This window comes from Mesorhizobium sp. M7A.F.Ca.MR.148.00.0.0, from assembly GCF_003997735.1.
In the GTDB taxonomy this organism is placed as follows: domain Bacteria; phylum Pseudomonadota; class Alphaproteobacteria; order Rhizobiales; family Rhizobiaceae; genus Mesorhizobium.
In genome coordinates, this window is record NZ_RZTB01000044.1 from 1 (window position 1) to 43,344 (window position 43,344).

Annotated in this window: 41 protein-coding genes; 13 read left to right on the plus strand and 28 right to left on the minus strand. The window is 62.7% G+C overall.

The window, feature by feature from the left end; all coding sequences use genetic code 11:
• Positions 1-123: 123 nt before the first annotated feature.
• Genes EOB49_RS17685 through EOB49_RS17705 form a run of 5 tightly spaced genes read right to left on the minus strand, consistent with a single transcriptional unit; the run spans position 124 to position 4,693 of the window.
• Positions 124-552 carry an acyl-CoA thioesterase gene (locus EOB49_RS17685; protein ID WP_127381726.1) on the minus strand — a complete coding sequence of 143 codons (429 nt, stop codon included), beginning with the start codon at positions 550-552 and terminating at the stop codon, positions 124-126.
• Complete coding sequence (locus EOB49_RS17690) at positions 549-1,484, minus strand: 3-keto-5-aminohexanoate cleavage protein (protein WP_127317813.1); 936 nt, start codon at positions 1,482-1,484, stop codon at positions 549-551. Before EOB49_RS17690 ends, EOB49_RS17685 begins: the two co-directional genes overlap by 4 nt.
• A 31-nt stretch (positions 1,485-1,515) precedes the next feature.
• Positions 1,516-2,622 carry an ABC transporter ATP-binding protein gene (locus EOB49_RS17695; protein WP_127270374.1) on the minus strand — a complete coding sequence of 369 codons (1,107 nt, stop codon included), beginning with the start codon at positions 2,620-2,622 and terminating at the stop codon, positions 1,516-1,518.
• Positions 2,622-3,359 carry a GntR family transcriptional regulator gene (locus EOB49_RS17700; protein WP_127321023.1) on the minus strand — a complete coding sequence of 246 codons (738 nt, stop codon included), beginning with the start codon at positions 3,357-3,359 and terminating at the stop codon, positions 2,622-2,624. Before EOB49_RS17700 ends, EOB49_RS17695 begins: the two co-directional genes overlap by 1 nt.
• Positions 3,359-4,693 (minus strand): aminotransferase class III-fold pyridoxal phosphate-dependent enzyme, encoded by a 1,335-nt coding sequence (locus EOB49_RS17705; RefSeq protein ID WP_127381727.1) that lies wholly within the window; start codon positions 4,691-4,693, stop codon positions 3,359-3,361. The genes EOB49_RS17700 and EOB49_RS17705 overlap by 1 nt, the downstream gene beginning before the upstream one ends.
• Before the next feature lie 121 nt (positions 4,694-4,814).
• Here EOB49_RS17705 and EOB49_RS17710 point away from each other — a divergent pair, with 121 nt between their 5' ends.
• The 10 genes from EOB49_RS17710 to EOB49_RS17755 all read left to right on the plus strand — a co-directional run bounded on the left by EOB49_RS17710 (position 4,815) and on the right by EOB49_RS17755 (position 18,240).
• Positions 4,815-5,870: an ABC transporter substrate-binding protein gene (locus EOB49_RS17710; RefSeq protein ID WP_127381728.1), complete on the plus strand. Its 1,056-nt coding sequence runs from the start codon at positions 4,815-4,817 to the stop codon at positions 5,868-5,870.
• A 31-nt stretch (positions 5,871-5,901) separates the two neighbouring features.
• On the plus strand, positions 5,902-7,101 hold the full coding sequence (locus EOB49_RS17715; RefSeq protein WP_164781715.1) for an ABC transporter permease: 1,200 nt from the start codon (positions 5,902-5,904) through the stop codon (positions 7,099-7,101).
• Positions 7,098-7,907, plus strand: coding sequence for an ABC transporter permease (locus EOB49_RS17720; RefSeq protein WP_127381730.1), 810 nt, complete (start codon positions 7,098-7,100; stop codon positions 7,905-7,907). The genes EOB49_RS17715 and EOB49_RS17720 overlap by 4 nt, the downstream gene beginning before the upstream one ends.
• Positions 7,904-9,082, plus strand: coding sequence for a M20 aminoacylase family protein (locus EOB49_RS17725; RefSeq protein WP_127381731.1), 1,179 nt, complete (start codon positions 7,904-7,906; stop codon positions 9,080-9,082). The genes EOB49_RS17720 and EOB49_RS17725 overlap by 4 nt, the downstream gene beginning before the upstream one ends.
• Positions 9,082-10,515 carry an FAD-binding oxidoreductase gene (locus tag EOB49_RS17730; RefSeq protein ID WP_127381732.1) on the plus strand — a complete coding sequence of 478 codons (1,434 nt, stop codon included), beginning with the start codon at positions 9,082-9,084 and terminating at the stop codon, positions 10,513-10,515. Before EOB49_RS17725 ends, EOB49_RS17730 begins: the two co-directional genes overlap by 1 nt.
• 2 nt (positions 10,516-10,517) lie before the next feature.
• Positions 10,518-10,880, plus strand: a complete 363-nt coding sequence (locus EOB49_RS17735) for an AraC family ligand binding domain-containing protein (RefSeq protein ID WP_164748744.1) — start codon at positions 10,518-10,520, stop codon at positions 10,878-10,880.
• Positions 10,881-11,113: 233 nt separating this feature from the next.
• Positions 11,114-11,704 (plus strand): response regulator transcription factor, encoded by a 591-nt coding sequence (locus EOB49_RS17740; protein ID WP_245472735.1) that lies wholly within the window; start codon positions 11,114-11,116, stop codon positions 11,702-11,704.
• Positions 11,705-12,068: 364 nt separating this feature from the next.
• Positions 12,069-15,008, plus strand: coding sequence for a DUF5801 repeats-in-toxin domain-containing protein (locus EOB49_RS17745; RefSeq protein WP_127381734.1), 2,940 nt, complete (start codon positions 12,069-12,071; stop codon positions 15,006-15,008).
• 116 nt (positions 15,009-15,124) lie between these two features.
• On the plus strand, positions 15,125-16,894 hold the full coding sequence (locus tag EOB49_RS17750) for a type I secretion system permease/ATPase (protein ID WP_127381735.1): 1,770 nt from the start codon (positions 15,125-15,127) through the stop codon (positions 16,892-16,894).
• A complete protein-coding gene (locus EOB49_RS17755) occupies positions 16,891-18,240 on the plus strand; it encodes an HlyD family type I secretion periplasmic adaptor subunit (RefSeq protein WP_127381736.1) in 1,350 nt (449 codons plus the stop codon). Before EOB49_RS17750 ends, EOB49_RS17755 begins: the two co-directional genes overlap by 4 nt.
• Positions 18,241-18,261: 21 nt before the next feature.
• Here the strand turns inward: EOB49_RS17755 and EOB49_RS17760 are convergent, their stop codons facing one another.
• From EOB49_RS17760 to EOB49_RS17795, 8 genes are all read right to left on the minus strand, one after another.
• Complete coding sequence (locus EOB49_RS17760; RefSeq protein WP_127381737.1) at positions 18,262-19,098, minus strand: sulfite exporter TauE/SafE family protein; 837 nt, start codon at positions 19,096-19,098, stop codon at positions 18,262-18,264.
• 92 nt (positions 19,099-19,190) lie between these two features.
• Positions 19,191-19,937 (minus strand): SDR family NAD(P)-dependent oxidoreductase, encoded by a 747-nt coding sequence (locus EOB49_RS17765; RefSeq protein ID WP_127326725.1) that lies wholly within the window; start codon positions 19,935-19,937, stop codon positions 19,191-19,193.
• Positions 19,938-19,969: 32 nt separating this feature from the next.
• Positions 19,970-21,148, minus strand: coding sequence for an alanine--glyoxylate aminotransferase family protein (locus EOB49_RS17770; protein WP_127381738.1), 1,179 nt, complete (start codon positions 21,146-21,148; stop codon positions 19,970-19,972).
• 24 nt (positions 21,149-21,172) lie between these two features.
• Complete coding sequence (locus tag EOB49_RS17775) at positions 21,173-21,979, minus strand: 4-pyridoxolactonase (RefSeq protein WP_127381739.1); 807 nt, start codon at positions 21,977-21,979, stop codon at positions 21,173-21,175.
• Positions 21,980-22,026: 47 nt separating this feature from the next.
• Positions 22,027-22,962, minus strand: coding sequence for an ABC transporter permease (locus EOB49_RS17780; protein WP_127381740.1), 936 nt, complete (start codon positions 22,960-22,962; stop codon positions 22,027-22,029).
• 3 nt (positions 22,963-22,965) lie between these two features.
• Complete coding sequence (locus EOB49_RS17785; RefSeq protein ID WP_127381741.1) at positions 22,966-24,063, minus strand: ABC transporter permease; 1,098 nt, start codon at positions 24,061-24,063, stop codon at positions 22,966-22,968.
• The gene (locus EOB49_RS17790; RefSeq protein ID WP_127381742.1) at positions 24,060-25,628 is read right to left on the minus strand and encodes an ABC transporter ATP-binding protein; all 1,569 of its coding nucleotides are present in this window, start codon (positions 25,626-25,628) and stop codon (positions 24,060-24,062) included. The genes EOB49_RS17785 and EOB49_RS17790 overlap by 4 nt, the downstream gene beginning before the upstream one ends.
• 77 nt (positions 25,629-25,705) lie before the next feature.
• Positions 25,706-26,734: a BMP family protein gene (locus tag EOB49_RS17795; protein ID WP_127381743.1), complete on the minus strand. Its 1,029-nt coding sequence runs from the start codon at positions 26,732-26,734 to the stop codon at positions 25,706-25,708.
• 100 nt (positions 26,735-26,834) lie between these two features.
• Between EOB49_RS17795 and EOB49_RS17800 the strand changes: the two genes are divergently transcribed.
• The gene (locus EOB49_RS17800) at positions 26,835-27,260 is read left to right on the plus strand and encodes a hypothetical protein (RefSeq protein WP_127381744.1); all 426 of its coding nucleotides are present in this window, start codon (positions 26,835-26,837) and stop codon (positions 27,258-27,260) included.
• Positions 27,261-27,298: 38 nt separating this feature from the next.
• On the opposite strand, the gene EOB49_RS17805 is transcribed toward EOB49_RS17800, so the two are convergent.
• From EOB49_RS17805 to EOB49_RS17845, 9 genes are all read right to left on the minus strand, one after another.
• The gene (locus EOB49_RS17805) at positions 27,299-28,309 is read right to left on the minus strand and encodes an ABC transporter substrate-binding protein (RefSeq protein WP_127381745.1); all 1,011 of its coding nucleotides are present in this window, start codon (positions 28,307-28,309) and stop codon (positions 27,299-27,301) included.
• 39 nt (positions 28,310-28,348) lie between these two features.
• Entirely contained in the window at positions 28,349-29,164 is an 816-nt protein-coding gene (locus EOB49_RS17810; RefSeq protein WP_127381746.1) for an ABC transporter permease, read from the minus strand.
• Positions 29,161-29,991 (minus strand): ABC transporter ATP-binding protein, encoded by an 831-nt coding sequence (locus EOB49_RS17815; RefSeq protein ID WP_127381747.1) that lies wholly within the window; start codon positions 29,989-29,991, stop codon positions 29,161-29,163. Before EOB49_RS17815 ends, EOB49_RS17810 begins: the two co-directional genes overlap by 4 nt.
• A gap of 130 nt (positions 29,992-30,121) precedes the next feature.
• Complete coding sequence (gene fhmpcd1 / locus EOB49_RS17820) at positions 30,122-31,051, minus strand: 5-formyl-3-hydroxy-2-methylpyridine 4-carboxylate 5-dehydrogenase (protein WP_127381756.1); 930 nt, start codon at positions 31,049-31,051, stop codon at positions 30,122-30,124.
• Positions 31,051-31,671, minus strand: coding sequence for a glutathione S-transferase family protein (locus tag EOB49_RS17825; RefSeq protein WP_127381748.1), 621 nt, complete (start codon positions 31,669-31,671; stop codon positions 31,051-31,053). Before EOB49_RS17825 ends, fhmpcd1 begins: the two co-directional genes overlap by 1 nt.
• A 26-nt stretch (positions 31,672-31,697) precedes the next feature.
• Positions 31,698-32,105 carry a RidA family protein gene (locus EOB49_RS17830; protein ID WP_024505125.1) on the minus strand — a complete coding sequence of 136 codons (408 nt, stop codon included), beginning with the start codon at positions 32,103-32,105 and terminating at the stop codon, positions 31,698-31,700.
• Positions 32,106-32,114: 9 nt separating this feature from the next.
• Positions 32,115-33,272 carry a hypothetical protein gene (locus EOB49_RS17835; protein WP_127381749.1) on the minus strand — a complete coding sequence of 386 codons (1,158 nt, stop codon included), beginning with the start codon at positions 33,270-33,272 and terminating at the stop codon, positions 32,115-32,117.
• A 54-nt stretch (positions 33,273-33,326) separates the two neighbouring features.
• Complete coding sequence (locus EOB49_RS17840; protein ID WP_027039500.1) at positions 33,327-34,478, minus strand: cupin domain-containing protein; 1,152 nt, start codon at positions 34,476-34,478, stop codon at positions 33,327-33,329.
• Between the two features lie 290 nt (positions 34,479-34,768).
• The gene (locus EOB49_RS17845) at positions 34,769-36,397 is read right to left on the minus strand and encodes a choline dehydrogenase (protein ID WP_127381750.1); all 1,629 of its coding nucleotides are present in this window, start codon (positions 36,395-36,397) and stop codon (positions 34,769-34,771) included.
• Between the two features lie 203 nt (positions 36,398-36,600).
• Between EOB49_RS17845 and EOB49_RS17850 the strand changes: the two genes are divergently transcribed.
• On the plus strand, positions 36,601-37,278 hold the full coding sequence (locus EOB49_RS17850) for an FCD domain-containing protein (RefSeq protein ID WP_127326712.1): 678 nt from the start codon (positions 36,601-36,603) through the stop codon (positions 37,276-37,278).
• A 43-nt stretch (positions 37,279-37,321) separates the two neighbouring features.
• Positions 37,322-38,869 carry a GMC family oxidoreductase N-terminal domain-containing protein gene (locus EOB49_RS17855; RefSeq protein ID WP_164781716.1) on the plus strand — a complete coding sequence of 516 codons (1,548 nt, stop codon included), beginning with the start codon at positions 37,322-37,324 and terminating at the stop codon, positions 38,867-38,869.
• Positions 38,870-38,927: 58 nt separating this feature from the next.
• On the opposite strand, the gene EOB49_RS17860 is transcribed toward EOB49_RS17855, so the two are convergent.
• From EOB49_RS17860 to EOB49_RS36945, 6 genes are all read right to left on the minus strand, one after another.
• The gene (locus EOB49_RS17860; RefSeq protein WP_127381751.1) at positions 38,928-39,680 is read right to left on the minus strand and encodes a GGDEF domain-containing protein; all 753 of its coding nucleotides are present in this window, start codon (positions 39,678-39,680) and stop codon (positions 38,928-38,930) included.
• 151 nt (positions 39,681-39,831) lie between these two features.
• Positions 39,832-40,512, minus strand: a complete 681-nt coding sequence (locus EOB49_RS17865; RefSeq protein WP_245472739.1) for a thermonuclease family protein — start codon at positions 40,510-40,512, stop codon at positions 39,832-39,834.
• A 57-nt stretch (positions 40,513-40,569) separates the two neighbouring features.
• Positions 40,570-41,769 (minus strand): ABC transporter substrate-binding protein, encoded by a 1,200-nt coding sequence (locus tag EOB49_RS17870; protein ID WP_127381753.1) that lies wholly within the window; start codon positions 41,767-41,769, stop codon positions 40,570-40,572.
• 93 nt (positions 41,770-41,862) lie between these two features.
• Positions 41,863-42,621: a transglycosylase SLT domain-containing protein gene (locus EOB49_RS17875; RefSeq protein ID WP_127381758.1), complete on the minus strand. Its 759-nt coding sequence runs from the start codon at positions 42,619-42,621 to the stop codon at positions 41,863-41,865.
• Between the two features lie 32 nt (positions 42,622-42,653).
• Positions 42,654-43,025, minus strand: a complete 372-nt coding sequence (locus tag EOB49_RS17880) for a hypothetical protein (RefSeq protein WP_127270682.1) — start codon at positions 43,023-43,025, stop codon at positions 42,654-42,656.
• A gap of 60 nt (positions 43,026-43,085) precedes the next feature.
• Positions 43,086-43,344: type I secretion C-terminal target domain-containing protein (locus tag EOB49_RS36945; protein WP_206526117.1), on the minus strand; the 259-nt coding region annotated here is incomplete at its 5' end.

Consider the following 43,344-nt stretch of genomic DNA (forward strand, 5'->3'; position numbering starts at 1 on the left):
TGTCCTGTGCGATAGCGGCTATACCTGACCTTCCTAGGGCGAGTAGAAGCCTTCAGCGACCTACAGCATCTCGCTCAGTGACGCCAATGCGGCTAACGATGCCGTCACCAGATATTCTCGCCGTCACCCACGCGTATCGGCTTCACCCCTCGGGAGTTTCGCGCTCGCCTGTCGGGCTTCGCCTTCGATCTCGATCTTGCTCCGCGCTTGAAGATCGAAGCGCACCGTTACGGTGCGCATGCGCGCATGCAGGACTCCGTCCAGCGTACCGCGCATTTCATGCAGATAAGTCAGCGACGATTTCCCAAGCTTTTCTATAACGCTGCGAACGGTGACCAGAGTTCCCGCCGCGGTTTCATGCACGTAGTCGATCTCCATCCTCACATCCGCCCAGCCGAGGGTCGGCGTCAAACGAGGATCGGCAATCCTGCCCAGCAACTGGAAACTGGCGTCATCAAACATCGCCACATAATGACGAACGTTGAGATGGCCCATCGCGTCGCACATCCAAGGATGCACGACGCCGACATAGGTTTCGATGCCGGGCGTCAAAACCCGACCTCGTTTGCGCCCTTGAGATCCAGCAGTTGACGGGCTTCGTCGGGCGTCGCGATTTCGAGCGACAACTCGTTGAGAATGCGCTTTATCTTGGCAACCTGTTCGGCATTGCTCTTAGCGAGCGTGCCCTTGCCGACATAGAGGCTGTCTTCCAAACCGACCCGTACATTGCCGCCCATGATCGCGCCCATCGTGCAGAGATTTATCTGGTGCTTGCCCGCGGCAAGGATCGACCAGAGATAGTCGTCTCCGAACAGCCGATCAGCCGTCCTGCGCATGTGCATCATGTCTTCTGGGTCGGCGCCGATTCCGCCCAGCAGCCCGAAGATCGTCTGGACGAAAAGCGGCGGCTTCAGCAGCTTGCGGTCGAGAAAGTGCGCAAGCGTGTAGAGGTGACTGACATCGTAGCACTCGAACTCGAATTTCGTGCCATAGGCCTGGCCGACTTCGACGATGATACGCTCGATCTGCTCGAACGTGTTGGAGACGATGCCCTTCTTTGTGTCTTCCAGGTAGCCCTTCTCCCAGTCGTACTTCCAGTCGGTGTATTTCGGCGCGATGTGGTGCAGGGCGAAATTCATAGATCCCATATTGAGCGAGCAGAGTTCCGGCTTCGAAGCGTGCGCGGCTTCAAGGCGCTCTTCGAGGGTCATCTTCAGCCCGCCGCCGGTGGAAATGTTCATCACGGCGTCGGTCTGCTGCTTGATGCGCGGCAGGAAATCCATAAACAGCTTTGGATCAGGGGTAGGCTTGCCGGTCTCCGGATCGCGGGCATGCAGATGGATCACCGACGCTCCGGCTTCGGCTGCTCCGACGGCGGCGTCGACGATCTCGGACGGCGTTATCGGCAGATACGGGCTCATCGTCGGCGTGTGGATCGAGCCGGTGACCGCACAGGTGATGACGACTTTCGGCGATTTCTTCATTGTTGAACTCTCTCTTGTCTGCCTTTTGTTGTTATCTCTCGAGCGCGAGGCAATCCTCACGACCACAGCCCAATCGAACCGCCTCGCCCGCATTGAGTTCGGACCGAGACGACGATGCGGCAAGCTTGACAATGAATTTCAGGCCGCCCGCCGTCACAGCGACGAGCCGGATGTGATCCCCGACATAGACGGACTGAACGACGGTTGCCGCAATCACGTTGAGGGCTGTGGAGCCATCGTGCAATAAGGACATGCGCTCGGGCCTGATCGACAGCGTCACCCTGGCGCCCGCGGGGGGCGTCGCGCCAGGGGAAATGGCGTTCAACACCAGATCGCCATCGTCGAGATGGACGGCCACGCCACCGTTTTCACCGCCGGCAAGCACGGTGCCGGACATGCGGTTGTTCTCGCCGATGAAGCTCGCCACAAAGCTGCCCGTCGGACGCTCATACAGTTCGCGTGGTGTCGAAAGCTGCTCGATGCGGCCGGCACTGAACACCGCGATCCGGTCCGACATGGTCAGCGCCTCGGTCTGGTCGTGTGTCACATAAACGAACGTGACGCCGAGCCGGGCATGGATATCCTTGATTTCGAACTGCATCTGCTCGCGCAATTGCTTGTCGAGGGCGCCGAGCGGTTCGTCCATCAGGACAAGATTTGGTTCGAAGATCAGGGCGCGGGCAACCGCGACGCGTTGTTGCTGCCCACCCGAAAGCTGCGCCGGACGCCGGTTGCCGAATTCGGGCAACTGGACCATGTCGAGAACGTTCCTGACACGTCGCGTCACCTCGTCGCGGCCAAGTTTGCGGACCTCGAGCGGGAAAGCCAGGTTTTCGGCGACCGTCATGTGCGGGAAAAGCGCGTAGTTCTGGAACACCATGCCGATGCCGCGACGATTGGCGGGAACGTTGTCGATGCGCTGACCGTCAATGAGGATTTCGCCCTCGGTCGTATCTTCGAACCCCGCAAGCATCATCAACGCCGTCGTCTTGCCAGACCCGGAAGGCCCCAGCAGCGTCAGGAATTCGCCGCGCATGATTTCCAGGTCGAGCTGACGCACCGCCTGGACCGTCTGCCCGTAGCGCTTGCTGACGCCACGAAACTCGACATGAACCGGGCCACGCGGGGATCCGCCCATCACCGCGCCTGCGCCTTGGGATCACGGCGTGCCGAAGCCGGGCGTTTGCGCGCAGGCTGAGCCTCAGCCGCCGCCGCGGCGCGAAGAATGATGTCGGCGGCCTCACGCAGATCGGCAACCAGCGCCTTGCGCGCAGCCGCGCCATCGGCGCGACGCAGCGCCGCGAGCATTTCGTCGTGATGGTCCAGGCCCAGGCCGTAGGTCACGTCCGAGCGGACGATGTTCAGAAACGGTCCTGCCTGCAGCCACAATTTCTCAATGATCTGCTGGATGAGAGGTGACCGCGCGGCATGGTACATCGTGAAATGGAAGCGCCTGTTCAAGCCGAGATAGCTAGCCATGACATTGCTCTCGACGCATTCGCGCATCAGCCCGTTCAGCTTCGCCAATTCATCGAGTTCTTCGGGCGTGATGGTCGTCGCGGCCCACTCGGCCGCCGTTCCTTCGACGCTGCAGCGCACACGCACCAGATCCGAAATACGCGCCACCGTGGCCTCGGGGACGATGACGCCCCGATTTGGGTGGTCGAACATCGCCTCGTCGCTGACGAGTTGCCGCAAGGCCTCGCGCACCGGCATGGCGCTGGTCCGGTACTGTTCGGCAAGCTGTCGCACGACCAGTCTTTGGCCGGGCAGGAAGTCACCGTTCATCAGTGCTTCCTTCAAGCCCGTATGGACACGGACATGAGCTGTCTTTTGCGCGGCTGAGCCGGCACTGGCATCCTTGCGATCAAGCATCAGTTTGTCCGGCGCGGCAGTATTTTGAGGTTGCTCGACAGGAAATCGTCGAATGCGCCGGCGAAGCCGTCGAGTTCGGCGTCGCCAAATGGCAGTGACAACGCCAGCATGCCGCGCGGCGTCACGTAGTACCCTCGCAACAGCATTTCGATATGCCAAAGCGCAATCACCGAAGGACCGGCATCGTCTAGCCGCGCCGGAGTGTCCACCGGCCCCCTGACGAAATGCAGGTTCATCAACGACCCACGCCCTATGACGATGCCCTCGACGCCATGCCTTTCAAGGGAGACGTTCATCGCTTCGCGCAGGCGATCGCCGCGCGCATTGATCGCGCGGCTCGCCTCTTGCGTCAGCACCTGGGTCAGACCGGTGAAGCCAGCAGCCATGCTGAGGATATTGTTGTTGAACGTCCCGCCATGCGAGAACGCACCGGGCAAAGCCGGATCGAAGCGATCGACGAGGTCGGCGCGTCCACCGAATGCGCCAAAACTGGCGCCGCCGCCGATATACTTGCCGAGCGTCACGAAATCGGGAAAAATCCCATGCGCCCCGTGGAGCGCGCGGTAGTCGAGGCGCGAAGTCATGACCTCGTCGAAAATCAGCAGCGCGCCGGTCTCCTTCGTCACCGCGCGCAGCGCTTCCAGGAACTCACGCGTCGCCGGGATGCAGCCGCCGCCGCCCATCATCGGCTCGACGATCACCGCGGCAAGCTCGTCGCCCTGTTCCTTGATGACCGCCACGGCGCCTGCACTATCGTTGTAGTCGGCGAAGACAAAGGGGAAAGGCAAATTGAGTGGCGAGCCGCCATGCGCAAAGGTGAGTACGCCACCGTGGTAGCCCTCGCGGAATGCGAGTATCTTCGAGCGCTGGGTGATGGCGCGAGCCGCCGAAATAGCCATGATGTTGGCTTCAGTGCCCGAGTTGCAAAAGCGAACGCGCTCGATGGCCGGAAAGCGGTCAACCACCGCGGCAGCCAGGCGCGCTTCGTAGCGGTTGGGGGCGCCCAGCATGATGCCGCCCTCTATTACGTCCACAAGGGCTGCCGAAATCGCCTTGTCGGAATGGCCGTAAAAACCGGCGCTGTATTCCGAGACCAGGTCGACATAGGTATGGCCGTCGAGATCGGTGACCCTGCAGCCGTCGCCGGAAACAAACGATACGGGGAATGGCGGATACCATAGAACAGCCCTCGTATTGCCACCCGGCAACGATGCCGCGGCCTCGTTCTGCCGCGCCAGGCTTTTCGGGTTGGCGTCAGCGAAACGCTGTCGGGCCTCATCCAGAACAGCAGCGAGACTGACATTGGCGCGCACGTCTGTAGTGCCTTGCAGCATTCGATCAAATCCCCTCGCATTTTCAACTTTTTTGCATCCTATCGCAAATTCCTGTTGCTAATCAATCCATTTTGCGTTTGAAATTTGATCAAATCTGCAACGATAAGAAAGGGGAACTGCAATGAGGACTTATCTGCAAGCCGTATCTGCCGCCGCGATCTGCCTCGCGACCTCGACTTTGGCCGCGTCCGCGGCCGACCCCGTCACGGTGGTCGGCTGGGGTGGTACATGGGACAAGGCCTACAAGGATGGGGTCTGGGACAAGTACACCGAACAGACGGGCGTCCCGATCGTCATGGAAGAATGGGGCGGCGAGGTCGCCAAGGTGCGTGCCCAGGTGCAGGCGGGCAACATCACTTATGACGTCGTCTCGGTCGAAGCGCCCGCCATGGAAGTCGGCTGCGCCGAAGGCCTGTTCGTCCCGCTGACGCCCGAGATCACCGGCGACGCGGCGAATTATCTCCCAGGCACCCTGCACGAATGCGGCGTCGCATCCGACACCTGGGCTACGGTCCTTGCCTATAACACGAAGGTCTACAAAGGTGACGCCGCGCCGAAGAGTTGGGCGGACTTCTGGAACGTCGAGAAATTTCCGGGAAAGCGCGGGCTTTACCAGCAGGCGCAGTTCACGCTGGAAAATGCGCTGATGGCCGACGGCGTGAAACGCGAGGACATGTACAAGGTGCTGGGCACGCCGGAAGGCGTCGACCGGGCATTCGCCATGCTCGACAAGATCAAGGCGCACGTCGTCTGGTGGTCCACAACGACGCAGGGCATCCAGAACCTCGACAGTGGTGAAGTGGCCCTCAGCGACGGGTTCAATGCGCGCATCACCAACGAAGCCATCAACGAGAAGAAGCCCTATGCGATCGCATGGGACGCTGGCTTCTTCTATGGCACCGACTACTGGGCGGTGGTGAAGGGCGCGCCGCACCAGCAGGCCGGGCTGGATCTCCTCAAGTGGTTCTCCATCCCTGAAAACCAGGCCGGCTTCTCGAAACTCTATGCCTATGGCACCGGCCGCAAGGAAGCCGCCGACCTCATTCCCGCGGATTGGAAGGCCAACCTGCCGACGTCGCCGGAGCACCTTCAGTACGGCGCCTCCTATGACAACGACTTCTGGACCGAGCACAAGGAAGCACTGGAAGAACGCTTCAAGGCCTGGCTCGCGAAGTAACCCAGGCATGTTGGTCGGGACAAAGCCGGCTATGAAGCGGCGCCAACGGGGCGGCATGCTCGCCCTGTTGACGGCCCCGCTTATTCTATTCGTCGTCATTCTGTTTCTGTGGCCGGTAGCGCGCTTCCTCGCTCTGGCCGTCGACAACTCGGATTTCTCGAACAACCTGCCGCGCACAATTGCCGCTCTGGCGGGCTGGAATGCGGATAGCGGCCTGCCTGGCGAACCCGTCTTTGCAGCACTCGTCGAGGATTTGGCCGACGCGCGGCGCGCCGGGAAGGAAGGCGTCCTGGCGCAACTCGTGAACCAGCGCGTCGTCGGCAGCCGTTTCCTCGTCATCAAGACGGCAAAGGATGCGGCCGACGGCAACCTCGACATGCGCCCTGTGCGCGACGAGGTGCTCGGCAAACAGGCCGGCTGGAAAAACATCGATCTCTGGCAGGTCATAGCGCGTCAGCAAAGCGCGCGAACGGACTATTATCTGCTTGCGAGCCTGGACCTGAAGCGAGGCGCGGACAATTCAATCGAAGCCGTTTCCGCCGACCGCGCCATCTTCGTCGACGCGCTGCTGCGTACGATCTGGATCAGCATCGTGGTGACCGTCATCTGCGCGGTGCTCGCCGTGCCGCTGGCGCAGGCAATTGTCAGCGCGCCCCCGGCCTGGTCGAAGCTGATGTTCGCGTTGATCCTGTTTCCGCTCTGGACGTCGCTGCTGGTGCGCACCGTCATCTGGATCATCGTGCTGCAGAAGAACGGCCCCGTGAATTCCACTCTGCTCGGATTGGGTATCGTCAGCGAACCCCTCGACCTCATCTACACCCGCTTTTCGCTTTATTTGGCGATGGTTCAGGTTCTGCTGCCTATGATGGTGCTCTCCGTCGTCGCCGTCATGCGGCGGGTTCCGACCACCTACATGCGCGCGGCACTTTCGCTGGGTGCGCCGTGGCTCACGGCATGGCGCCGCGTGCAGTTGCCGTTGATCCTGCCAGGAATCCTGTCTGGCGGGGGGATCGTTTTTGTCTTCGCACTTGGCTACTACATCACCCCGACGCTTGTCGGCGGGCCGACCGACCAGATGATCTCCAGCTACATAGCTTTCTACACGAACAGCACACTGAACTGGGGCATGGGTGCAGCGCTTTCGCTGCAACTGCTGATGATCCTCGTGTTGTTTGCGTTGCTGTTCTGGACGGCGTCCGTCCTCTTCCGCCGCAAGGCGCATGTGGCATGAGCGCCGACCGCTTCCGGAAGTGGCTGATGTATGCCTATGCGGCGACGTTGCTGGCGTTCATCATTCTGCCCCTGCTGATCGTGATCCCTATGTCGCTGACCTCGAGCAATTCGCTGGCATTTCCGACGCCGGGCTGGTCGCTGCGCTGGTATGCCGAACTGTGGGTCGACCAGCGTTGGCCGAACGCACTGTGGAACTCGGTCGTCATCGGGCTGTCCACCACGGTTCTGGCGTTGCTGCTCGGCATACCTGCGGCGATCGGACTCGCCTGGGGCGATTTTGCCGGCAAACGGATTCTCTACGCGATCATCGCCGCGCCCTTAGTGACGCCGGTTGTCATTGTCGGCGTCGCGGCTTTTTCATTCTTCGCCACACTGGGACTCGTCGGCAACAAGCCATCCATCATTCTGGTGCATACGGCGATGGCCGTGCCTGTGATGCTGACGACTGTCGTCGCCAGCCTTTCGACCTTCGACCGGACATTGGTTCGCGCCGCGGCATCGCTCGGCGCCGGCACCATGCGCACATTCTTCAAGGTAGTGCTGCCGCTGATAGCGCCGGGCGTCATTACAGGGGCCATCATCGCCTTCATCATCTCTTTCGACGAAGTCGTCGTCGCAAGTTTCCTCTCGACAGGCGCGGAGCGAACCTTGCCTCGCATGATCTTCTCCGGGGTTCGCGAATCCATCAGCCCTGCCATCGCGGCCGTCGCTGTGTTGCTGATCGCATTCTCTGCGACCCTGCTTGGTGTCATCGCCATCCTTCAGGGCCGCTCGCAAACTCTCCGCGCAAGGGCAACGGCATGAGACTGGTTCCATCGGTGCAGCAGTTGGAGACCGAGATGACGGCCTGGCGGCGGCATCTGCATGCCAATCCAGAACTCGGCTTCGAAGAGTTCGAGACGACGCGTTTCGTGGCGGACAAACTGCGCTCGTGGGGCATCGAGACGACCGAAGGCGTCGGACGGACAGGTGTCGTCGGCACGCTCAGGGGCAGGCTCGGCGCTGGTCGCAGTCTTGGCATCCGAGCCGACATGGACGCCCTGCCGATGACCGAGGCGCGGCCGCTGCCGCATGCATCCCGCATTCCCGGGAGGATGCATGGCTGCGGCCATGACGGTCACACGACGATGCTGCTCGGCGCAGCCTCGGCGCTTGCCCGCTCGCCCGACTTCGCCGGCACCGTGCATTTCATTTTCCAGCCGGCCGAGGAGGGCCGAGGTGGGGCACTCGCCATGCTGAATGATGGCCTTTTCGAGCGTTTCCCCTGCGATGAAGTCTACGCGCTGCACAATTGCGAACGGCCTCTCGGCGAGATCGCCGTCCACCGCGGAACGGTGGCCGCGGCGGCCGATCGCTTCGAGATGGTCGTCCATGGAAGGGGCGGCCACGCGGCGATGCCGCATCTGGCGATCAATCCACTCCCCGTCGCCGCGCGCATCCTGCTGGCAATCGAAGCCCTGCCCGGTCGCCTGACCGATGTGCACTCTCCGGCAATCGTCACCGTTGGCAGCCTGCGCGCCGGCGAAGCCTTCAACACCATCCCCGATGCGGCGTTTCTGACCGGCACCGTGCGCACCTTCGACCATCAGGTTCAAAAGACGCTGGAGATGGCAATCCGCCGCATCGCGAAAAACGAGGCTGAAGCTTTTGGCGCCAGCGTCGATATTCGCTACGAAACGCCCTTCGCGCCGACGATCAACACTCAGGCGCAAGCCGACGCGATGATCGCGATTGCGAACGAGGTGATGGGCTCGGAACGCCTCGTCGTCGATCCGCCTCCCGAGATGGGTTCTGAAGATTTCTGCTACATGTTGGAACAGCGGCCGGGCTGCTATTTCTTGCTTGGCCAGGCGGACGACGCGCACCAGGCCGCCGCGCACGACACCAATTACGATTTCAACGACGCTATCCTGCCGATGGGCGCCAGTCTTTGGGTCAGGCTGGTGGAGCGCCGCCTGTCCGCCGCAGGCGCATCGTGATGCAGTTGCCGGAAAAAGACATCCGCTGGCGGAGCCATTGGCTGCGGCAGGCATTGCCCGAGGACCCGGACCTTGCGCCTCCGCTCGAAGAGACAACGCAGGCCGACATCTGCATCGTTGGCGGCGGGTATCTCGGACTGTGGACCGCCATTCGCCTCAAGCAGCACAATCCAGGCTTCGACGTTGTCATTGTAGAGCGCGACATTTGTGGTGGTGGCCCGAGCGGCCGCAATTCCGGAATGGTGCTTTCGGCGTGGACCAAATACAGCGCGCTTGCCGCGCTGCGCGACGGAAACGACGCGCTTTCGATCATCAAGGCATCCGAAGCCGCGATCGGCGGCATCGAGGCTTTCTGTCAGGCCGAGGCAATCGACGCCTGGTTCGATCGCATCGGCTGGATCTGGGGCGCTACGTGCGAAGCACAGCTTGGCGCCTGGGACGACGCGTTAAACAAGCTGGCAGCGCACGGCTACGTCCCGGCGCGGCGAGTTTCGCGCCCGGAGATCGCGGCGATGGCCGGTACGACGAGCCACCTTGGCGGTGCGTTCGACGCTTCGTCGGCAACTGTGCATCCAGGGTTCCTGGTGCGCGGCCTGCGTCGTGCAGCGCTGAACCGCGGCGTTCGGATCTATGAAAAGTCGCCGATGAAGCGGTTTTCGCGACGTGGCAAGCTCACGGTGGAAACGGCGAAAGGAACTGTGTCCTGCGGCAAGGTCGTGCTTGCCATGAATGCCTGGTCCGGCGCGATTCCGGAACTGGCCCCTGCGATCTTCAACATCTCCAGCGACGACGCCATGTCACAGCCCATTCCAGACCTTCTCGACAAGGTCGGCTACCGCCGGGCGCCGCTGATGATCGATTCCCGCGTCTTCGTTGGCGGTTGGTCTCCGACGCGCGATGGTCGGCTGTCCGTCGGCGTCAGCGGTGGCGTCATTGGCTTCGGCGGCATCGTCGACCAGCGTTTCCATGGCCTGTCGCCACGGGTCGCCGAAATGCGTCGCGCGCTGCGGGATGGCCACCCGGCGCTCGCCGATTTCCCACTCGAAACATCGTGGAACGGCCCGATCGACCGGACGGTCAGCGGCGTGCCGCTGTTCGGCGCCTTGCCCGCCAACCGCGATGTCGTCTACGGCTACGGCTTTTCCGGCAATGGCACGACAATGGCTTATATCGGCGGCGAGATCCTCACCGGCCTGCTGACTGACGGCGAATCGGAACTGACGCATTCGGCGCTGGTGCGTCCGGTGGCGCGCGGTTTCCCGCCCGAACCCTTTCGCTTCGTCGGTGCGCATTTCGTCCGTGGCGCGGTGCGTCGGCGCGACGATCTCGAACATGCCGGGCGCAAGCTGGATCCGGTGACGAGATGGCTCGCCGGGCTGGCTCCGTCCGGCGTCACTCCCTCCAAAGCCAATCTTCGCGCAAAGAAAGGATGACAATGTCCAAGGCCAGGATTTTCAAGCACAGCGAGTTGACTCTGAAGCCATCAGTCACGCCGACCGGAACGTCGTCGATCGCGCGCGTGATCAATGCCGAGATCAGCCGGACCATGGGCGGTGGCATTGAGTATCTGGAGAACGCCTCGATCGACTGGACCGTGACCTATGACGAGGTGCTGTTCATCCATGAAGGCACGCTGACGATCGAACTGGATGACGGCCGCCACGAATGCCGCCCTGGCGACATCGTCTGGCTGCCCAATGGCACGCATCTGAAATACATCGCAACCGAACGCACCGGCTATTTTTACTGCCTGTACCCGTACGACTGGGCCGCGCGGCAAGGGACGTTAGAACCTTGAAGTGACAGGCATATCATAGGTTGGCCTTTCACGGCGCAGTTCCGCCCCGCGGCCCCGGGTCGTTATTATAGCAACATGTATATTAGCTATTACTTGACAATAGGGCTAGGCTCTGGTTTCCTGATTTAACGGGTGTTTAACCAAGTTCGTTGCGTTTTTTTACGGACGGTGTTCGCATGTCAACGTTAGTTGTCGCGGACCCGCGGGGGGTGTATCTCGCTGGTCTGGAATGGGTGTTGCAGAAGGCTGGACACGATGTTGTCGCCCAGTGTCGCCGCCCTGTGGACGTTCTCGCTCATGTGGAGCGCCATCGGCCTGATATGGTCATCGTGGGCGTGGATCTCGCGGACCAACAGACATCAGGTCTTTCCTCACGGCTGAAGGCCTGCAGCAGCGCTCTCGGCATCATCTTCATCGTGCAGCCAACCGGCGGGCTCGATGTCAGGGAAATACAGACGCTCGACGTCGACGGCCTGTTTCTGGACGGCATCAGCCACCGCTTTCTCATCGAATGCGTGAATGCGGTGGCGGCGGGCAAGAAGTGGATCGACAACAAGATCGTCCAGCAGCTGCTGATGCCCGGGTCGCAGCCGCAGCCAATGTCCCGGCTGACCGGGCGGGAGACCGAGATCGCCGATCTCGTCTCGCGCGGGCTGCGCAACAAGACCATCGCGCAGCGGCTGCATTTATCCGAAGGCACGGTGAAGATGCACCTGCATCACGTCTACGAGAAGCTGCATCTCGGCAGCAGGGCGGAACTGGCCTGGGTGGCGCACGGCAAAGGCGTCGAGCATACAGGAACGGGGCGACCCGGCCTGCTCTGACCACTCTCCATTTGCACCGACATTGAACGCACGGCAGCGGCCGGAGAGCCGTCTGACGGCCTCTGCCTCGTGCCCGCGCGACCTCCCGCAGCGCCCGCCAGCCTGATCTATCGAAGGATATATATCGTTCGATCAGGTGCGGACATTGACCGCAATACTATCGAAGCGGGAATGGACGCGTCCTCTGCGCCGGCGGCACAATGTGGTTTGAGGGCCGAAGTCAGTTCGCGATGACACCGCGGCTAGGGTTCGGGCGGAAGTAAGGGGAGAGGGGTTTTCCAAAACAAACAGTGAGCGTGGCCCCCGCGTGAGCGTGGGTCCGAGCGTGTGCACAATTAGTCAGCATCCAGGAAAGGATGACATTATGGCTATCATTAATATCGTAGGCGATCTGGTACTCGACCAGTCCGCCGGTCTCCAGGACGACGACGTCGCAATTTCCGTTGACGCTATCACCGGCGACATCTCCGGTGGTCTAGACGCCGCTTTTCTCACATATCTGAACGGTCTCACATTGTCCGCCGCGCAGTTGGCGTTTGCCGACACCGCGGAGGCGGCGAGCCAGGTCGGTCTCGTCACCGTGTCGCCGGCAGCCGGCGAAAATGTCGTTGAGTTGGAATTCGCGCCTCTAACCAACATGTCGTCGGGTCAGTTTACAGTCGACGGCGACGAAATCTTCCTCACCACGGCGCAGAACGGCAGCGCGGTGGAAGCATGGGCCGGCGGCAATCTCGTCGCGGCTTTCTACATCATCCCCAACGCCGGTAACACCTCGGCCACGGTTCAGATGATCACTTTCGAGGCGATCGATCACCCGCTCAATCCGCAACCCGACGACAGGGTGAACTTCAGCGATATCCTGAAAGTCCGCGCGTTGGTCGAGACGTCGACGCCGATCGGCGACGACATCAATGTGGATGACGACGGTCCGGACGTCACTCTCTCCGGCACCGCCGCACCTACCCTCACGGCCGATGACACGACCTTGGGCACAAACCCCACCGGCAATTTCTCGGTCGTGTTCAGCACCGATTTCGGTACTGACGGTCCTGGTGCCGCCGGTGTTACCTACGCCCTGGACGTCCTCGCCCCTGGTACTGCGTCGGGTATCTTTGACGTGGCGACCGGTCAAGAAGCCCTCCTGACCAGGGTCGGCTCAGTTATCGAAGGCCGCACCGCCGGTAACGATCTGGTGTTCACGGTGGCAGTGAACGCCACCGGGATCGTGACGCTCGACCAGCTTCGCGCGGTCCAGCATACGCCGGATACCGGATCGGACCAGTCCACGACACTGGCAGCCGCCAACCTGATCACCCTGACGGCGACCGCTATCGATGCGGACGGCGACACTGACGCCCAAGCCATCAACATCGGCCAGAACCTTGTCTTCAAGGACGACGCACCGAGCATCTCGGCAGGCGGTACGGAGGCGGTTGCCACGGTTGACGAATCTGATACCGCGACCAACGGGACAGCCAACTTCTCGTCGAACTTCTCCGGTCTCTATGGTGCTGACGGTGCAGGGACCACGACATACGCGCTGAGCGTGATCGCGGGCGCTTCCGGTCTTTTCGACACACTTACTGGTCAGGCGGTCAACCTGTCGGTCACTCCCGGCGGCGTTGTCGAGGGCCGTACGGCTGTCGGTGGCGCATTGGTGTTCACAGTGACCGTGGATGCCGCCGGCGTGGTGACGCTCAACCAAGATCGTGCGGTCATACATGATCCCAATAACGGGCCGAACGATACCGAGACGTTGTCGGCGGACAATCTGATCCAACTGACGGCGACCATCACCGACAAGGACGGTGATGTTGACACAGCCGTCCTCAACATCGGCCAGAACCTTGTTTTGACGGATGACGCTCCGACGATCGTCGACCAAGATACGAATGTGCCCAGTGTTCAAGGATTCGACGGCAATCCCGGCACCACCGGGGCTCAGGGCGAGACGATCGCCGCGACCGGTGGTACGGCTACCGGTAGCTTCTCGTTCAATATCGGTGCGGACGGTCACTTGGCAGCGTTCTACGCGGGTGGTGGCTCAGATTTCGTCGACCTCGACGCAGGTGCAGGTGTCCAACGGCTATCCCTGACCGGCACGGTCGACAACGCGCAGACCCCGGCTATCACCAACGTCCAAACGGCCCTCGTTTCGGAAACTGCTACATCCGCACAATTCTCCTTCTCGTTTCATTATGACAAGGACCCGATCACGGCCGGAGTGCAGGACGCGACGGCAGGTGGCACTCTGACCTTCGACAAGGCGGCGGGTACGTACTCCCTCGCCTTGACCGACGCGATCGACGGGTTCAGCTTCAACGTCTTCCACTCTTCGGAGTTGTTGACGAAAGCCCCCCCCGGCAACACCGGCCACCCCGAACTCGTGGTGACGGAGTTGGACGCCAACAACGGCACGACGGACACTGACGGATTCTACGTACAGTTCACGGCGAACACGAACCCCAGCGGCAGCCCCTTCGGGTTTAACCCAACGGGCGACGGCAACCCGCTCGCCGGGGACACTACGTTCAACAACGGTCAGTTCGTTACCAGCGCTTTCGAGGATTGGGTCTCCGCCACGCAGTCGACCAACGGCGTGGCCGGCGACACGATCCAGAAGGGTGAACTGCTCACCCTCAGGTTCTTCAACGAAAACATTCTGGGCGACGTGAATCCCGGTGCCCCCGGCGGTGGTACCGAGAAGGCCTCACCGACGGACGCCGTGGACGCTATCGCCATTAAGTTCGACGGCATCGGCAACGCCGAAGACCTTATCGTGGTCCTCGATCTAATTGATTACGGTGCCAATGGTGTGTTGGGTGGCGGCGACGACGTCGAGACGACGAAGTCGATCTACGTGCAGAACGCGGACTTCTTCAAGGGCAATACGGTGCCGGCACCGTATAACTCGGAGTTCACGCTCGACCAGAACGACGCCCTCGTGATCATCGAGAGCAATGACTACAACACCGGCAGCGAGCACTACCAAATTCAGGGCATGCAGATCATGCAGTCCGGCAACGGGCTGTCTGGTTTGGCCATTAACCTGAACCGAGTGACCGACGATCCGGGCACAGTCGGAGTTGAAGGTTCAAGCACCGGCGCGGCGACTGGCACCGGTGGCGGCGCGCAGCAAAACTGGGAGGCTACGGATAACGACGTTCTCAAGATCACGGACATCGGCTTTATCCAGACGACTTCCGGACAGATCGGCGCTGACCTCGACTTCGCGGTCAGCATCCAGGACGCAGACGGCGACACAACTGGCATCCAGCACTTGCTGGTGGATGTCGTCGCCTAGCACCTGACCAAAGGGAGGCGGCTCACGCCGCCTCCCATCTCCATGTGGAGATAATTTCGCTCCCCGCGAAAACCGGCCCAACTGGCGTCCACCCGCACACAAGCAGATACATCATCATGATGAAACCTTCACGACCCTCTGCCCTGCAAGCGGCGATGAAAGAGGCCAGGCGCGCTGTCAGACCACTTATCTGGTTCAGCGCCGGCATCAACATATTGATGCTGACCGGCGCCTTCTACATGCTCCAGGTCTATCACCGCGTGTTGGGCAGCCACAGCCTGGAAACGTTGGTAATGCTGTCATTGATGGCGGCGACGGCGCTCGCAACAATGGCGGCGCTGGAAGTTGTGCGCGCGCGCCTTCTGGCCAAAGTCGGCACGTGGCTGAACGCGCGATTGGCGCCGGTTCTCCTGACCGTATCGGTCGAACACGCCGCCTCGGCGCCCGGTCAGATCAACGCCCGGGCGCTGCGTGACCTCGACCAGGTGCGGAATTTTTTCACCAGCCCGAGTATCTACCCGATCCTCGACGCGCCTTGGGCGCCGATCTTCCTGGGCGCTATCTTCCTCATGCACCCTTGGCTCGGCTGGCTGGCGACCTGCGGCGGTATCGCGCTGTTCGCATTGGCGTTGCTTACCGAGTACCTGACCCGCAAGCCACTGGCGGAAGCCGCGATCGCCCAGACGCGAGCCTACATGCAGGCCGAGCAAACGATCCGCAACGCGGAAGTCGTCCAGGCCATGGGCATGTTGAATCCCCTGCTCGAGAGCTGGAAGGCGCAGCAGGACGAGGCAAATGATGCGCAATCTCGCGCCAGCAACCGATCCAGTGTCATCTCGGCCCTCGCGCGCTCTTTCCGGCTGGCCCTGCAGATGGCCGTGCTCGGCCTCGGCGCCTATCTGGTGCTGAAGAACGAGGCTTCGCCTGGCATCATGATCGCCGCCTCGATCCTGATGGGCCGCGCCTTGGCCCCGGTCGAGCAAGCGATCGGTACATGGAAGGCGACGATCGGGGCACGGGCTGCTTACAAGCGCCTGGTTGCAATGGCCGGTCAGCGACCGGAGGCCACGCCGGCCCTGCCACTGCCGCGCCCGAAAGGCAAGTTTGTGGCCGAGAATATTATGCTCGCCAGACAGGGCGGCGAACCAATCCTGCGAGGAATCAGCTTCCAGCTCAAGCCCGGTGAAGCGATGGCGCTGGTCGGCCCGAGCGCAGCCGGTAAGACGAGCCTTGCGCGCGTGTTGGCCGGCACTTGGCGGCCGACCGGTGGTCGCGCGTTGCTTGACGGAATGAACGTTGTCGAATGGGCGGCCGAGGACCGGGGTCGACATGTCGGCTACCTGCCGCAGGATATCGAGCTCTTCGCCGGCACCGTCTCCGAGAACATCGCCCGTTTTGCGTCGCTCAATCCCGCAACTTTCAACAACGTGGTCAAGGCCGCGCAATTGGCGGGAGTCCATGAACTGATCAAGGGGCTGCCGAAGGGCTACGCCACCGAGATCGGTCAAGGTGGCGCAGCACTGTCCGGAGGGCAACGCCAGCGCATCGGACTGGCGCGGGCGCTTTACGGCGACCCCGCGTTCCTTATCCTTGACGAGCCTAACTCCAATCTCGACCACGAAGGCGAGCAGGCGCTCGCCACGGTCATCGGTGGGCTCAAGGAGGCAGGTACGACCCTGATCCTGATCTCGCACCGGCCAAGCATCCTGGACAAAGTCGACAAGGTGTTGGTCCTCAACCACGGCGCTCAAGATCTCTTTGGGCCGCGCGACCATGTCTTCAACGAACTCGCCAGCCGTGTCGGCAAGGTGGCCCATCTGCCCAAGGCGGCCCAGTTGCCAGCCCTTGAAGTGGTGAAGGAAATCAAAGAGGTCAAGGAAGCATGAGCCGCCCCCCCGAATTGAAGGTCGTGCCGCTGCCCCTCGCGCCGCCCTCTCTCCTGGAGCCGCAACCCCTCCGTCTCACCGGCGTGACGTGCACCGGCTTCGCGATCATGTTCCTGTTCTTCGGCGTGGCCGGGGGATGGGCGGCCCTGGCGCCGCTGGACAGCGCTGCGGTAGCATCGGGCGTGATCAAGGTCGCCGGCGACCGCAAGCTCATCCAGCACCTAGAGGGCGGCATCATCGCGGAGTTGAACGCCGCCAACGGGGACATCGTCAAGGCGGGCAAGATCCTCGTCGGGCTCGACGACACGCAGGCAAAGGCGCAGCTCGACCTGATCCAGAACCGGATAGCAACGCGTGAGGCGCTGGCCGCGCGTCTCAGGGCCGAGCGTGACGGCAAGACCGAGATCGAGTTCAATCCGGCGTTGCTCGCAAACCCCGCGATCGCCGTGAAGGACGCGGTGGCAGCACAGCGTGACGTGTTTGCAGCGAAGCACCACAATCTGAAGGACGAGCGGGAAATTCTCGGCCAGCGCCGTCACCAGGTCGAGGAAGAGATAACGGGGCTGGAGCAGCTTGTCGTCACGGAAGACAAGCAGATCGAGGCAATCGAGGGTGAAAGCAAAGACCTTGAGGGTCTGCTCAAGAAAGGGCTGACCACCCGCGAACGGAACCTGTCGCTCAGACGCCAGCAGCGGGAGATCGAGGGCGAGCGCGCCACCAATGTCGCGGCAATCGCCCGTGCCGGAAGCGCCATGGCCGAGATCGACATGCAGATCCTGAACCTCAACACAGTGCGCCTGAACGAGGCCGTCGACGAGTTGAGCAAAGTCGAGGCGGAGTTGTTTGACCTCGGACAGCAGGAGCGTTCCGCCAGGGACGTGCTTAGCCGTACCAACGTCGTCGCGCCGGTTGACGGCATCGTCATGGAGCTGAAGGTCCATACGGCGGGCGGTGTCGTGAAACCCGGTGAGACATTGATGACGATCGTACCGCTCGGACAACAACTCGTGGTCGAGGCTATGGTCAAGCCGGAGGATGTCGAGACGATCGCACCCGGACAGCTCGCGCGCGTCAGCTTCCCGGCCTTCGCCCGCTACAACCTGCCGCCGCTCGAGGGCGTCGTGGAGATCGTGTCGGCTGACCGCATGGTTGAGGAGCGCAGCGGCGCACCGTTTTTCGCCGCGACGGTTGTGATCGACAAAAGCGAACTCGGCAAGCTGGAGGGCCGCAAGCTGCTGCCCGGCATGTCGAGCGAGACGATGATCCGGACGGGGGCTCGCACCGTGCTCTCTTATCTCGCCGAGCCGATTACGCAGAACTTCCGCCGGGCCATGCGGGAAAAATAGCCGTAAGCCGCCTAACCGGATTCAGGAAAGCAGCATTCGCCCGGCCGTGATCGCCAGGAAGAATGCAAAGGCAAGTTTCAGGTAGCGCGGGTTGAGCGCGTGGGCGAGCCTTGCGCCCAGAGGGGCGAACAGGAAGCTCACGGGCGCTATGATGGCAACCGCCGGCAGGCTGACGTAGCCCAGGCTGAGTGGGGGCCTGCCGGCAATCTCGAGACCCGACCAGATGAAGCCGGCCACCGCCGGAAGCGCGATGAGCAGGCCAAGTGCCGACGATGTGCCGACGGCCCGGTGGACCGGAAAGGAAAAGCTGGAAAGCGTCGGCACCGAGAGCGTGCCGCCACCGATTCCCATGAGCGAAGAGACAAAGCCGATCACAGCAGCGATCGCACGGTTGATCCAGCCGCTTTGCGGCAGGCGATCGGAGATCACGAGGTGCTTCGGCAACGCCATGTTGACGGCCACCAGCAGGCCGACGACGCCGAAGACCAGCCGCAAGCCGGCGCCCGGGATGAATTTCGACATGATGCCGCCGATGAGGGCACTGACGAAAATGGCCGGTCCCCACAGAGTGAGCAGTGCCCGGTCGACATTGCCGCGCCTGTTGTGCGACCGCATCGACGAGATCGAGGTGGGGATAATGACCGCAAGCGATGTCGCGACCGCCAGATGGCTGATCACAGCAGGCGAAAAGTGGAACAGGCTAAGCACCCAGAACAGCACCGGAACGATGACGATGCCGCCTCCGACTCCCAGCAGACCGGCGAGCACGCCGGAGGCAATTCCGGTCATGGCCAGGCCGGCGATCAGCATTGCAATCGTCAGCCCGTCGAAAACCGACGTGTCGAATCCGAAGTCCACTATGATTTTTCCTTGATTGGCCGCGCTCGTCCGCTGCTGCGACCCCATGCAGGTCGCCCGGAATGCACAACAGGTTTTGGGATGCGCTTTGGCTAGTGGCGCACCATCCCGGCGTCGACATTGAGCGTCTGGCCAGTGATCCAGCGCGCATCGTCGGAGGCCAGGAACGAAACCACGTCGGCGATATGTTCCGGCTGCCCTTTGCCTTTCATCGCCTGAAGCATCTCGACGAAGCCGAACGCCTCGTTGTGCGGGCTCGCCTTGACGCCGTCGCTCTCGATCAGGCCGGGCGTCACCGCATTGGCGGTGATGTTGTATTTGCCAAGCTCGGTGGCGAGCGCCCTGGTGAAGCCGATGACGCCACCCTTGGCCGCGACATAGGCGGCCATGTTCGGCGTGCCGGCAAAGAAGGTGTTGGATGCGATGCTGATTACCCGTCCGGCCTTCCCCGCCGCACGCATCTGGTCCGTACCGGCACGGCTGACGATAAAAGTGCCGGTCAAATTGACGTCGATGATCTTCCGCCAATGGTCGAGATCGACATCGTCCCAGGCGACGAACGGCACGATGCTGGCATTGTTGACCAGGATGTCGATGCCCCCGGTCAGGGCCTGGATTTCGGCGAAGAGTGCCTTGACGGATGCCGGATCGGAAATGTCGGCGGCGATCGCCCTCGCCTTTCCGCCTATCGCCGCGGCCGCCGCCCCGGCGCCTTCGGCATTGATGTCGCTGACGATGACGGTCGCACCGTCGGCGGCAAGCCGCGCTGCGATCGCCCTGCCGATACCCTGCGCGGCGCCTGTAACCAGGGCCGTCTTTCCCGCAAGCCGTTCAGTCATGAAAATGCTCCCTCAATCGTGGTGATGTCTGTTCAGGCGTCGGCGTCGATCACGGCCAGCGCCGCGTCGATACCCCTGCCGATCATTAATTTCTGGCCGGCCGCGTTCATGGCCCCGCCCAGTGCCGTCAGCGCCGCGATCGCATAGATCGGCTGGGCGGTCGGTCCCATATGGCCAATGCGTGTCAGCTTCCCCAATGTTTCGCCGCGGCCCGATGAGAAGACGACGCCGTAACGGGCGCGCGCGGCCTGGCGAAGCGCCTTCTCGTCGACACCTTCGGGCGTGCGCACGGCAGTCGTGGTCGGCGACGCGATCTTGTCGCTGGCGGCCCAGATCGACAGGCCCATCGCTGCGACGCCGGCGCGCATGGCCTTGGCGGTGAGTGCATGGCGCCCCCACACCGCCTCCGGTCCCTCATTGAGATAGAGGTCGAGCGCGACATCGAGCCCGTTGATCTCCGAGACCGACGGCGTGAATGGAAACGGCTTGTCCCGCGACCACGCATGCTCCCAGTCGACGATGCTGAGCATCGACGCGCGCGGCGCCAGGGGATTGGCCTTCATCTTGGCCCAGGCCCGCTCGCTGACACCCATCATCGTGAGGCCGGGAGGCGCGCCCAGGCATTTGTTCGGGCCGGTGACATAGATATCGGCCTTGCAATCCTCGGGATGTGTCTTCATGCCGCCAAAGGACGAGACGGCATCGACGATGAGATAGCCGCCATGCGCCGAAACCAGCGCACCGATGGCGTCGATCGGATTGATGGTGCCGGACGGCGTGTCGTGGTGGCAGACGGAAACGACGGTGATCTCCGGATGCGCCTTCAGCATTGCCTCGACATCCTGCGGATCGATCGCCTCGTTATAGGGCACCTCGATCTCGAGCAGATGTGGCGAATAGCGCTTCGCCCAATAGCCGAACCCCTTGCCGTAAACGCCTGAGGCAAGGTTGAGCACGACATCGTCCCGCGTGATCAGCGAGGCCGCGGCGGCCTCCAGGCCAAGCACCGGCTCGCCATGCAGGATGACCGGCTTGTTCGACAGCCGCATCGCCTTTTGCGCCTTGTCGACCACACCCTCGTAGAAGAGCTGGAACGCCGGGTCGTAATCGTAGAGCACCGTGCGCCCGAGGCCGCGCAGCACTTCGGCATAGGCGTTCACCGGCCCCGCGGTCAGCGTGATGACCGGATCGGCATGTTCGAGATAACGCATCGTCTTGTCTCCTCCTGACTGCGGTCAGCCGTAGAATTGCGTGCCGGTCCTGTAGGTCTTGAAGTTGTCCATGTCGTGCGAGTACATCAGCTCGGCGCCATGGTCCTCGGCGAGTTTCTTCACCTTGCGCATCGAATTGACGCCCGCTACCGGGTCGATGTGGAAGGCCGCCTGGCACAGCGTTTCAAGGCTCTTCTGCGTATAGGCCGCATCGATCGTGAACATGATCGGCTTGCGCTTGGGGAACTCGACCAGCAGGCTGTAATGGCCGATCGAATGGCCGGGCGTCGAGATCAGCCGGACGCCCCTGGCAAGGTCGACGTCGCCATCGACGCCTTCGAAGCTCGAGTTCGCCCGTGTCGTTCCCGCAAGCAATTGCCCGGTCGCGCCACGCGCTTCGGCAGCCTCCGCCGAAAAACTCAGATCGGAATAGCCGAGATGTTCGAAAGGCTCGGGATTGCACGCCTGCGGCACCTCGGTCCGGTGGCAGATCTTCTTGGCATGCGCAAAATACTTGTTGCCGCCGCAATGATCGAAGTGGAAATGCGAGTTGACCACGACGTCGATGTCCTTCGGCTCAAGGCCGAGCAGCGCCAGGGCGCCGGGGATGGTCTGGTGCTTTTCCTGGATCGGCTTTTCGAATGGCAGCACCTTCATCACATGATCGTAGTCGTAGCCGGTGTCGATGAGGAACCGGCCCTCGGCATGTTCGATCAGGATCGAATAGACCGGGAAGCGCACTTCGCCGCCAGGGCCGCGATTCCAGAACACATGATAGCCGTCGAGAACGAGCGAGCCGCCGTCGAGCAGGTAGACCTTGGTATCCGACATTCTTGCCTCCTTTATTGGCGCGGGTCCCATCCGCGCATAAATTGTCCTCAGCGCGCGCCGCGCTCGTATGGAATGCCGAGCGCCGCCGGCAGGCTCGCGCGCCGGCCGAACAGCACCAGCATGATCATCACCGCCAGGAACGGCAGCATCTGGATGATGTCGGTCGGTATGTTGATCCCGGCCACCTGCATGGCCGTCGTCAGCGACAGGCAGACACCGAAAAGCAACGCACCGAACAGCACCCAGATCGGGCGACCGCGCGCCAGCATGGCCAGCACGATGCCGAGAAAGCCCGCGCCATTGGTGATGAACGGAATGAACAGCCCAGCCCCGACATTGGCGAGATAGGCGCCGCCGAGCCCAGCCAGCGCTCCGGTCGTCAACACGGCGACGGTGCGGGTCCGCACGACATCGATGCCGGCGACATCGAGCGCGGCCGGCTTGTCGCCTGCCGCCTGCAAATTGAGGCCGAGTTGCGTGCGCCGATAGAGGTAGCTCATGCCGAAAACCAGCGCGACCGCCAGATAGACGATCAGATGATGCTTGAAGAATGCAGGCCCGATGACCGGGATGTCCGAAAGCAGCGGAATGACGGTAGCATCCGCCGCGGGCAGGCGCGGGTAGCTGCGTGAGAACTGGAAATGGTGGAGCAGTGCCGTCAGGCCCTCGAGCCCCAAGGTCAGCGCGATGCCGATGACGATCTGGTTCAGCCCGATGCGCACGCAAAGCAGCGCCATGACAAGCGCCACCGCAGCACCCCCGGCGGCACCGGTGAGAAAGCCCAGCCACAGCGACCCGGAATAGAAAGCGCCGACAAAGCCGAGATAGGCGCCGGCCAGCATCATGCCTTCGATGCCGATATTGAGCACGCCCGCCTTCTCGGAGATCTGCTCGCCGAGCCCGGCAAGCAGCAGCGGGATCGCCGCGGTGACGGCGCCGAACAGGAGCGCGCTGAGAAAGACTTCGCTGAACAGCCCGGTCATGCCCTAGGCCCTCCGCGACTGGTTGTATCGGTGATCGAAATATTCGGCGAGCGCGAGCACGATCAGCACGATGGAAACCAGCACCAGAGTGAAATGATTGGGCACGCCGAGCCGGCGCGCCGCGCTCTCGCCGCCGATCGAAAGCACCGAAAGCAGGAACACGAAGCCGATGGCTGCAAAGCCGTTCATGCGGGCGAGAAAGACGGCGGGTATCACGGCAAGCCCGTAGGCGGGATTCCAGTCGGCGCGGACATTGCCCTGGACGCCGATGATGTCGACGGCGCCGGCCAGCCCGGCCAGCCCGGCCGAAATGGCGAAGACGGCGACGGTCAGGCCGGGGACGCTGAGCCCCGAGTGAACCGCCGCGCGTGGATTGGCGCCGACGATCCTCAGCTTCAGCCCGAACGCCGTGCGCGTCATCACCAGATGCACGATGACGATCGCCGCCAGCCCAAGCAGCAGGCCACTGGTGATGGTCGTTTCGAACAGGCGCGGCAGCCGGTCCTCCACCGGCAGCGTGCGCGTCTGCGGCACGGTCGTGCTCGGGTCGCGAAACGCCAGCTTGACCAGCACATTGGCGAGCGAGGTGCCGAGGAACGTCATCATCAGCGTGGTGATGATCTCGTTGACGCCCTGATAGGCACGCAGCAGGGCCGGCACCAGCGACCAGATCATCGCCACCACCATGGCGATGAGAAACGAGCAGAACAGCGCCAGCCAGGCTGGCATGACCTGCACGAACATAGGAGCGCTGGCAGCCGCCGTCACCGCGCCAAGCAGGAACTGGCCGTCGCCGCCGAGATTCCACATGCCGGCGCGAAAGGCCACGATCAGGCCGGCGGCAAGAAACAGCAGCGGCGCCATGCGCGTCAGCGTCTGCTGGATGCCGAGCGGCGAGAACAGTCCTTTCTCCAGCACGAAGCCGTAGTAGGCGAGCGGGTCGACGCCGACCGCAAGCAGGATACAGCCGGCTATGACGAGAGCGATGAGAATCGGGCCGAGCGTCATCAGCAACCGATGCGCGATGTCGCGACGCGTCGTTGCCCCGCTCGTGGCATCGAGTGCGGTAGCACTGACCGTGGGTGCGGTGTCGATGCTCATGCGGCAAGTCCGATCATCAGGCGACCGACCTTGGTGCGGGCGTCGTCGGCATTCTCGACGGTGCCGACCAAAGCTCCGTCGGCGATGACGGCGATGCGGTCGCACAGACCAAGCAATTCCTCGAGGTCGGTGGAGATCAGCAGCACCGCAAGGCCACGCGCCGCCGTGTCGCGAATGCGCTGGCGCGACGCCAAAGTGTTGGCGAGATCGAGCCCGTAGGTCGGCTTGTTGAAGATCACCACCTTGGCGCCTTCAGCCAGTTCCCGTGCCAGAAGCACCTTCTGGATGTTGCCGCCGGACAGCCGCGCGACGGGCGTCTTCAGGCTCGGCGTACGCACGTCGTATTCGCGCACGAGCTGCGCGGCGCGCTTGTCGATCTCCGCGCGCTGCTCGACGCCGTTGCGCCAGAACGGAGCCGCGCCGACCTGCTTGAGAAAGAAGTTGATCGAGACCGGGAAGGTTCCGACAGTGCCCTCGCCCAGCCGGTCGTCGGTCAGGTAGCGAAGGCCGCGCCGGCGGCGCTCGCCGACGCTCAGCGTCTCGATGGCGGCGCCTTCCAGCCGTATCGAGCCGCCGGCAGATGTACGCTGGCCGGCCAGCGCTTCCGCCAGCTGCTTCTGGCCGTTGCCGTCGATGCCGGCTATGCCCAGGATCTCGCCCGGGCGGATGTCGAAGGAGATCGACGACAGGCCCGGCGCATTGTCCGTCGGCGCGACCGCCAGATCCGCGACCTGAAGCAGCGGGGCCGTTCCGGCGCGGGCAGTGCGGACAGGACGCTCGACGGCTTCCGGATCATCCTTCTGCTTGCCGAACATCAATTCCACGATCTCCGAGACGATCTCCTGTTCGCCCAGCGCGCGAAACCGCTCGGGCGGGATCTCGCCGACCTTGCGGCCGAGCTTCAGCACCGAGATGCGATCGCCGAAGGCAGCCGCCTCCTTGAGCTTATGGGTGATGAAGACGATCGCCAGGCCCTGCTCGACAAGGCGGCGCATCAGTGCGCCGAGTTCGTCGATGCCTTTCGGCGTCAGCATGGAGGTGGACTCGTCAAGGATGAGCAGCCGGCTGTTGCGCAGCATCGCGCGCAGAATCTCGACCTGCTGCTGCTCGCCGAGCGACAACTCCGATACCTTGGCTTGAAGCTTGACGGTGATGCCGAGCGTGCCGGTGATCTCGGCGACGCGCGCCGCCAGTTCCTCGGTCCTGGGGCGCTGCCACCACGGCCCGCCAAGCAGGAGATTTTCCGCCACCGTCAGCGTCGGCACCAGCATCATGTGCTGGAATACGGTGCCGATGCCGAGTGCCAGCGCATGGCGCGGCGAGGTGATCGGCGTCGGTTTGCCGTCGACCAGTATGCGTCCTTCGTCCGGCTGCTGCAGGCCGGACAACATGCCGATCAGTGTCGATTTTCCAGCGCCGTTCTCTCCCAGCAACACATGCACTTCGCCCGGGCGGATCGACAGGTCGACGCTGTCATTGGCAACGATGCCGGGGAACCGTTTGGTCACGCCTTCAAGCGCGACGATGTCGCGCCCTGCAACGGACGATGAAGAAAAACCGCTCATGAAAGCCCAGCACCAAAAAACGGGAATCGTGCGGAGGGGTGAACGGATCACCCCTCCGGCAGCCGACCGTGATCGCCTTACTGGGCGACGCTGGTCATCAATGCCCTGACGGCGGCCGCGTCATAGACCGGCTCAACCTTGATCTTGCCGGAAATGACGTCCTCGCGCAGCGCCTGGATTTCCGTCCAGGCATTGTCCGGGATCGCAGCGGTCTTCAGCAGCTTGACCGAGTCGTCCTTGAGGCCGATCGTATAGTGTTTGGTGCCGAACGTGTCGGCCTTCAGGTCGGCAATCATCGCCGCATAGACCGGCTCGATGTTCCACACCACCGACGACAGCAGGAAGCCCTTGTCGATCGGTGACTTGTCGCCGATGACGTCGATGAAATAGACCTTGCCGCCATCGGCTGCCTTGGTCGTCTCGACCGCCTGCAGCATGCCGAAGCTCGAACCGTTGCCTTGGCCGAAAATGATGTCGGCACCCGATGCGATCACGCTTTCGGTGACGCGCTTGCCGCCGGCCGCATCGCTGTAGGCGGCAGGGCCGATCACCGCATAGGTGATCTTGACCTCAGGATTTTCCGCCCTCACGCCTTGTGCGAACGCCGCCGACTGCGAATTCCACGATGGCGGTTCGCCCGAGACGACAATGCCGACCGACTTGGAACGCGACACCTTGGCGGCGAGACGGCCGGCCAGATAGGCACCCTCGTGGCCGCTCAGCGTGTAGTCGGCGACAAGGCCCTTCTCCAGGCCGGCTGGCGTGTCGACGATCGCCACCGGAACTTTCAGTTCCTTGGCGATTTCGGGCGCCGAGGTGTTGTAGCCGCTGGCATGCGCGATCAACAGGCTGGCGCCGTCGGAGGCAAGTTCCCGCAAGGTCGGACGAACATCGCCATAGCCGAGGCCCTGGGCCACGACCACTTCGACGCCGGCGGCCTTGCCCGCCGCCTTGGCGGCGTCGATACCTTGCTGGTTCCAGCCATAGTCCGTGCCTTCTTCGGGCGTCAGGATGGCGATCGACTTGACCTCGCCGGCAAGCGCGCCGCTCATCAAGACACCGGTCAATATAGCTGCACTTACACTGCTCTTAAGAAGCTTTAACATGTTACCCTCTCTGTTGTTTTACCAATCAATATTCTTATTGTTATTGCGCAAAAGCGAGATAGACTGCCTAGGAAAAATTATATTATGGAGCTCAGGCAAAGTGAAGATCCGTTATGCCCTTCCGGTGATGCTGGCGTTGTCGTCCTTCGCCAACGCGGTTGAGTTGCACCATGTCACCGTCCGCACCGGCACTGACGGGCTCGACATGGTTCCGTTGACGATTTCGAATGCGGGCAGCGAAAGCCTCTCCTGCAACGCCGACTTCGCCCACTGGTATTCAGCCGGGATCGCAACGGTCGAGCCGGGCAAGAAGACCCGCGTCGAGCTCTGGTTCGATGCGAAGACCGGCACGTTCACGATCCTCAACGACAAACGCGAGAACCTGCCCGTCGAGCGGCTGTGGTGCGGTCTGGCGAGCCGAGCATATGCCACCCGCGTGCAGGTCACGCTCGACCGCACCGATGCGGCGAAAGGCGAGCGTGATGTGTCCTGCGCCATGGCGCGGGACAGCCTGGTCTGCCGATAGGCGCTCATCGGGCTTTCCGTTCGAACACCGCGCGCCCCTTATTCTCTTGCCAGGAATGCGTCGGTGAAGACGTCGTCCGCCGACAGAGCCGCCTTGAGCACGCCCTGGTCCGTCAGCGTCTTCAGGGTCTCCTCCCACTGCGTCTTGGTCATCCAGCCGAGACCGTGTTCCTTGGTGTCGGGGCTGCTGAACGTCGAGGCGATGTCGGCGTTGATCTGCGCCAGCAGCACATCCTTTTTCTCCGCATAGCCGGGCGCGGCCTTGGCGGTGATCTCGGCAGCCTCTTCCGGATGAGCCACGACATAGTCGAAGGCCTCCCTGTATGCCTTGACGAAGCGGCGTACGACGTCCGGCTTGTCCTTGATCATCGCCTGCGAGGTGAACAGGCCGGAGCCATAGGCTTTCCACCCATGGTCCGCCCCCATCATGATGCTGAGCGAGCCGGGGCCTCCGGCCTTCGCTTCCAGTTCGGGAACCTCCGCATCGATATAGCCGACGACGGTCTGAACCCGGCCCAGCAGCAAATAGCTTTCATAGGGAGGCGAGACGCTGTTCAGCGTCATGTCCTTTTCGGTCAGGCCGTTGGCGGCCAGGAAGCCCTTGAAGAAGATGTAGGTGGAACCGGCCGGATGAATGCCGATGGTCAGTCCCTTGAGGTCGGACGGCTTGGTGAGCTTCAGCGTCTTGGCCAGCGAAATGATCCCCAGCGGCGAGTGCTGATTGACGGCCGCCAGCGCCACGACCGGGACATTCTGCGACCGTGCGACGGCAAGCGTGGGAAGATCGCCGAACCCGAAATCCGCGTTCTCATTGCCCACCAGCCGCATCGCGTCCGGCGAGCCGGATCCCTTGCGGATCTCGGCCACATCGATGTCGTTCTTGGCGAAGAAGCCCTTTTCCTTGCCGACGAAAAACATGGCGTGATTGCCGCGCACCACCCAGTCGAGCTGGACGTTGACCTTGTCGGCCGCCAGAGCCGCGCTGGAGAAGCCGAGTGCCGTGACAAACGCCGCGAAGCTAGCGGCCTTGATAAGTGAGCGTCTCAGCATGTTTTGTTCCCTTGTATGAATTTGGTTGATCGAGCGGGCCTAGGACTGGCTGAATTTCGGCGCCCACGGCACCACGATGCGTTCGAGGATTTCGGCGGCGTAGTAGAAGGCGATGCCAAGCACGGAAACGAGCAGCAGCGCTGCGAAGACCAGCGCCGTGTCGAGCTGGGTCGAAGCGAACTGGATGACGTAGCCGAGACCGTCCGAGGCGCCGGCAAATTCGCCGACGATGGCGCCGATCACGCTCAACGTGGCGGCGATCTTGGTTCCGGCCATAAGGTTCGGCAGCGAGTGCGGAACGCGGATCCTGAACAGGATCTGCGTCTGGCTGGCTCCGACGGAATTCATCAGCGACAGCAGCGAGCGGTCGACCGATTGCATGCCCGCCAGCATGGAGAGCGTCACCGGGAAGAAGGCGATGACCAGGATCAGGCCGATCTTGGGCGCCAGTCCATAGCCGAACCAGAGGATGAAGATCGGCGCGAGCGCGACTTTCGGCACGTTCTGGAACAGCACCACCAGCGGATACAGCGCGCGTCCCAACCAATCGAAGCGCACGATGAGCAGCGCAATGGCAATGCCGACCACGACCGAGACCAGGAAGCCGAACAGGATCTCGCCCGCCGTCACCAGCGTCGCCTGCATCAGCGTGCCCCATTGCGCGACCAGCGACTTCGCGATCTCGGACGGAGCGGGAATAATGAAAGCGGATATGGCAAAGACCCGCACGGCCGCTTCCCACAGCACGATCGTCACCAGCAGCAGGATGACCGCAGGAAGCCAGCTGCCGGTCGCCGCACTCCAGCTGGAAGCGAGGCGCGGCTCGGAAAGATCGGTGATGGGCTGGTCGCTCAAGACGCGCCTCCCGGTTGATGGCTGGAGCGCAGCATCGTTCGCAACTGGACTACCAGCCTGACGAACTCCGGATCTTCGGTGACCGACAGGTCGCGCGGATAAGGCAGCGCAATGTCGAGGCTCTCGGTGATCCGCCCGGGCTTGATCCCCAGCACGTGAACATGGCGCGACAGATGGATGGCCTCGTCGATGGAATGGGTGACGAGCACGATCGTCTTGCCGGTCCGCTGCCAGATCTCCAGCAGCGACTGGCCCATCGAATCGCGGGTGATGGCATCGAGCGCGCCGAACGGTTCGTCCATCAGCAGAACCGCCGGATCGAGCGCCAGGGCCCGTGCAATGGCGACCCGCTGCCGCATGCCGCCCGACAGCTCGTTTGGCCGCTTGTGGGCGCTGTCGCCCAGCCCCACCAGTTCCAGCATCTCCTGCCCGCGCGCCCGCAGATCCGAGCGCGACAGCGACTTGTCGGCGATGCTGAGCAGCATCGAGGCATTGTCGACGGCGTTTTTCCAGGGGAGCAGGTTGGCGTCCTGGAAGACGAGGCCGATCATCCGCTTGCGCGCTGCCTCGCTCGGCGCAAGCCCGGCGATCGAAACGCTGCCCTGGGTCGGCTGCACCAGTCCGGCCAGCACCTTGAGCAAGGTGCTCTTGCCACAGCCGGAAGGGCCGATAAGGGAAACGAACGACCCCTTGGGCACCGAAAGATCGATGTTCCTGAGGATCAGCTGCCGGGCCATGACCACCGAAACGCCCTTGGCGGAGATCAGATCGTCATGGCGGATATGGGCCGGCCTGTCGCCGGCGGCTCGAATGGTTTCAATGCGCATGGCTTGTCGCCCCGCGCGCTGTTTTCTGCCGCACCCGCACCACCTTGATGGCGAAGGCGCCCTTCACACAAACAGCCGGCCGGTGGAACTCCTCAAACCGGCCTGCCCTTTGCGCACCATGTGACATTGGCTACTCCCGGCCTTCCAGGATGCGCCGCACCGCGACGAGCTTGCGCGCCCGTTCACCTTGCAGCGCTTTTGTCTGCTCGGCCGTGTAGGCAAACATGCCCTCGCCCGACTTGATGCCGAACTTCGACGCAGCCGTTTTCTCCAGCACCATCGGCGCGACATCGTCGCGGTTGGAGAGATCGGCATTCAGGAAGGACGAGACGGATTTGTAGATATCCAGCCCCGCCATATCGAGCAGCGCCATCGGGCCGATGACGGCGATCTTGTAGCCGATGCCCCAGGATACGCAGGTGTCGAGGTCTTCCGGCTCGATGACGCCGCGCTCGACAAGATCAACCGCCTCGCGCAGCAGCGCATAGAGCACGCGGTTCTCGACGAAGCCTGGAACGTCCTTCTTCACCACCACCGGCAGCAGGCCGATCGAGCGGATGAGATCGCGGATAACAGTCACGGTTTCAGGCGCGGTCTTTTCGCCGCCGATCACCTCGATCATCGGGATGATGTGCGGCGGGTTCGACCAGTGCATGCCGACCATCCGCTCGGGATGCGAGATATGCGCCTGCAGCTTGGTGATCGGGATGCCCGACGTGTCGGAGGCGACGATGACGGACGGGCCGATCAGCGGATCGATGTCGCGATAGGTCTGCGCCTTGATGTCGATATTCTCGGGCACGTTCTCGATCACCAGTTCGGCGCCATCGACGGCCTCGGCGATCGTCTCGACGAAACGCACGCTGCCGGCGCCAGTCCCGGGCGCCTTGATGTCGAGACGGTCGAGCACGCCGCCGGCGAGATCAAGCATGCCGCGGGCGCGCTCGATTGCCCCTGGCGAAACATCATACGCCGTCACATCGAGCCCGCCGCGCGAAAGCCGCGCGGCGATGCCTGGACCCATCGTTCCCAGTCCGATGAGAGCGGCGCGCTTGATCATCATGCCGCCTTTGCCGGAGCAGCAGTGGTTGCCGCCTTGAAAGCCGGCCGGGCGGCGATTGCGGCCACCCAGCGCTCCAGATTGGGCATTGACGGCCGGTCGATCTTGAAGTCGACGCAGCGCTTCAGGATCGGCGCGCAGGCAATGTCGGCAAGGGTCAGCTTGCCGAGCGCCAGGAAGTCCTTGCCGGCCAGATGGCCGTCGACGATCTTGAGCTGCGCGACAAGGTCCTTCACTTGTTCCTTGTATTCGGCGGTCTGTTCTTCGGGCGTGAGCTTGGCGCCCTTGAAGGCCGCCAGGTAGCCCGGATTGACCGCAGCCAGCAGGAAGTCCATCCAGCGCTCGACCTCGGTCTTTTCCGCCGGCGTGGCGCCATTCAACTGTTCGCCGCCGAATGCCGCGAGATAGCGCAGGATGGTGTTGGACTCCCAGATCACGGTGTCGCCGTCGACCAGCGTCGGCACCTTGGAGGTCGGGTTGAGCGCCTTGTATTCCGCCGTCTGCGTGTTCTCGAACTGGCGGCCATAATCCTCGCGCTTGTAGGAGGCCCCCATCTCTTCGAGCATGAAGAGCACCTTCTGGACGTTGCCTGATGTCTGGCGGCCTAACAGCTTGTACATGTCGTCTCCTCGCTAGTGTCCAAGGCCTACTTGCTCGCCGGGAGCGGCTTGTAGACGATGGCGTCCATTTCGATCTTGGTGTTGATGACGGCCTTTGCCTCGACGGTCGTGCGTGCCAGAACGGCGTCGCCGATCCCTTCGAGGAACGCCTTGTTGTAGCGACCGAAATCGCGCGTATCCTCGAGATAGGTGGTGATCCGCACGACATCCGACAGTGTCGCGCCTTCATGCGCGATGACGCGCGCAATGGTCTTCAGCGTCGCCAGCGTCTCTTCCTCGATCGTGCCGCTGATCATGTTGTTGTTCTCGTCCTTCGGCACCTGGCCCGAGACGAAGATGAAATCGCCGGCACGCACCGCCGGATGAAACGGCAGGTTCGGGTTCTTGTTGCCGATGGCGTAGTGGCTGGCGGATTTTCGCGTGCTGTCGCTCAACATACCCCCCTAGAGAACGCTGGCTTCGATGATGTCGACGCCGCGGATGCGATCGATCAGGTAGACGATGCCGCGGTCGTCGATGGTCACGTCGTTGGACGAGGAACGCTCCGCCCCTTCCGGCGCGTCGGGCATGAAATGGCCGACTTCCTTTGGCGCGAACGGATCGGCGATGTCGACGAGGCGCAGCCCCTGCGCGAACCATGCAAACGGAATGACGGTTCCATTGAACCGCTCGGAAGGCTGGTGGCAGCCCGTCATCGGCGGTTGCGGCGCCCCATCCGGGTCGAGGCCCGGCACCTGGAAGGTCGAGATCGGCAACGGGTTGGTCTCGTCGGTGATGTCGTAGATCCAGGTGAAGGCCGGTGGCGAAGGTCGCAGTTTGGCGACATCCTCGTCCGCCACCACCATGATGCTGCGGCCCTTCAGCAACTGCGGGATCGGCAGGCAGGTGTGGGTGGGATGCGGAAAGCTCGGGCTCGAATTGACGTGCGAGACCAGTTTCGGCTTGGTGATGTCCGAAATGTCGAGGATGAACAGGCCGTGATGCCAGTAGCTGACATAGAGCCGGTCGCCCATGCGCAGAGGATGGTGGCAGCGCGGCGTGACATAGTCATGCCACGGGTATTCTTCGCCGCCACCCGTCCACTGGCCGGGTATCCACCAGCGTCCGACCTCGACCGGCTTCGTGGGATCGATCAGGTCGAGGATCATCACGATATTGCCGACATAACCGTCGGCGGTCGGCGAGATGTAGACGTAACGGCCGTCGAAGTCGTAGCGGTGGACGCCCTTGCCGCCGGTTATCCATTTCGAGATGAGCTTGGGCTGCGCCGGCTTGGTTGTGTCGTAAAGCGCCAGTCCGCCGCCGAAATCGGCCGGGCCGGCATCACCAAAGCGCTCGTGGTTGATGATCATCAGCCCATCCTTGGCGCGCACCTTGTGCGAATGCCAGCCGGGCGGAACATCGATCGTGGCTATCTTGCGAGGATTGCGCGGGTCGGAAATGTCGACCAGCGTCGTGCCGCTCGGCGGCCGCATGTGACCGATATAAAGGATGTTGCCATCGACCCAGACCTGGCCGCCGCCTGGACAGTCGACATGGCCGATCTGCTTGGTGTTGAACGCCGAAACCAAATGCATACGCCCTTGCTGCTGAAACGTCATTTCGATGTCCCCGCCGCCGATCGCGGCGGGACAGTGCTTGCCGAAGGGCCGAAACTAGACGAGGCGGAGCAGATCGCCGGCCTGGTTGCGGCCCCAGCGCTTGTAGAGGAGCAGCGCCTTCTGCGTCGGCGCATCAGTGGCGCCGAAGAAGATCACCGGCTCGCTCGACGAGCCGTTGACATGCTCGACCCAGGAACCGCCGGGTATGGCAATGGTGTCGAACTGGTTCCAGTCATAACGTTTGCCGTCGATGATCGAATGGCCGTTGCCGCGGAACGGCGCCAAGAGCAGGCTGGCGGTCTCGCGCTGCGGCAAGGTCTTCTCGCCGGGGCGCAGCATCTGCACGTAGAAATTGATGGTGTGGAAGACGGGTCCGCCGGTGGTCGGATCGACATAGTCGATGACGATGCCTTCATGAGGGTCGCCATCCCAATCCTTGTGGGCGTCGAGAACCGCTTCCATCTTCTCCCAGCGATAGACATACATCGGCGACGATAGGCCGCCGCCGCGCTTGTGGTCGACGAAACGCGGCATCAGGCCACCCTCGCCATAGATGCGCTGTGAGTAGTCACCGGGATAGCGGGCGGTCTGCACCTTCTTCTCGACTTCCTTGCCATCGACCATCTCGGTGTATTTGTGGTCGAAATGGACGGCATGCAGCGTTTCGACCAGCGGCAGGTCGAGCACCGACAGGTTGACCGCCTGCTCGCCGCCGACGGTGCCATGATTGTGCCAGGCGTCGTTGGGCGTCAGCACCATGTCGCCCGGGCCAAAAACCACGTCTTCGCCCTCGACGCCGGTGAAATTGCCCTTGCCGGTCAGGCCGAAGCGGATGGCGCTCGGCGAGTGCTTGTGCGGCGGCATGATCTCGTCGGGATCGTTCAGGCGGTAGGCGGTGTACATGGTGCTGACCGATGCACGCTTGGGCGCAAGACCGGGATTGACCAGGATCAGCGAACGGCGCTCACTGTCGTCCATGGTCACCAGTTCGGCGGCGCGCTGCAGCAGCGGCTCGATGTCCGAATAGGACCACACGAAGGGAACGGCCTTCGACGTCGCCATCAGCTGCTTGATCTCGTCATGGTCGACGCCTTCCGACGTCGCCCAGAACGGAAACATGTTCTTTGCGTAGAGGGCGTCATAGAGGCCCTTGAGTGCTGCCTTCTTGTTGGTGAGCACATCGTTAGCTGGTTGCGCCAGGGACATATCGGACACCTCTCGTCACGAAGAAAATACTTCTAACCAACTCAACCGTATTCGCATTGGTTTTGCTCGACAATAGCCAAATTGCGAATTTTATAAGTTTTTGGTTGAGGTGCATTTTTGGGAGGCAAATGCCCAGAAATAGGCAGAATAGCCTAGAAATGCGCGAGATACGGCTCGCAATCAGGGCGTGAAACCGCTTCGCCACGGCCATGCGGAAGCGCATGACAGTCCAACCAACGCAGTTTTTCAGTCTCAACCAAAAGACTTTGGTTGTATTCCGGCCGCCTCTATCAGGCCGCCACGCTCTGTTGAGCGCGGCTGCGGATCAGATCCGCGGCCTTTTCGGCGATCATGATGACCGCCGCATTGATGTTACCACAGACAAGGTCGGGCATGACCGAGGCGTCCACGACACGAAGTCCGGCGATGCCGCGCACCCGCAATTCCGGATCGACCACCGATGCCGCATCGACGCCCATGCGGCACGTGCCGGCCGGATGATGCACGGTGATCGAGGTCTTGCGGATATGCTCGTCGATCTCTTGGTCGCTCTCGCATTTCGGGCCGGGAAAGAACTCCGCGCCAACGAACGGAGCCATGGACGGCTGGCTGGCAAGGTTGCGCGCAACGCGAAAGCCGGCGCGAAGCGATTGCCAGTCGCGCTGCGAGGACAGGAAGTTCTGGTGGATCAGCGGCGCGGCGACCGGATCGCTCGACGCCAGCTTGACGCTGCCGCGGCTCTCCGGCTGCACCGCAACGATACGGGTCGCAAAGCCGTCGGCGAACGGCGCTTTGAACGGCGACATGTAAGGCCATGCCCCCAGCGGTGCGGCGGTGAAAAGCAGCTGCACGTCCGGCAGCGGCCGGCTTGCGTCGCTCTTCAGGAATGCCACGACGCCGCCAGGCACATCTCCCGAAAAGCCCTTTCCGGTGAGATAGGTCTTGACGAAATCCAGCCCGATACGATCGGCCCGCATCATCTTGAGAAACGGTCCCGGCTGTTTGCGCCGATACATCAGGATGACTGAAACGTGGTCCTGCAAATTCTTTCCGACCTGCGCACGATCGACCTTCGTCTCGATGCCATGCGCCGCGAGCTCACCGCTGTCGCCTATGCCTGACAGCATCATCAGCTGCGGCGTGTTGATGACGCCGCCGGCAAGCAGGACTTCGCGCCGCGCCAGAACTTCATGGCTCGCCCCGCCTCTGGTGTAGGCAATGCCCGCCGCGCGGCCATCCCTGAGCAGGATCTTCGTCGCCATCGCGCCGGTCAGCACCTTGACGTTGCCGCGGCGCATGGCGGGCCGCAGATAGGCGGTCGCGGTCGAGCAGCGGCGGCCGTTCGCAATTGTCATCTGCAGCCGGCCGAAGCCTTCCTGTATGGCACCGTTATAGTCGTCGGTCTGCGGGTATCCGGCATCACGGCTGGCTGTGGCGAAGGCATCGATCAGTTCGTCCTTGTACCGGCAGAACTGGGTGTTCAGCGGCCCGCTGCCACCACGGTACCGGCTTTCCCCCGCTTCCCAGCGCTCCTGCTTCTTGAAGTAGGGCAGCACCTTGTCGAACGACCAATCCGTCAGGCCGCTTGCCGCCCAGCGATCGTAGTCGCCGCGATTGCCGCGCACATAAGCCATGGCGTTGGTGGAGGAAGAGCCGCCGATGACCTTGCCGCGCGCGCATTCGACCTTGCGCCCGCCGACATTGGCCTCGGGCTCGCAGAAATACATCCAGTCGTGGCGGCGCTCGGTCAGTATCTTGCCCCAGCCGAGCGGGATGTGGATCATCGGATCGCGGTCCCAATCCCCCGCCTCCAGCAGAAGCACCGATACGGCAGGGTCCTCGCTCAGCCGGTTCGCCAGCACGCAGCCGGCCGATCCCGCACCGACAATGACATAGTCAAAGGTTTCGCCAGCCGGCATGCGTGATCCTCGGGAGAAAACGGCCCGCCGCGATGGCAACCGTCGACATGGGCAGTCAACCATCGCGCAACTGGTGTTGTCAACCATTGCGTACAGCTGTAGATTGGTTGAATTGGTTGAGTGCCGTCGAACAGGTTTTCGTGTCACAATATGATGTCGGGACGTTGAGTCGGCGGTCTGCCGATCGGACAGGAGATTTGGTTTTGAGCGCATTCGAGCCGCAGGTCGGACCATCGGATCTCGACGACATCATCGCCGCGGTCCGCCAGTTGCAGCAGGGCGGCGGCAAGCTTCCGTCCGAGCGCGATCTTGCGCAACATCTGAGCGTCAAGCGCCATCAGCTTCGCAAGGCGCTTGAAGTGCTGCGCCTTTCGGGCGACCTCAAACCGGCGCGCGCCAGGCGGGCGCCGACCGCCCTTCCGAGATATGGCGAGGAACTGGTCAGGGTAACCAATCCGATCGAGGTCTTGGAATTGCGCCTGATCATGGAGCCGGGCCTTGCCCGACTGGCGTCGCTGCGCGCCTCCTCTTTCGAGACGGCGCGGATCCTCGACGCGGCAACCACGCCGGAGAACGCCCCGTCGGGGGAGGTCGACTTCGCTTTCCATCTCGCGATCGTTGCCGCGGCCCGGAACCACCTCGCCGCGGAATTCTACAAGATGCTGCGCCAGGTCGGTGTCGATGCGCGGGTGAAGGTTGCGCGCACCGCGGCACCCACCTGCCCCAAGCGGATTGCCCACCGCGACGGCGAGCATCGCCTGATCGCCGAAGCGATCTCGCAGCGCGATCCCGAAGCGGCAGAGGCCGCAATGCGCGCGCACCTTTTGTCCGTGCAGAGACAGATCATGGAACGGTCGAATGCCGGCGCCTTTGCCGCGTGATCGTATCAGCTTCCGACATTGAGCCTGTGCGGGGAATTTCAAATTGAAACGTCATTTCGACGTGCTGGTGATCGGTGCGGGATCCGCCGGCTCGGTTGTTGCCAGCCGGCTCAGTGAAGACCGGTCGTGCCAGGTCGGCCTCATCGAGGCGGGTGCGATGCCGGCCGATCCCGACATCGCCGATCCGCTGAAATGGACGATGCTTCAGGGCCGCGCCTACGACTGGAGCTACCGGACCGTGCCCCAGCCGTTCACCGCCAACCGCGTCCATGAATGGCCGCGCGGCAGGATCGTCGGCGGCTCGAGCTGCCTGCATGCAATGGCCTATGTCCGCGGCCATGCCGATGATTTCGAACCCTGGGCGCAAGCCGGCGGCGAGCGCTGGTCCTATCGGGGGTTGTTGCCGGGCTTCATCCGCAGCGAAGCCTTCACTGCCTTCGACGGGCCGACACGCGGCCAGAGTGGCCCGCTGGACGTCTATCTGCCGGACGCCGAGGTCAGTCCGGTCGTGCGGGCCTACATCGCCGCCGGGCGCGCCATGGGTGCTCCCGCCCTGAGCGACCACAACAGCGGCGAACTGGTCGGCACCAGTCCCAATTCACTCAACATACGTGACGGCAAGCGCCTGAGCGTCGCCGACGCCTATCTGCCGTCGCAGGTCATGGCGCGGCCGAACCTGACCTTGCTTGCCGGCCACGAGGTCGAGCACCTGGTGCTGGACGGCCACAAGATCACGGGCGTGAGCGTGGTGTGCGGGGGTGAGACCGGAACGCTGTCCGCCGACCGGATCGTTCTTTGCGCCGGCGCCGTGTCCTCGCCGCTCATCCTCATGCGGTCGGGTATTGGTTGCCCGGATACGCTGAAGCAGGCTGACATACGTTGCCTTGCCGATCGCGGCGATGTCGGCCGCAACCTGCAGGATCATCTGCTTGCTCTCGGAAATGTCTACAGCACGAAGAAGCCGGTGCCGCCTTCCCGCCTGCAGCACTCCGAATCGCTGATGTACCTGCACAGCGATGACCCGACCCGCTCCACGGGAAGTCCCGATATCGTGCTGGCCTGCGTCGTCGCGCCGTCGGCGGCCGAGGGCCTGAAGACCCCGCTTTATGGCTCGGCCTTCACCATCCTGTGCGGCGTCACCCATCCGACAAGCCGCGGGCGCATCACACCGAGCGGCCCGAGCCGCAACGATGCGCCGGTCATCGACCCGCATTACCTCGAAACCGAACACGATCGCGCGACATTCAGGATGGCGTTGAAGCGGGCGCGCATGGTCGGCCATCATGCGGCTCTGGGCGAATGGCGCGATATGGAGATCCTGCCAGGCGCACCGGTTCAGTCCGATGCCGAACTCGATGCTTTCATCGCCAGGGCTGCTTCCACCCATCACCATCCGGCCGGCACCTGCCGGATGGGTCGTGACACTGAGGCCGTCGTCGATCCTGACTTGCGGCTGAACGGCTTCGACAATGCCTTTGTCGTAGACGCCTCGGTGATGCCGGCGATCCCGAGCGGACCGATCAACGCCGCGATCGTCGCCATCGCCGAAACCTGGGCGGCGTCTTCACGGGCTACCCCGTCGTCAGCGTAACCGCGGCCGCGTCCGACAGTTCCCCTGGGTTCCGAATGGCTCTGGCTCCCAGCGACGGTCAGCTATGGAGATGCGTCAGTTCAAACGCGGCTCCGTCCTGGACGCCGGCCATGCGCTGCTCGGCGGACCGGAACATGTCCGCGAACTCCACCTGGTTTTCGAACACCACGCCGCCGACCTTGACGGTCAGGGCATCCTCCGTCCCTTTTGGCGCGAAATAGACTTGCGCGATGCGCGCCCGGATACGCTCGCCGATTTCCCTGGCTTCTGCTTCGGTCGCGCCGGCGAGGAAAACCCCGAACATCGACGTCCCCATGCGTCCAACCAGATCCTGCGCACGAACCGACGATTGTATGGTCGAGGCTATGAGCCGCAAGGCTTGATCGCCCCATTCAAGACCAAAGCGCAGGTTGATGGACCGCAGATGTTCCGAATGGATGACCAGGAAGGCGCCCGATTTCGGCCCCGGCACCGACGGCCGTGCGGTTCTTTTTTCGACCATCGACGTGAAGACCGCTCCGTTCAGGCAGCCGGTCATGGTGTCGAAGGTTGCCGACTTGTCGAGCTCCCGGCGATAGCGACGAAGCTCGATCTGTTTCAATCCAACGAACAGAAAAAGCGGAACGCCAAGGACAACGGGCAACAGGATTGCCGTGATCATGCTGCGCCCAAATGGCGTCAGCGCCTCGGAGAACAGGAGCAGGTAATTGAGGCCGACGGAAACGCCCAGGATTGCAGCGGTTCCCAGAAAGGTCAGCAAAGCGACGCTTTTCCATGCCTGGTCGGTGGTGCTCGCCATAGTCTTTATCACTGGCCGATCTCCTGTGGTTGGGCTGGTATAAGGCCGGTGTGTTGCAATTTCAGTTTCAAGGAAGCTTGCAATTTAATCGATTGCGCGATGACCCCATCAAGGCTGCGCCCGTGGCGGTTAACAAACAAAACATCAGGGAATGAATGGCAGGCTATTGCGCCGGGCCGAATATGCCCATCTCAGCCTTTCGGGCTGTCGCCTCCGCCTTGCCGTAGATGCCGCTCGGCAGCGCCGTGGCCCAGCCGTTGGAGACAAGCCAGGCGCCGACATCCTGCTTGCCCAGCCTGCATGGTGCGGCGACGGCAAAACGCTCGACGTCCGGCGGTACGAAACAGTGCAGCGCGCGTCCCCTCAGCCAGGAATTGAAAACGGCGCGGGCGCGCACGCCGCAAGGCCAGATGACGTCATGAAACGAGCAGGAGCTGTCGAGATCGATGCCTCGCACTCCGCTGATGACCACCTTGCGGCCCATGGCTTCGAACATCGCCGACGATGTGGCAATCGGGCGGTAGAGCAAGACCTCCCGCCAATCCCCGGGCATTGGCGTTTTCGGGGGCACGGCGAGACCGAGCTCGCTGAGTGGCGGACGGGGCTCGGCCCGTTCGATCTCAGCGGGATCAAGCCGTGGCGGAGCGATCAGGTCTTGAGCAACCTTGCGCGCCGGCTCCAGGCGTTGTGCGCCGGCAACCGGGGCAACCGGCCGGATAGGCTGCGTGTCGTCAACATCCGGCGACGGGGCACGGACAGGCCGATCGACCGAAAGCAACGCCCCGCCTTGAATGATCAGCAGTATCCCGGCCAGAAGCAGGATGCTTCCGAGTGCGATCGCCAAGCGGCTGCGGCCCCGCCTGCCCATCAGCTTGAACAGGATCTCGGGGATTTGCGCCGGTCAGAAACCCGACGTCGATTTGGCAACCAGCTTGAGCGCACCTTTTTCAATCCGATAGAACGGCATCGAGCGTTGGCTGGATCCGTCGGCCCGAAACCGGAACAGGCCGGTCGAGCCACGAAAGCCGTTTGGATTTTCGAGAACTTTCTTGCTGAAGCCATCAGGCCCGACCGCGCTGGCAATCCCTGCCGTCAGGGCAACCATATCATAGGCATAGGCCACATTGACGTCAGCCGGATAGTTGTATGTCGTCCTGAAGCGGTCGGCGATCGGCCCGGTTTCACTTGGATCGAGCGTGGCGATAAACGCCCCCTCGAAGAGCGGATCCATGGGGTGCTCCAGCCAACGGTTCGTCCCGACGACGGAGATGGTCTTTCCCGGAATGCCCTTCGATTTGAGGGCGGCAAGGATGGGCGCCGGACTGCCATTGCCACTGGCGACTATGACGGCGTCGGGGGCGTCCACGAGTGAGCCCATTTCGTCGACCGCCTTCGCGCCACCGGCGCCGGCAGAATATCGGAGAGTGACCGCGAGCGCCGCGCCGTAGATGCTGAGGCTGTTTGCGACCCGCTTCTCCGTGGCGCCGGCGTTTGGATTGTCCGCGACAAGCAGTACGAACTTCTTGCTGCCTTTCGCGGCCAATCCCGCGGCGCCGGCTGCGGCGCTGTCGGCTTCGCCAAGGAGCACGGCATAGACCCCGGCGCCGCCGGCGAAATTGTCGGCAAGCGCCAGAACCGGTGGCCGCTTCGATCCCGAAAGCGTGGCGATATGCTGGGCTGCCGGCAGTTCGGTCGGGCCAATGACGACTTTCGATCCCGTCGTAATGGCCGTTACCGCCAGTTTGCTGGCCTGCGCGCTGTCGCCCTTGGTGTCCTCTATCGTCAGCGTCAGCAATCCGTTGCCGATATCCGTCATCGCCAGCTTGGTCGCATCGAGCATCTTCCTGCCGTTTTCCCCGGCCGTTCCGGGGGCGGACAGCGGCAGCAGCATCGTGACTTTGGTCGAACCGGTACCCAGCGACTGGGTCGCCTGGACGGGGCCGGCACCCGCGGCGCCATTCTGCCCGGCAGGCGCGGCAATCGCCGCCGGATCGAGCACTTCGGACACGCCGCCCTTCGACTGGCAGCCCGATAAGATCGCGGCGAGCGCCAAGGCGATTGCCCATGTCCGCGGACAGTGGACCTGTCGGCCAGCTTCCATGAATGCTCCCACCCCTATGTGCCGCCGGATATTGTTCCCGGTCTGGTCTTCAACGCATGTTACGGCGGACTTGCAGTGCCGTCTGTAGTTCTTTTAGCCGCCGAAAAGCCTGCCTCTGAGCGTCCTGATCTGCCTTGCTTGCCCGGCACTTCGATACTCGGCGCATTTCATGTATCGCGGCCCGGGCACGAACACGCGGCGCACGCAAACGCCCTTTGCCTGGGCAGGGGCTCCGCCCTCTCCGCCCGGCGAAAATGCGGAAAAGCCGAACGTCGCCACCGGCAAAGGCCCGGTCACTTCAAAGCCTTCCCTTGCCAGGATTGCCCGAGCACGCTGGCAGTAGCGGACCGAAAGGGCCGAGAACCGGCTTTCATTGTGCCCGGCGCGATATTTCATGACGGTGGTGCACAGATCGCCCGCGGCCAGCCTGTTGGCCTGTGCAAGATATTTGACCCCCAGCGCGATGTTGGCCGCCGGCGCGCTCAGATCGTCCAGGGAACCTCGAAAGCCGAGCATCCTGGCGGTCGCCGGCATCACCTGCATCAGGCCGACTTCGCCGTCGCCGCCTTGCACGTCGGGATCGAAGCCGCTTTCGATCTCCATCACTGCATGCGCCAGCATCGGCTCCAGGCCATGGATCGATGCCTGGCAACTGGCGAATGCCTTGAAAGCCTGCCGGGTCCACTCGGCGGCCGGATCACAGCGCACTGGCTGATTCAGGCCGGACGAAAACTGTTGTTTCACGGACGGTCGTTCCAGCCAGTTGGCACTGGCCGGCGTGACCGTTTGGACAAAGCCAAGCAACGCGATCGCGCCCGCGACCGCCTTCAGGAAGGGTCCGTCGGCTGTCATGATGGCCAACAGGCGTGGGTTCGCCTATCCGGTCAGTGCATGTACTCGACCATGCGATCGTGAAAACACTCGCATTTGTTGAGGTAGTCTTCGTCCTTGTAGTTCGTCTTCAGGTAGCCATAGGCCTTGCCGCAAGCGACCTTGGCCTCCGACGCCCAGACGAAGACGGGCCGCGACGAGTTGATCCACTCCGAGCTGTTGGCGACGGCAACCGACTCGTCCATCAACTTCACAACCTCCTGCTTCAGATCGACGATGTTGTCGTTCAGCACCAGGTTGGAGGTGCCGACGACACGGCAATAATCGCCAGTCGGGCCGTCGATGATGTCGGCGGCATACCCCGTCGACCCGACTGCCAGCAACAGCGTCGCAGCGGAAACAAGCAGTCTTGCAGAACGTTTCATATTGAGCTCCCCTAGATATTAGCGACGTATAACATAGTCACGTGGTTGTGCGCTATGCCGTTAAACCACGTTTGCCGTCGTCGTATGCTGGGTTATGCCATCGTCGTAGAGCAGCGTGATCGTGTTGGCAGCGGGCAGGTTCGTCAGCGTTGCCACGTCGACAAAGTTGGCGCCGCCGGTTGTCCCATTCGCATCCACACTGAGCGTGCCCGTCCCTGCATCATAGTTTACGAAGTCGCCGACATTGGCAGGCGCCGTGTCGAACAGGGCGGTCAGGTCGATCTTGTCGCCCTCCCCACCATTGAAGTCAGTGATGAGA

Bases quoted from the DNA above. Each gene is read 5' to 3' on its own strand.
- EOB49_RS17695 (WP_127270374.1), bottom strand. From the start codon at position 2,622: ATGGGCGGATCCCCGCGTGGCCCGGTTCATGTCGAGTTTCGTGGCGTC.
- EOB49_RS17755 (WP_127381736.1), top strand. From the start codon at position 16,891: ATGAGCCGCCCCCCCGAATTGAAGGTCGTGCCGCTGCCCCTCGCGCCG.
- EOB49_RS17745 (WP_127381734.1), top strand. From the start codon at position 12,069: ATGGCTATCATTAATATCGTAGGCGATCTGGTACTCGACCAGTCCGCC.
- EOB49_RS17730 (WP_127381732.1), top strand. From the start codon at position 9,082: ATGCAGTTGCCGGAAAAAGACATCCGCTGGCGGAGCCATTGGCTGCGG.
- EOB49_RS17870 (WP_127381753.1), bottom strand. From the start codon at position 41,769: ATGGAAGCTGGCCGACAGGTCCACTGTCCGCGGACATGGGCAATCGCC.
- EOB49_RS17880 (WP_127270682.1), bottom strand. From the start codon at position 43,025: ATGAAACGTTCTGCAAGACTGCTTGTTTCCGCTGCGACGCTGTTGCTG.
- EOB49_RS17720 (WP_127381730.1), top strand. From the start codon at position 7,098: ATGAGCGCCGACCGCTTCCGGAAGTGGCTGATGTATGCCTATGCGGCG.
- EOB49_RS17705 (WP_127381727.1), bottom strand. From the start codon at position 4,693: ATGCTGCAAGGCACTACAGACGTGCGCGCCAATGTCAGTCTCGCTGCT.
- EOB49_RS17825 (WP_127381748.1), bottom strand. From the start codon at position 31,671: ATGTACAAGCTGTTAGGCCGCCAGACATCAGGCAACGTCCAGAAGGTG.
- EOB49_RS17785 (WP_127381741.1), bottom strand. From the start codon at position 24,063: ATGAGCATCGACACCGCACCCACGGTCAGTGCTACCGCACTCGATGCC.
- EOB49_RS17795 (WP_127381743.1), bottom strand. From the start codon at position 26,734: ATGTTAAAGCTTCTTAAGAGCAGTGTAAGTGCAGCTATATTGACCGGT.
- EOB49_RS17815 (WP_127381747.1), bottom strand. From the start codon at position 29,991: ATGCGCATTGAAACCATTCGAGCCGCCGGCGACAGGCCGGCCCATATC.
- EOB49_RS17735 (WP_164748744.1), top strand. From the start codon at position 10,518: ATGTCCAAGGCCAGGATTTTCAAGCACAGCGAGTTGACTCTGAAGCCA.
- EOB49_RS17725 (WP_127381731.1), top strand. From the start codon at position 7,904: ATGAGACTGGTTCCATCGGTGCAGCAGTTGGAGACCGAGATGACGGCC.
- EOB49_RS17770 (WP_127381738.1), bottom strand. From the start codon at position 21,148: ATGCGTTATCTCGAACATGCCGATCCGGTCATCACGCTGACCGCGGGG.
- EOB49_RS17835 (WP_127381749.1), bottom strand. From the start codon at position 33,272: ATGACGTTTCAGCAGCAAGGGCGTATGCATTTGGTTTCGGCGTTCAAC.
- EOB49_RS17840 (WP_027039500.1), bottom strand. From the start codon at position 34,478: ATGTCCCTGGCGCAACCAGCTAACGATGTGCTCACCAACAAGAAGGCA.
- EOB49_RS17715 (WP_164781715.1), top strand. From the start codon at position 5,902: ATGAAGCGGCGCCAACGGGGCGGCATGCTCGCCCTGTTGACGGCCCCG.
- EOB49_RS17875 (WP_127381758.1), bottom strand. From the start codon at position 42,621: ATGACAGCCGACGGACCCTTCCTGAAGGCGGTCGCGGGCGCGATCGCG.
- fhmpcd1 (WP_127381756.1), bottom strand. From the start codon at position 31,051: ATGATCAAGCGCGCCGCTCTCATCGGACTGGGAACGATGGGTCCAGGC.
- EOB49_RS17790 (WP_127381742.1), bottom strand. From the start codon at position 25,628: ATGAGCGGTTTTTCTTCATCGTCCGTTGCAGGGCGCGACATCGTCGCG.
- EOB49_RS17845 (WP_127381750.1), bottom strand. From the start codon at position 36,397: ATGCCGGCTGGCGAAACCTTTGACTATGTCATTGTCGGTGCGGGATCG.
- EOB49_RS17805 (WP_127381745.1), bottom strand. From the start codon at position 28,309: ATGCTGAGACGCTCACTTATCAAGGCCGCTAGCTTCGCGGCGTTTGTC.
- EOB49_RS17710 (WP_127381728.1), top strand. From the start codon at position 4,815: ATGAGGACTTATCTGCAAGCCGTATCTGCCGCCGCGATCTGCCTCGCG.
- EOB49_RS17780 (WP_127381740.1), bottom strand. From the start codon at position 22,962: ATGACCGGGCTGTTCAGCGAAGTCTTTCTCAGCGCGCTCCTGTTCGGC.
- EOB49_RS17765 (WP_127326725.1), bottom strand. From the start codon at position 19,937: ATGACTGAACGGCTTGCGGGAAAGACGGCCCTGGTTACAGGCGCCGCG.
- EOB49_RS17750 (WP_127381735.1), top strand. From the start codon at position 15,125: ATGATGAAACCTTCACGACCCTCTGCCCTGCAAGCGGCGATGAAAGAG.
- EOB49_RS17690 (WP_127317813.1), bottom strand. From the start codon at position 1,484: ATGAAGAAATCGCCGAAAGTCGTCATCACCTGTGCGGTCACCGGCTCG.
- EOB49_RS17700 (WP_127321023.1), bottom strand. From the start codon at position 3,359: ATGCTTGATCGCAAGGATGCCAGTGCCGGCTCAGCCGCGCAAAAGACA.
- EOB49_RS17775 (WP_127381739.1), bottom strand. From the start codon at position 21,979: ATGTCGGATACCAAGGTCTACCTGCTCGACGGCGGCTCGCTCGTTCTC.